Source organism: Streptomyces sp. NPDC002994 (assembly GCF_040611155.1).
Classification (GTDB): domain Bacteria; phylum Actinomycetota; class Actinomycetes; order Streptomycetales; family Streptomycetaceae; genus Streptomyces.
In genome coordinates this window covers 1-45,500 of record NZ_JBEXNQ010000044.1, presented here as the reverse complement: position 1 = coordinate 45,500, position 45,500 = coordinate 1, and the positions used below count along the sequence as shown (strand labels likewise).

Annotated in this window: 41 protein-coding genes, 2 pseudogenes and 1 riboswitch; of the genes and pseudogenes, 14 read left to right on the top strand and 29 right to left on the bottom strand. The window is 70.8% G+C overall.

The features are described from left to right. Window positions 1–145 precede the first annotated feature (145 nt). The 4 genes from fxsA to ABZX79_RS35850 form a co-directional block, all read right to left on the bottom strand. Window positions 146–706, bottom strand: coding sequence for an FxsA family membrane protein (gene fxsA / locus ABZX79_RS35865; protein WP_355267585.1), 561 nt, complete (start codon window positions 704–706; stop codon window positions 146–148). A 46-nt stretch (window positions 707–752) separates the two neighbouring features. After that, window positions 753–1,520 carry a polyprenol monophosphomannose synthase gene (locus tag ABZX79_RS35860; protein WP_355267582.1) on the bottom strand — a complete coding sequence of 256 codons (768 nt, stop codon included), beginning with the start codon at window positions 1,518–1,520 and terminating at the stop codon, window positions 753–755. A gap of 501 nt (window positions 1,521–2,021) precedes the next feature. Beyond that, the gene (locus ABZX79_RS35855) at window positions 2,022–3,671 is read right to left on the bottom strand and encodes an amidohydrolase (RefSeq protein ID WP_355267579.1); all 1,650 of its coding nucleotides are present in this window, start codon (window positions 3,669–3,671) and stop codon (window positions 2,022–2,024) included. A gap of 83 nt (window positions 3,672–3,754) precedes the next feature. After that, the gene (locus ABZX79_RS35850) at window positions 3,755–4,195 is read right to left on the bottom strand and encodes an Lrp/AsnC family transcriptional regulator (RefSeq protein ID WP_028814025.1); all 441 of its coding nucleotides are present in this window, start codon (window positions 4,193–4,195) and stop codon (window positions 3,755–3,757) included. 204 nt (window positions 4,196–4,399) lie between these two features. Here ABZX79_RS35850 and ABZX79_RS35845 point away from each other — a divergent pair, with 204 nt between their 5' ends. Then, window positions 4,400–4,810 (top strand): hypothetical protein, encoded by a 411-nt coding sequence (locus ABZX79_RS35845; protein WP_355267576.1) that lies wholly within the window; start codon window positions 4,400–4,402, stop codon window positions 4,808–4,810. A gap of 54 nt (window positions 4,811–4,864) precedes the next feature. Here the strand turns inward: ABZX79_RS35845 and ABZX79_RS35840 are convergent, their stop codons facing one another. The 4 genes from ABZX79_RS35840 to ABZX79_RS35825 all read right to left on the bottom strand — a co-directional run bounded on the left by ABZX79_RS35840 (window position 4,865) and on the right by ABZX79_RS35825 (window position 9,472). After that, window positions 4,865–5,965, bottom strand: a complete 1,101-nt coding sequence (locus tag ABZX79_RS35840; RefSeq protein ID WP_355267573.1) for a phosphotransferase family protein — start codon at window positions 5,963–5,965, stop codon at window positions 4,865–4,867. Window positions 5,966–5,992: 27 nt separating this feature from the next. Further along, window positions 5,993–7,117, bottom strand: coding sequence for a hypothetical protein (locus tag ABZX79_RS35835; RefSeq protein ID WP_355267570.1), 1,125 nt, complete (start codon window positions 7,115–7,117; stop codon window positions 5,993–5,995). 392 nt (window positions 7,118–7,509) lie between these two features. Next, entirely contained in the window at window positions 7,510–8,682 is a 1,173-nt protein-coding gene (locus tag ABZX79_RS35830; RefSeq protein ID WP_355267567.1) for an acyl-CoA dehydrogenase family protein, read from the bottom strand. A 160-nt stretch (window positions 8,683–8,842) separates the two neighbouring features. Next, complete coding sequence (locus ABZX79_RS35825; RefSeq protein ID WP_355267564.1) at window positions 8,843–9,472, bottom strand: TetR/AcrR family transcriptional regulator; 630 nt, start codon at window positions 9,470–9,472, stop codon at window positions 8,843–8,845. A gap of 222 nt (window positions 9,473–9,694) precedes the next feature. On the opposite strand from ABZX79_RS35825, the gene ABZX79_RS35820 reads away from it, so the two are divergent. Genes ABZX79_RS35820 through ABZX79_RS35810 form a run of 3 tightly spaced genes read left to right on the top strand, consistent with a single transcriptional unit; the run spans window position 9,695 to window position 12,065 of the window. Next, a complete protein-coding gene (locus ABZX79_RS35820; protein ID WP_355267591.1) occupies window positions 9,695–10,243 on the top strand; it encodes a DUF6230 family protein in 549 nt (182 codons plus the stop codon). Continuing rightward, a complete protein-coding gene (locus tag ABZX79_RS35815; protein ID WP_355267561.1) occupies window positions 10,234–11,205 on the top strand; it encodes a DUF6114 domain-containing protein in 972 nt (323 codons plus the stop codon). The genes ABZX79_RS35820 and ABZX79_RS35815 overlap by 10 nt, the downstream gene beginning before the upstream one ends. Beyond that, window positions 11,202–12,065, top strand: coding sequence for a hypothetical protein (locus ABZX79_RS35810; protein ID WP_355267558.1), 864 nt, complete (start codon window positions 11,202–11,204; stop codon window positions 12,063–12,065). Before ABZX79_RS35815 ends, ABZX79_RS35810 begins: the two co-directional genes overlap by 4 nt. A 6-nt stretch (window positions 12,066–12,071) precedes the next feature. Here the strand turns inward: ABZX79_RS35810 and ABZX79_RS35805 are convergent, their stop codons facing one another. After that, on the bottom strand, window positions 12,072–13,433 hold the full coding sequence (locus ABZX79_RS35805) for a peptidase C39 family protein (RefSeq protein ID WP_355267555.1): 1,362 nt from the start codon (window positions 13,431–13,433) through the stop codon (window positions 12,072–12,074). 379 nt (window positions 13,434–13,812) lie between these two features. Between ABZX79_RS35805 and ABZX79_RS35800 the strand changes: the two genes are divergently transcribed. Together ABZX79_RS35800 and ABZX79_RS35795 are read left to right on the top strand one after the other, a co-directional pair. Further along, window positions 13,813–14,454, top strand: a complete 642-nt coding sequence (locus ABZX79_RS35800; RefSeq protein WP_355267552.1) for a hypothetical protein — start codon at window positions 13,813–13,815, stop codon at window positions 14,452–14,454. Window positions 14,455–14,796: 342 nt separating this feature from the next. After that, entirely contained in the window at window positions 14,797–16,722 is a 1,926-nt protein-coding gene (locus tag ABZX79_RS35795; protein ID WP_355267549.1) for an AAA family ATPase, read from the top strand. Window positions 16,723–16,743: 21 nt separating this feature from the next. Here ABZX79_RS35795 and ABZX79_RS35790 read toward each other — a convergent pair whose 3' ends face one another. From ABZX79_RS35790 to ribD, 10 genes are all read right to left on the bottom strand, one after another. Next, window positions 16,744–17,844, bottom strand: a complete 1,101-nt coding sequence (locus tag ABZX79_RS35790; RefSeq protein ID WP_355267546.1) for a hemolysin family protein — start codon at window positions 17,842–17,844, stop codon at window positions 16,744–16,746. After that, window positions 17,841–19,175: a hemolysin family protein gene (locus tag ABZX79_RS35785; protein WP_355267543.1), complete on the bottom strand. Its 1,335-nt coding sequence runs from the start codon at window positions 19,173–19,175 to the stop codon at window positions 17,841–17,843. The genes ABZX79_RS35790 and ABZX79_RS35785 overlap by 4 nt, the downstream gene beginning before the upstream one ends. Before the next feature lie 191 nt (window positions 19,176–19,366). Further along, window positions 19,367–19,819 (bottom strand): PH domain-containing protein, encoded by a 453-nt coding sequence (locus ABZX79_RS35780; RefSeq protein ID WP_355267540.1) that lies wholly within the window; start codon window positions 19,817–19,819, stop codon window positions 19,367–19,369. Window positions 19,820–19,878: 59 nt separating this feature from the next. Beyond that, window positions 19,879–20,736 carry an ATP phosphoribosyltransferase gene (gene hisG, locus ABZX79_RS35775; protein ID WP_069929748.1) on the bottom strand — a complete coding sequence of 286 codons (858 nt, stop codon included), beginning with the start codon at window positions 20,734–20,736 and terminating at the stop codon, window positions 19,879–19,881. A gap of 60 nt (window positions 20,737–20,796) precedes the next feature. Further along, window positions 20,797–21,078, bottom strand: coding sequence for a phosphoribosyl-ATP diphosphatase (locus ABZX79_RS35770; RefSeq protein ID WP_355267536.1), 282 nt, complete (start codon window positions 21,076–21,078; stop codon window positions 20,797–20,799). 35 nt (window positions 21,079–21,113) lie between these two features. Next, the gene (gene ribH / locus ABZX79_RS35765; RefSeq protein WP_355267533.1) at window positions 21,114–21,599 is read right to left on the bottom strand and encodes a 6,7-dimethyl-8-ribityllumazine synthase; all 486 of its coding nucleotides are present in this window, start codon (window positions 21,597–21,599) and stop codon (window positions 21,114–21,116) included. Between the two features lie 29 nt (window positions 21,600–21,628). Continuing rightward, window positions 21,629–22,918, bottom strand: a complete 1,290-nt coding sequence (locus tag ABZX79_RS35760; protein ID WP_355267530.1) for a bifunctional 3,4-dihydroxy-2-butanone-4-phosphate synthase/GTP cyclohydrolase II — start codon at window positions 22,916–22,918, stop codon at window positions 21,629–21,631. Continuing rightward, a complete protein-coding gene (locus tag ABZX79_RS35755) occupies window positions 22,915–23,568 on the bottom strand; it encodes a nicotinamide mononucleotide transporter family protein (RefSeq protein WP_355267527.1) in 654 nt (217 codons plus the stop codon). The genes ABZX79_RS35760 and ABZX79_RS35755 overlap by 4 nt, the downstream gene beginning before the upstream one ends. After that, window positions 23,565–24,173, bottom strand: coding sequence for a riboflavin synthase (locus tag ABZX79_RS35750; RefSeq protein ID WP_355267524.1), 609 nt, complete (start codon window positions 24,171–24,173; stop codon window positions 23,565–23,567). The genes ABZX79_RS35755 and ABZX79_RS35750 overlap by 4 nt, the downstream gene beginning before the upstream one ends. Further along, window positions 24,174–25,268, bottom strand: a complete 1,095-nt coding sequence (gene ribD / locus ABZX79_RS35745) for a bifunctional diaminohydroxyphosphoribosylaminopyrimidine deaminase/5-amino-6-(5-phosphoribosylamino)uracil reductase RibD (protein ID WP_355267588.1) — start codon at window positions 25,266–25,268, stop codon at window positions 24,174–24,176. It lies immediately after the preceding gene. 211 nt (window positions 25,269–25,479) lie between these two features. Then, a riboswitch (FMN riboswitch) is annotated at window positions 25,480–25,610 on the bottom strand. A 185-nt stretch (window positions 25,611–25,795) separates the two neighbouring features. Between ribD and ABZX79_RS35740 the strand changes: the two genes are divergently transcribed. Beyond that, window positions 25,796–28,138 (top strand): chitinase C-terminal domain-containing protein, encoded by a 2,343-nt coding sequence (locus tag ABZX79_RS35740; protein ID WP_355267521.1) that lies wholly within the window; start codon window positions 25,796–25,798, stop codon window positions 28,136–28,138. 64 nt (window positions 28,139–28,202) lie between these two features. Here ABZX79_RS35740 and ABZX79_RS35735 read toward each other — a convergent pair whose 3' ends face one another. Next, on the bottom strand, window positions 28,203–29,375 hold the full coding sequence (locus ABZX79_RS35735) for an ROK family transcriptional regulator (RefSeq protein WP_355267518.1): 1,173 nt from the start codon (window positions 29,373–29,375) through the stop codon (window positions 28,203–28,205). 111 nt (window positions 29,376–29,486) lie between these two features. Here ABZX79_RS35735 and ABZX79_RS35730 point away from each other — a divergent pair, with 111 nt between their 5' ends. Continuing rightward, window positions 29,487–30,704 (top strand): MFS transporter, encoded by a 1,218-nt coding sequence (locus ABZX79_RS35730; RefSeq protein ID WP_355267515.1) that lies wholly within the window; start codon window positions 29,487–29,489, stop codon window positions 30,702–30,704. A gap of 142 nt (window positions 30,705–30,846) precedes the next feature. Here ABZX79_RS35730 and ABZX79_RS35725 read toward each other — a convergent pair whose 3' ends face one another. Beyond that, window positions 30,847–32,097: a glycoside hydrolase family 6 protein gene (locus ABZX79_RS35725; RefSeq protein ID WP_355267512.1), complete on the bottom strand. Its 1,251-nt coding sequence runs from the start codon at window positions 32,095–32,097 to the stop codon at window positions 30,847–30,849. Window positions 32,098–32,217: 120 nt separating this feature from the next. Here ABZX79_RS35725 and ABZX79_RS35720 point away from each other — a divergent pair, with 120 nt between their 5' ends. Then, a complete protein-coding gene (locus ABZX79_RS35720) occupies window positions 32,218–32,961 on the top strand; it encodes a DUF5995 family protein (protein ID WP_355267509.1) in 744 nt (247 codons plus the stop codon). 152 nt (window positions 32,962–33,113) lie between these two features. Next, window positions 33,114–33,413, top strand: a pseudogene (locus tag ABZX79_RS35715) (phosphate ABC transporter substrate-binding protein); the annotation flags it as partial. A gap of 81 nt (window positions 33,414–33,494) precedes the next feature. Here the strand turns inward: ABZX79_RS35715 and ABZX79_RS35710 are convergent. Continuing rightward, a complete protein-coding gene (locus ABZX79_RS35710; RefSeq protein ID WP_355267506.1) occupies window positions 33,495–35,186 on the bottom strand; it encodes an NAD(P)/FAD-dependent oxidoreductase in 1,692 nt (563 codons plus the stop codon). 65 nt (window positions 35,187–35,251) lie between these two features. Further along, window positions 35,252–36,067 carry a carbon-nitrogen hydrolase family protein gene (locus tag ABZX79_RS35705; protein ID WP_355267503.1) on the bottom strand — a complete coding sequence of 272 codons (816 nt, stop codon included), beginning with the start codon at window positions 36,065–36,067 and terminating at the stop codon, window positions 35,252–35,254. Window positions 36,068–36,389: 322 nt separating this feature from the next. Between ABZX79_RS35705 and ABZX79_RS35700 the strand changes: the two genes are divergently transcribed. Then, window positions 36,390–36,962, top strand: coding sequence for a Repetin (locus ABZX79_RS35700; RefSeq protein ID WP_355267500.1), 573 nt, complete (start codon window positions 36,390–36,392; stop codon window positions 36,960–36,962). Between the two features lie 10 nt (window positions 36,963–36,972). Here the strand turns inward: ABZX79_RS35700 and ABZX79_RS35695 are convergent, their stop codons facing one another. Together ABZX79_RS35695 and ABZX79_RS35690 are read right to left on the bottom strand one after the other, a co-directional pair. Beyond that, window positions 36,973–37,428, bottom strand: coding sequence for an Lrp/AsnC family transcriptional regulator (locus ABZX79_RS35695; protein WP_214926112.1), 456 nt, complete (start codon window positions 37,426–37,428; stop codon window positions 36,973–36,975). A gap of 10 nt (window positions 37,429–37,438) precedes the next feature. Next, window positions 37,439–38,899 (bottom strand): amino acid permease, encoded by a 1,461-nt coding sequence (locus tag ABZX79_RS35690; protein ID WP_355267496.1) that lies wholly within the window; start codon window positions 38,897–38,899, stop codon window positions 37,439–37,441. A gap of 297 nt (window positions 38,900–39,196) precedes the next feature. On the opposite strand from ABZX79_RS35690, the gene ABZX79_RS35685 reads away from it, so the two are divergent. Next, window positions 39,197–40,282 (top strand): GDSL-type esterase/lipase family protein, encoded by a 1,086-nt coding sequence (locus ABZX79_RS35685; RefSeq protein WP_355267493.1) that lies wholly within the window; start codon window positions 39,197–39,199, stop codon window positions 40,280–40,282. On the opposite strand, the gene ABZX79_RS35680 is transcribed toward ABZX79_RS35685, so the two are convergent. From ABZX79_RS35680 to rpe, 4 genes are all read right to left on the bottom strand, one after another. Beyond that, entirely contained in the window at window positions 40,227–40,427 is a 201-nt protein-coding gene (locus tag ABZX79_RS35680; protein ID WP_355267490.1) for a DUF2191 domain-containing protein, read from the bottom strand. The two genes, ABZX79_RS35685 and ABZX79_RS35680, sit on opposite strands and share 56 nt — an antisense overlap. Before the next feature lie 110 nt (window positions 40,428–40,537). Then, window positions 40,538–41,980: a GuaB1 family IMP dehydrogenase-related protein gene (locus ABZX79_RS35675; protein ID WP_355267487.1), complete on the bottom strand. Its 1,443-nt coding sequence runs from the start codon at window positions 41,978–41,980 to the stop codon at window positions 40,538–40,540. A 164-nt stretch (window positions 41,981–42,144) separates the two neighbouring features. Next, window positions 42,145–43,227: a sugar-binding domain-containing protein gene (locus tag ABZX79_RS35670; RefSeq protein WP_355267484.1), complete on the bottom strand. Its 1,083-nt coding sequence runs from the start codon at window positions 43,225–43,227 to the stop codon at window positions 42,145–42,147. Between the two features lie 79 nt (window positions 43,228–43,306). After that, a complete protein-coding gene (rpe, locus tag ABZX79_RS35665; RefSeq protein WP_355267481.1) occupies window positions 43,307–43,993 on the bottom strand; it encodes a ribulose-phosphate 3-epimerase in 687 nt (228 codons plus the stop codon). Between the two features lie 160 nt (window positions 43,994–44,153). Between rpe and ABZX79_RS35660 the strand changes: the two are divergent. Both ABZX79_RS35660 and ABZX79_RS35655 read left to right on the top strand, forming a co-directional pair. Beyond that, window positions 44,154–44,330: pseudogene (locus ABZX79_RS35660) on the top strand (MMPL family transporter); the annotation flags it as partial. Between the two features lie 52 nt (window positions 44,331–44,382). Next, on the top strand, window positions 44,383–45,360 hold the full coding sequence (locus tag ABZX79_RS35655; RefSeq protein WP_355267478.1) for an IS701 family transposase: 978 nt from the start codon (window positions 44,383–44,385) through the stop codon (window positions 45,358–45,360). Window positions 45,361–45,500 lie beyond the last annotated feature (140 nt).

Genomic DNA, 45,500 nt, shown 5'->3' with positions numbered 1-45,500 from the left:
GGCCCCCCCCCTCTCCCCGTCCCGCGGCCGGGGGCTGCCCGTGCCCTCCTCCCCCCCACCCCACCGCGGCGGGGGGCCCCCCCCCCCCCCCCCCCCCCCCCCCCCCCCGCGGCTCTTGTCATGTCGTGCCATGGGGGGACCGGATTCAGGGCGTCAGCGGCGGCCGCGGGCCGTCGTCCCTGATGACCTCACCCTGTACGACCTTGCCGTCCGGGCGGTGAATGCGAGCCTGCTGGAAGGCGTCGCCCAGACTGCCGGCGCCGGCCGCGCTCATCCTGCGCTCCAGGGACCGCTCGGCGTACCTTCCGAGGAACGACCGTACGGGCGGTACGAGCAGCAGCAGCCCCGCCACGTCCGAGATCATCCCGGGCAGCATCAGCAGCAGGCCGCCGAGCATCAGGAAGCCATTGCCGCTGCTCCCCTGCCGCTGGGCGGACGTCTCGCCCGCCTGCTGGCGCTGAAGCGTCTCGGTGAGGTTCTTGAACGCCCGCCGGCCCGCCCGCTTGATGACCACGGCGCCCAGCACGAAGCCGGCGACGAGCAGCAGGAAGACCGTGAAGCCGCCGGCGGCGCCGGCCACGACGGTCAGCAGCCAAATCTCGAGCACCATCCAGGCGGCGATGCCAAGAGGTACGAAGGTGCGCGCGCGTGAACGCTTGGGACGCTGGGGAACGGTCGGGGGCGGGGGCGGTGAGCCGGTCGTCATGCCCCCAGTGTGCCTGTACGGGCGCCTGGACGGCGTAAAGGTCCGATCAGGAGGGCTTGCGCCCCAGCAGCTTGTTCGCCCGGGAGCCGACGCCCCAGGCCGTCACACGCCACAGCGCCTCGACGACGATGTCACGGCTCATCTTGCTGTCGCCCAGCTCGCGCTCAACGAAGGTGATGGGCACTTCGACGACGTTGTAACCGGCTTCGACCGCGCGGCGGGCGAGGTCGACCTGGAAGCAGTACCCCTGGGAGGCGACCTCTTCGAGACCGAGACCTTCCAAGGTCTGCGCGCGGAAGGCCCGGAAGCCGCCCGTGACGTCGCGAATGGGTACGCCGAGCAGCACCCGCGAGTACGTGCTGCCGCCGCGGGAGAGCATTTCCCGGTGCTTGGGCCAGTTGACGACGCGTCCGCCCGGCACCCAGCGCGAGCCGAGGACCAGGTCCGCGCCCTTGAGGGCGGTCAGCAGGCGGGGAAGCTCCTCGGGCTGGTGCGAGCCGTCCGCGTCCATTTCCACGAGTACGCCGTAGTCGTGCTCGATGCCCCAGCGGAAGCCCGCCAGGTAGGCCGCGCCGAGCCCTTCCTTGCCCTTGCGGTGCAGGACGTGGACCTGGTCGTCGACGGCCGCGATCTCGTCGGCGATCTTGCCGGTGCCGTCGGGGCTGTTGTCGTCGGCGACCAGGACGTGCGCGTCAGGCACCGCGGCACGCACCCGGGAGACGATCGGCTTGATGTTCTCGGCCTCGTTGTAGGTCGGAATGATCACCAAGGTTCTGCCGAGCGGGCCGTAACGCCTCTGACCGCCGTCGTTCACTACTTCCCCTTAATGTCCGTACACAGTTGCCCCACCATAGCGAGCGTGGTCGGCGCGCCTGCACGGATGTCTCCGGAGGAAGCGACAAGTCGTTTCTGCGGATCGGGGCCCGGTGTCCTTCGGGCCGGCCCCGGGCCCGCCGGCTGCGGGTCGGCCGAGAGCCGTTGTCTACTGAACGTCCGGGCCCCACCCGGGTCCCACCTGCCGCTCGGCTGAAACCTTCCCTCGCCCCCGAGGCGCGGGCGCTGAACCTGGCTCCGAGTGCTGGTGCGCCGGTGCGGCACACCACCCCATGACCCAGCGGCGTTCGGCGACTGCGTGGAGGTTTGCCGGTCGGACGTCCTGCGGTGGACTCGGCCGAACCTACCCGCCGATGGCCGCTTTCTGTCAATAGCCCTTTGACCTGGGGAGTTTACTCAAATCACCAGGTCAGTGCCGAAGGTACGCAGGTGACACGAGGCCTGGCGCGAACACCGATCGGCCGTACGCGGGCCGCGCACATCACTCGTTCGGTCTCACGTAAACAGTTTGTCCGAAGACCACGGTCCGCAGACAGACCGGGAGTTCGGCGCCGGGCGTGAGATCCGGCAGACCGGGCGTCCCCGAGCGCGGGTCGGTCGACCAGCGGGCGACCCGGTCGTCGGGCGCCTGCACGACGAGCTCACCGGCGCGCCAGAGCGCGTAGTCGGCGGGGGCGCCCGGTACGAGCGTGCCCGCGTCGTCGCGGCCGACGGCACGCCAACCGCCGCGGGTGTGGGCGGTGAAGGCGGCGCGTACGGAGATCCGGTGCTCGGGCGTGCGGTGGAAGGCCGCAGCGCGGACCGTCCCCCACGGGTCGAGCGGGGTGACCGGGCTGTCGGAGCCGAAGGCCAGCGGCACCCCGGCGCGCAGCAGGGCCGCGTACGGGTTGAGCGTACGGGCCCGCTCGGCGCCCAGGCGCTGTGCGTACATCCCGTCCTCGCCGCCCCAGGCCGCGTCGAAGGCCGGCTGTACGGACGCGGTGAGGCCGAATTCGGCGAAGGCGGCGATGGTGGCGGGGGTCAGCATCTCGGCGTGCTCGACGCGGTGGCGGGCGGCGCGGATCCGGGCGGGGCCGACCTTCTCGGCGGCGGCGCGCACGCCGTCGACGACCGAGGTGACGGCGGCGTCGCCGATGGCGTGGAAGCCCGCCTGGAGCCCGGCGTCGGTGCAGGCGACGACATGGGCGGCGACGGCCGCCGTGTCGAGGTAGGCCGTGCCGGTGTGGGAAGCGTCGGCGTACGCCTCGTGCAGGCAGGCGGTGTGCGAGCCGAGCGATCCGTCGACGAAGAGGTCGCCCGCGGCGCCTGCCGCGCCCAGTTCGCGAATACGCTCGGCGTCCTTCGCACTCGCGACCTGCTCGGCCCAGTAGCCGAAGACGCGGGGGCCGGGCCGCTGGGCCGCCAGCTTCAGCAGGCCGGTGAAGTCCTCCTCGTCGGAGATACCGGGTCCCGCGCACTCGTGGACCGTACCGATGCCGAGCGAGGCGGCGTGCGCGAGCGCCGCGCGCTGCGCTTCGGCGCGCTGCGCCGGGGTGACGGCGCGGTGCGCCGCGCCCCGTACGGCGTGGTGGGCGGCGGCGGTGAGCGGGGCGTCCGGGTGGTAGCCCGCCAGGCCGGTGATGCCGGGGACGAGGTCCAGGAGGGCGGTGGTGACGACGGCCGAGTGGACGTCGATCCGGGGCAGGTACAGCGGCCGCCCGCCGGCCGCCTCGTCGAGTTCGGCGCGGGACGGGGGCCGCTGTTCGGGCCAGCGCGTGGCGTCCCAGCCGTGCCCGAGGAGGATCCGGCCCGCCGGGGCCGCGGCGGCGTGCGCCCGTACGAGCTCCAGCGCAGCGGCGAGGCTGCGCGCGCCGGACAGGTCGAGGCCGGTGAGTGCGAGGCCGGTGGAGGTGGTGTGCACGTGTGCGTCCGTGAACGCGGGGGTGACCAGGGCCCCTTCGAGGTCGATCACCTCGTCGACGCCGGACGCGAAGGCGTCGGCCGCCCCTTCGGAGCCCACCCAGGCGACATGCCCGCGTTCGACGACCATCGCGGTGGCGAAGGGGTCGGCGGGGCTGTGGACCTCGCCGCCGCGCAGCAGCACGGTGCGGTGTTCAGCGGCCTGAGGGGTGGGGGCGTTGCGCTCGGTCATGGTGAACAGTCTCGCCCCTCGCGCGCGGCGTTCCGTGCGCGGGGGCCGGGCGGGCGGTCCGGCGGGCGGTCCGGCGGGTGGGGTCAGACCTGCGGCGGGCGGGCCTCGTACGGCGTGGACAGGACCACGGTCGTACGCGTGGACACGCCGGCCAGGGAACGGATCCGGGTCAGCAGGTGCTCCAGTTCGAGCGGGGTGGCGACGCGCACCTTGAGGATGTAGTTCTCCTCGCCCGCCACGCTGTGGCACGCCTCGATCTCGGGAACGCCCGCGAGCCGTTCCGAGATGTCGTCGGGGGCGCTGGGATCGAACGGTTTCACCGAGATGAACGCGGTGAGCGGCAGCCCGACAGCCTCGGGGTCGACCACCGCGGCATAGCCCCGGATGACACCCCGCTGCTCCAGCCTGCGCACGCGCTGGTGCACGGCCGATGTGGACAGGCCAGTGGCCTTGCCCAGGTCGGTGTAACTCATCCGCCCGTCCTTGACGAGCAAATCCACGATCTGACGATCCAGCTCCTCCATAGCGGATCAACCTATGCCCCGAGGGCCCTGAGGCACAGCCGCGGGCCCACCCGGAGGGGCATCTGCGGGCGGCATGTGACGAACGCCACAGGCCTACGACCGTGTCCGTCGGGCAGGCGCGATTACCGCGCGTGCGTGACGGGAAGTGCTTGCTGTGGTCGAGGCCGCAGCGCCTTGTCGGGCCACCCGAGGGGGAGTGTCTCCATGCAGAGCCTGAAGCGCACCGGACGCAGTGAACCGGATCCTGTTGAACCCGTATCCGTCGACGAGGACGACCTCGACGATCTCGACGCGTACGACACCTTTGAGATGTTTCGAGTGATCTGCCCGGACTGTGTCCAGCCGATCGCGCTGCTGGCGGACGAGACCGTCCTGCCCGAGCACGCCAAGTGCCCCACTCCGTGGAACCCGTTCGGGCTCACGGCGTGCGCGGGCACCGGGCGCCCGGCGGCGGACGCCAAGCCCGCCGACGAGACCCTGGAGGTCCAGGAGCAGGAAACAGCCCTGCTGTTGACGCTCCCCCAGGGCCTCGACTGGCGGACGCAGCCGTTCTCGCACGTCGGCGGTCCGGGCTCGCGCCCGCTCAAGGCGTCGCAGCTGCGGCGCGCCGCGTAGGGGCCACGCAGGGGCGGTCGGCGGAGCTTTCGGGCCCCGGGACAGCGCCCCGGATCAAGCAGCCGCCCAGTACGTTCCGCGCACCATCGCCTCCAGTGACGCCCGGTGCAGGATCATCGTGTCCGGGTTCTCAGGGACCCGGACCTCACCGAAGTGCACCTGCCGGTAGGCGATGCGCAGCATCACGATGGCGTGCCTCAGGGCGGCGTACAGCGTGTGGAACTCCATGTCCCGCGGTGTGTGGCCGGTGAGTTCGGCGTAACGCCGCTCGACGGCCTCGCGCCGCAGGAAGTCCGGCAGACCGCTCTGGCCGAAGCTCACCGTCAGGTCCTGGAAGAAGCGGTGGAGGTACACCGCCCAGCCCAGGTCGAGTTCGCGCGGTCCGTAGGACGCCATCTCCCAGTCGAGTACGGCGGCGGGCTCGAAGCCGTCGTAAATGATGTTGCCGATACGGGCGTCGCCCCAGCTCAGCACGGCTGGGCCGGTGTCGTCGGGCCAGTGCGCGTCGAGCCAGTCGAAGGCGGTCTCGATGAGCGGTGACCGGGCGACGCCGCCCACAACCCAGTCGTAGTACGCCCGTTGGGCGGCGACGTGGCGGCGCAGGGGGCTGCCGGTGCCCGGCGGCATCAGGAACTCCGCTTCCTTCGCCGGGAACTGGTCGTGCAGGCGCGCGAGCACGGTGAGCGTCGCGTCCTGGAGGCGTGCGCGTTCGGCGTCCGTGGCGGAGTGGAGCCAATTCCCCTCGTACGTATAGGGCATGACGTCGGGCGGTACGCGGCCCTCGGCGCGCTCCATGATGAAGAAGGGCGCCCCGAGCGGCCCCGTGTCCTCCTCCAGCCACAGCACGCGCGGCACAGGGACGCTCGTGTGCTCGGCGACGAGGCTCATGACGCGGTGCTGGCGGGCCATGTCGTAGACGGGGAAGACGCTGTACGCGGCGGGGTCGGCGGCCAGTCGCAGGGCGCAGGCGGACACGGGGGCGGCCGGGTGGGCCAGGTCGAAGAGCAGGGTCTCGCTCGACATGCCGTTGGAGGCGGGCGCGTTGACCCCGCTGACGCGCGCGCCGGGGAGCCGCACGTCGAGCCAGGCGGCCAGGCGCCGGCCGAGTTCTTCGGGGTCGCGGGTGGTGGTGCGGGGGCGGGGTGCGGTTGCCATGCCGTACTCCTGTCGGGAGGGTGAGGTTCAGGGGGCGACCGATTCGTAGCCGGTGAAGCCGCTCGGGTCGTGGCGGCCGAAGGTGCCGTGCTCGAAGATGCCGTGGCCCGTCCGCCCGTCGAGGGTGAAGCGGGCGGCGTGGTCGGTGACGCCGTACGCGGCCATGGGGTGCGCGGTGGGGTCGGAGAGGTCGTACGTACACCGGTCCGTCCAGCCGCGCCCCTGCCAGCTGCCGTGCTGCCAGTCCGTCGCGGGCGGGTAGCCGGCGCCGACGGCCAGCGGCGAGGAGTTCAGGATCTCGACGCCGAGCTCCAGCGGCTTGCGGTCGGGCCCGGTGAGGTGGATGACGGCGCGCTCGGGGTGGCGGGTGCCGGGGCGGTACGTGATGTCGGCGTGCGGCCAGCCGAGCTGGACGTCGCGCTCGCCCTCGCGCACGAGGAGCGCTTCGTTGAGGGTCCGGTGCCCGTCGGCGTCCTCCTGGGCGATCACCATCAGGAAGCGGCTCTCGAAGCGGGCCGGGATCCAGAGCCAGTGGAAGCCCTCGGGGCGGTGCTCCTCGGCGGCCCGGCCGCCGTCCTCGCCCGGGATCGGCCGTACGCCCCAGCTGCGGTCGCGGGTGCCGGTCCACTCCCCCGCGGTCAGCGCTATCTCTTCTCCCCCGGCGCGGATCACGCCCGTACAACCGCCTGCCTGGACGAAGCGGCGGCCTTCGAGCATCAGGCGGTCGCCGCGCCGCTGGACGTGGTGCGGCTCCCAGACGGCGGGGAAGTCCGCGGTCCAGGTGACGTCGTACGAGAAGGAGTCCGGATCGGCGGGGTCGGCGTCGCAGTGCAGGGTGAAACGGCGCAGCGGCTCGTCGACGGTGATCCGCAGAGGACCTACGGAGAGGTTCATACGGTCGTCGGTGAGGGCGTCGGAGGCCCGCACGGCGTGCAGGCGGTCTCCGATGCGCAGCGTCGCGTAGGCGTCGATCACACCGGTGTTGGGGTAGACGCCGAGCCCGGCGATGAGCAGGGCGCGGCCGGAGTGGTCCACGAGGTGGAAGATGCACCGGTCATAGGCGTTGCGGTCGCCCGTGGCGACGTGCTTCATCGACAGCGGGGCCTGGTGGATCGGGTATTCGTCGAGCGCGATGGGGCGGTCCTCGGCCACGGCGGTCCTCCTGGGCGCGGACGTAACGGTGCGGCCCCCGGCGGGGGATTTGACGGTACGTCAGAAACCGCGCCCAGGGCCATACGCGCGTCACGCCCCGGGCCGGCCCGCTTCACCGCGCGAACGGACGCCCGAATGAGGTCGGCGATAACCCCGGCGGCCTTGCGGCTGTTGGCCCGATATGACCCTGCAGTACACCCCGGTCGGCGACGGACGCCGACGTCTCCTTTATCCGCCCTCCGCTCCGGCAGAATCGGTTCCGCATCCCTCGGATCCGCCCCTCTACCGCGCCCTCCTGCGCCAGTGGCACAGCCACGGCCGGACCCTGCCGGGACGTCGCGATCCGGAATGGGTCCGGCTCGTGGCGTCCCCGGCGTGGCCGGACGGACGGCTCAGCGGGTCTCGGGACCCACGAGACGGCGGGCGATGACCATGCGCTGAATCTGGTTCGTACCCTCGACGATCTGGAGCACCTTCGCCTCGCGCATGAAGCGCTCGACGGGGAAGTCCAGCGTGTAGCCATAGCCGCCGAGCACCTGGACGGCGTCGGTCGTCACGCGCATCGCCGCGTCCGTGCAGAACAGCTTCGCCATCGCGGCCTCCCGCGAGAACGGCCGCCCGGCGTCCCGCAGGCGTGCCGCCGCCAGGTACAGCGACCGGCCCGCCTCGATCTGGGTGGCCATGTCGGCGAGCATGAAGCGCAGGCCCTGGAAGTCGGCGATCGGCCGGCCGAACTGCTGCCGCCCAGTGGCGTACGAGACGGCCTCGTCCAGCGCCGCCTGGGCGACGCCGACCGCGCAGGCCGCGATGCCGAGGCGGCCGGAGTCGAGGGCGGAGAGCGCTATCGCGAAGCCCTGCCCCTCCTCGCCGATTCTGCGCGAGTCCGGGACCCGTACGCCGTCGAAGTTGAGCTGGGCGGTGGGCGAGCCCTTCATGCCCATCTTCTTCTCTGGCGCCGCGGCGTTCAGCCCCTCGGCGTCGCCGGGTACCAGGAAGGCCGTGATGCCCCGGGCGCCCTCACCACCCGTACGGGCGAGGACGGTGTAGAAGTCGGCGATTCCGCCGTGGGTGATCCAGGCCTTCGTACCGGTGATGACCCAGTCGTCGCCGTCGCGCACGGCCTTGGTGCGCAGCGAGGCCGCGTCGGATCCGGAGGCGGGCTCCGAGAGGCAGTAGGCGCCGAGCAGGCCGCCGCCGAGCATGGCGGGCAGGTGCGTGGCCTGCTGCTCCTTGGTGCCGTAGCCGGCGAGGGCGTGGCAGGCGAGGCTGTGGACGCTGACGCCGAGGCCGACCGTGAGGCGGGCGGCGGCGAGCTCTTCGAGGACCTGGAGATATACCTCGTACGGCTGGTCTCCGCCGCCGTACTCGGCGTCGTACGGCAGAGCGAGCAGACCGGATTCGGAGAGCAGCGCGAAGATCTCGCGCGGGAAGTGCCCGGCGTCCTCCTCGGCTGCGGCCGTGGGCGCGATCTCCCTCTGGATCATGTCGCGCACGAGCGCGAGCAGGTCCCGGGACTCCTCGGTGGGCAGCTGACGTTCCACCGGCTGCGGGGCGCGGTCGGACATTGCGGCGCTCTCCTCCCTGTCGGGCGCTGCGGCGGGCGCGCGCGCAGGGTGTGGCGGCGCCGCCGGGTCTTGCTGCCTGGCCGCCGGCGCTCCTCCGGGTTACGGAAGTCGCTGGCCAGCGGCTGTGGCGGGATGAGTATGCCCGATGGAATGCCTTCCGTCACGGGGTGGTGGACGGCGCCGGGCAGCTCGGTTCCAGTTCCTCGATCGTACGGAGCGTGGCGCGCAGCAGCCCGGTGAGCAGGGCGCGGACGGCGTCGCGGTCGAGCTCCTGGTGGCTCAGCCAGTCCAGGGTCACTCCCTCGACGCCGGTCATCCAGCCGATCAGGGCCAACCGGGCTACGACGGGGATGTCGCGGCGGCCGTACGCGCCCTCCGCGATGGTGGCGATCAGCTCCTCGCGCACCGCGTCCCGGATGGCCTGCACCTCGGTGTCGAAGCCGACGCCGCCGGTGACGATCGTGCGGTACGCCGCCTGGTGGTGCTGGGCGTAGCGCAGATAGCCGTCGATGGTGCGCTGGACCCGCTCGGCGTTCGGGAGGTCGCGTTCGCTGCCCGCCCGCGCCACGAGCTCGGCGACGGACTCCTCGATGATGGCGAGGTAGTAGCCGCGTTTGCTCTTGAAGTAGTAGTAGATCAAGCCCTTGGCGACACCCGCGTGCCGGGCGATGTCGTCCATCGACAGGGCGTCGTACGACGTGTCGGCGAACAACTTCCGTCCGGTCGCGATGAGTTCGGCGCGGCGCACCTGCGATCGCTCGGTGGAACCACGCTGTTGACTAATATTCAATACCGGCCCTAGTCTCCAACTGCCACAGGATCTCCGCAGTATGGCAGACCTGCGCCAACTCCCTTCCTGCGTCGTCCTGTAGGTGATCGGCCACGCACTTCCCCTGCGCACCGCAACGACGTACGGGAGGAACAAGTGAGCGCAGCCAAGCAGCAGCAGCCGCCTGCCGAGGGCAGGCCTGCCGAGGGCAGAACGGCATGGAAGAAGACAGCGGTCGTCGCGATGCCGGCGATCCTCGCGGTCGGAGTGATGGCGTCGATGATGGGCCAGGGTGCACTGGCCGCGTCGTTCGCCGTATCGGGGACGAGCTTCCAGGTGGCGTCGGGGAAACTGACGAGCCAGGGCCTGTCCAGTTACGTACAGACGGACCGGTCGGCGGACGGCAAGGGGCATCCCGTCGCCCTGCTCGGCATCGGCGACGCCCGGCTCAGCGACATCTGCCAGGCCGCGGAGATCGGCACGCCGGTCGGGAAGGTCGTCTTCAAACTGACGGCGGGAGGCAAGGCCGGCGAGGTGACGGCCAGCAGTCTGGTCATCGACGCGGAGGATCTCGTCGGTGACGCCCGCTTCGGCACCGCGCAGATCGGCCGGGACGCGTCGACGCTGGACGAGGTGCCCGGGGTCAAGGGCGAGGTGGGGAAGTTCGGCCTCCAGGCCGGGGACATCGAGGTCGCGGGCGTGAAGTCGCACGCCTGGTCCGCGACCGGCGGCAATTTCCGGCTGAAGGGGCTCAGCATCGACGTGAGCCTGGACGGCAAGAAGTGCTTCTGACCCGCGTGCTCCGGGCCCGCGCGCTCAGGACCCGCCGTCCGGCACGGGGATGGCTGGAGGAGCGGCTGCCGTATCCGGACAAGCGGCGTCGCCTGCGGGCCTGGCGGCGGACCCGGCCCTTCTGGGGCGGGCTGCTGCTGATACTCGGCGGCATTGAGCTGCTGCTGGTGCCGCTGTCGCCGCTGACGGTGCTGGTGAGCCTCGGCCTCGGCGGGCTGGCGGCGATCGGGATCGGGCTGGCGCTGATCGCGGCGGGGCTGTTCCTCTGGTTCCTGCCGCATACCCGCCACTACGTGAGCATCCACGCTCTGCTGCTGTCCGTGCTGTCCTTCGCCGCGACCAATCTCGGCGGTTTCGTGGTGGGGACGGTGCTGGGGATCGCGGGCAGTGCGATGGGGTTCGGCTGGACGCCCGTACAGGACGAGCAACGGGAGGATGTCCCGCCGCTGCGGGACGGGCAGGGGCCGCGTACGCTCGCGGCCGCGCTGCCGGTCGTCCTGCTGGCGGCGCTGGGCCAGAGCCCGGCCGTCGGCAAGGCGCCGGAGCCCGGATCCGTCGTCGCACCGCGTACGCCGCCGACCGTGACCACGACGCTCTTCGCGCCGCACGGGTTCCTGATCGCGGGGGTACGGGAGGTGCCGACCGCCGACGGTCCGGTGAAGGCGATGGTGCTGAAGATGCGGTCCGCCTCCCTCACCGACTACCGCCTCAAGACCCGCGACGGCCGTGACGAACTCGCCCTGGGGGCCGACACCCTGGACCTGAGCGGCAACGTGACGCTCTACCTCACCAAGTTCAGCGGCTGCCTGGAGGGAATTCTCTGCCTCACCTTCACCCCGGACGGTCTGCCGGTGCCGCCCGTGGTGCCGCCGTTCGTCTTCATGACCGATGTCAGCGCCGAACAGGCCCTGGTCACCTCGGACTCGATCGTCACGGACGGGCTGACCCTGGAGGCGTCGTGATCCAGATCCAGGCGGCGCTCTTCTGGTCGTACGCGATCGGCGCGACCTTCGCCCTGTCGGCGGGGCGCCAGCTCCAGTGGTGGGAGCGGTCGGTGCGGGGTGAGGGCGTACGGACGCGCAGTCGCGCCGCCCATCCGTACCTCGCACTCACCTTGCTTTTCGCGGCTGTGCTGATGGTGCCGTCCGGGCTTTTCGTGATGTGGCAGAACCCGTCCTGGTCGACCATGCATGTGGCGAGCGGGCACGAGGGCCTGTGGGCCGGTTTCGTGCTCTTCTACGCGGGCGGGATCGTCGTCGCCACGCTGCTCGGCTTCCTCGCTGCGCGGGTGTTCGTGCTGGTGGGGGCGGGCTACTGGGCGTATCTGCAGACCGTTGGCGGCTACTTCCTGCTCTTCGGCACGCTGATCCACGGCTGGGACGGGAACGGCTACCGTCGGCTGCTGACCACCAGCGCACGCGCGTACGCCGAGTGGCCGCGCGAGAGCGTCGTCAACAACGTTCTGGACTTCCTGACCTCGGGGACGTTCTTGGCGCTGCTGATCCTCGGGACGGCCGTCATCGGGACCATGCTCGCCACCGAGATCGGCTGGCTGGTGGAGGGCTGGCGGCTGCCGGGTGCGGACGGGGACCGCAAGGTGCCACGGGTGATGGCGGTGGCCGTCGCGGCGGCCGGGGTGTACGGGCTGCCGTTCGCCGGGGCGGTCGTGGCGAGTGTGCTCGTGCGTGTGCTGGGGTGGCCGCTCGGGCTCGCACTGTTCGCGGGCCTGGCTGGGGTGGTGCTGCTGGCCCGGCGGAGTCCGGTGCGGGTGCTGTACGGGCTGGTGGGGGTTCCGGGGCGGCACTGGAGGGCGGACGAGTAGGTGGGCTCAGCGGATGCCGACGGCTGCGAGCGCGCGTCGCTGGGCGGGGATGGGATGAGCGGGCCAGTAGAGGTAGCAGACGCCACCTGTGCCGGATGTGACCTTGCCGCCGGCGTTGTAGCGCTTCGTACGAAGCCAGATGTTCTCCCACTCTCGGCGCTTGTAGACGTGGCGCACTGCCTCGTTGCTCGGTGAGGCGGGGTCATTGGCGATGACGTCGCCGTCGGGCGTGAAGCCGATGACGGTCATGAGGTGACCTGCCGTGCCGTAGCCCGCGCCCGTCAGCTCCTCCTTGAGGAAGGACTGCGACGTTATGGCCGGGATCCCCGCGCGGACCAGCGTCTCCAGGTCGGTGAGCGAGTGGAGGCGGGTGACGACGGCGCTCATGTCCTTGTACGTCGCGGCGTACGCGGCGTTGAAGGGCCAGTTGCCGCACCCGTCGTACTGGTAGTCGAACGTGAAGCGCGCCGCGTGGCAGACCTGCGGGTCCGCGAAGGCCGGATCGACCCAGGCCAGGTCGGCGGCGGTGGGCTTGCGGCCCCAGTACTCGATGATCATCTGCGAGGAGGTGGGGCTGCACCAGGCCTCGCCGCCGTTGTCGTACTCGGGGTACTGGCCGATGTGCGTGTTCTGCGAGTAGCGCGGGACGACGAGCTCACGGGATACGCCGGGCTGCGAGGCGGGCACGGTGAAGCGGTCCGGGATGTCGGAGGCCATTGCGCCGAGGCGCCAGACGGTGGGGGTGAGCGTGGTGCCGGGCTTGCGGTGGAGGGTCAGCCTCAGCTGGTACGAGGCGAGGCGCAGGGCGCCGGCTGAACTGTTCATGGAGAACGTGTCGGTCCAGATGGTGCTGCGGCCGTCGCTCTGGTCGTCGACGGAGGTGCGCTTGATGTCGGCGTCGCCCGCCGCCCAGCGGCCCATCACGTACCAGGGCGTCGTCGTGCCGTCCGAGTACGTGCCGTGCAGCTCGACCGCGAGCCAGGTGCCGGCGGGGGTGTGGGCGTTCCAGGAGGCGATGACCTCGTTCGCCGGGACCGTGGAGGTGTGGACGGGTGAGGTCCAGGTGGCGCTCTCCCAGGTGGAGGTGGCGCCGGTGTGCGGGTCGGTGTAGTCGGTGCGGCCCGACGGGGTCGCGATGACCAGTCCGGGCCTGCGGCCTGCCACGGCCCTTGTTCCGGCGGCGGTGCCGGAGCGCCAGTCTGTGTACGTGGACCAGAAGCGGTTGTCCACGAGGCGGGGCGGGGTGGGTGCCTCTGTGGTGGCCGCTGCGGCTGCGGGGGACGCGGATGCCGTGCCTGCGCCGGCTGCGCCGACTGCTGCGGCGATCGCGGCCGTCAGGACGGTGCGGCGTGACGTGGATCTGGTCATGGTCATGGCCCCCGGGTCGGATGCGGATGGCGCGGGCAGGTGCACGACAGTGGGCCAACTATGGCTGGTGGCGGCGGGCTTCTGCCAGCACCTCGGACCGCGTCGCCCGCACCAATATTGGTGTGGACCGGTGGTGTGGCGGCGGGGCCTGGTCCTGCGGAACTTTCCCCTACCCGCCCCTCCCCGAACTGGGGCGCTGCCCCAGACCCCGGTCCTCAAGCGCCGGACGGGCTGAAGTCACCGGGGGTAGCTGGGGCTCCGCCCCGGACCCCGCTCCTCAAACGCCGGAGGGGCTGGAGGGTGCGGGAGGGTGCGGGAGCATATCCAGCCCAGGGGCGGGGTGGGGAAAGGCCCGCCGCAGGCGGCCTAGGGTGGACGCGTGGAACGTCGTCTTGATCTGCTGGCCGGCTCGCTGCGCGCGCTGCCGCCCTCCTGCGGACCCGTGCGGCTCGTCGCCGTCGACGGGCATGCCGGGTCCGGCAAAAGCACCTTCGCCGCGCGACTGGCCGCCGCGCTCGGTGGGGCACCCGTGCTGCACCTCGACGATCTGGCCAGCCACGAGGAGCTCTTCGCGTGGACCGGACGGTTGCGGGAGCAGGTGACCGGGCCGCTGGCGCGCGGAGAGAGCGCGCGGTACGCCCCGTACGACTGGACACTCCGCCGATTCGGGCCCGCGCGCCCGCTGGACCCCGCGCCCGTCGTGCTCATCGAGGGGGTGGGGGCCGGGCGGGCCGCCGTGCGGCCGGATCTCGCGCGGCTGCTCTGGATGGAGATGGGTGCGGGCGAGGCCTGGGCGCGCGGGCGGCGCAGGGACGGACCGGCGCAATCGGACTTCTGGGACGGATGGACAGCGGCGGAGATGCGCCATTTCGCCGCGGACCCCTCGCGGCCGTACGCGGATCTGCTGGTACGGCAGTGTCAGGAGGGGTACGAGTGGCTCCCGGGGCCCGCCGCGACAGCACGACCGAACCAAACCGTCACGATGCGTGACTACCTGCCCCGACCCTCGGAAACGGCCTGAAAACCTCCCTCGCAAGTGCCTCAACTCCGCTTGACCCAGGGGGCGTACAGGTCTTACGTTCTCAATGTGCGGCTTTTCGAAGCCCCGCAGACGCGAAGCCCCCGGTTGTTCCCCCGTGATCGGGGGCTTCGTTCTGCCCACAGCGCCCTTCGACGGGCGTCGGGTGACCCGGTTCGCTCACCCTCGGTCACTGTCACCCCCGGGCCTGCGCCACCCGTAGGTCTGTGCCACCCGCACGGGTACGATGCTTTACGGTGCGGTCAATTCCCGTCCGCGACAAAGCGGTTCCGAGGACAGCCGACGGGCGCAGGCCCGGCCGGCACATCACGGAGGGCACGGTCTGTGGGGGACGTGACGGAATTCGGTACGCAGGGCATCAACGCCCCGGCCGACCTCGCCTGGCTGCGTGGCGTCGACGCGTACACGATGGGCGCCTATCCGCAGGCCGAAGAGGAATTCAGAGCCGCCGTACGGATGGATCCCGGCATGGCCGACGGCTGGCTCGGGCTCCACGCGCTGCGCATCGACACCACCACCGCCCTGCTGCGCATGTACCGCCACCGCGAGCGCTTCGGCGAGCAGCGCGCCCGGCACCGACGCACCCTCAACTCGTGGTACTGGCTGGGCTGGTGGGTCCAGCCCGTCCTGGAGAAGCCGCGCGACCTGCTGCTCGCGCACGCTTCCCACTGGCTCGACGGCCGCCATGTCCCCGAGCTCGACCGGGCGTTGGCCGGGCTGCCGCCGGTGGACGCCGATCCGCAGGTGCGGTTCCTGCACGCGTGCCGCGCGTACTTGGTCAAGGACTGGGAGCAGCTCGTACGCCACACCGATCCGCTCGTCGACGACCCGCTGCTCGGCATCGAGACCGGGCTCTTCGGCGGCATGGCGCGGGTCCGGCTGGAGATGTACGGGCAGGCCGAGCCGATGCTGTCGGCCGCCCTGATGCGGTGCCGCAGTGAGCAGCCGCAACGTAAGGAGCTGCGCTACTGGCTGGCCCGCGCGCATGAGGGCACCGGGCGCAGCGCGGCCGCCCTGCCGCTCTACCGGGCCGTTCACCGGGTGGATCCGGCCTTCATGGACACGTCGGCGCGGCTCGCGGCGATCGCCGAGGCGGACGGGTACGAGGACTCCGCCGGCTTCGCCGCCGTATCGCTGGCGGGGATCGGCCAGGACGCGGCTGACGCGGCGGGTGATACGGAGAGCCTGGTGGGGCCGGAGGTTCCGGAGGGCGGCCGGGACCTGCTGCTGGGCGGCGGAGGTCAGCCGCCGCTCGGCGGCGGCGTGGTGCCGGTGGCCGGGGACAGCGGCGTACGGGAGAAAGCGACCATTGCGCAGCGGCCCGGGGCGGCTCAGGCGTTTCCGGCCGGTCCCTCCGATCCCGCGCTGCTCGCCGAGGCGCTGGCGGAGCTGGAGCGTATGGTCGGCCTCGACCCGGTGAAGCGCCAGGTCAAAGCCCTGTCGGCACAGCTGAACATGGCCAGGCTGCGGGCCGGGCAGGGCCTACCCGTACAGCCGCCGAAGCGTCATTTCGTCTTCTCCGGTCCTTCGGGTACCGGCAAGACCACGGTCGCGCGCATCCTGGGGCGGGTCTTCTACGCACTCGGGCTGCTCGGCGGCGACCATCTGGTGGAGGCTCAACGAGCCGATCTGGTCGGTGAGTTCCTGGGGCAGACCGCCGTCAAGGCGAACGAGCTGATCGACTCGGCGATCGGCGGGGTGCTCTTCGTAGACGAGGCGTACAGCCTTTCCAACTCCGGGTACAGCAAAGGTGACGCGTACGGCGACGAGGCCCTCCAGGTGCTCCTCAAGCGCGCCGAGGACAACCGGGACCACCTCGTCGTGATCCTCGCCGGCTACCCGGAGGGCATGGACCGGCTCCTTGCCGTGAATCCGGGGCTCTCCTCCCGCTTCACGACCCGGGTCGACTTCCCCAGCTACCGGCCGCTGGAGCTGACGGCCATAGGCGAGGTGCTGGCCGCCGAGAACGGCGACGCGTGGGACGAGGAGGCGGTGGACGAGCTGCGCAGCATCAGCGGGCACGTCGTCGACCAGGGCTGGATCGACGAGCTGGGCAACGGCCGTTTCCTGCGCACGCTGTACGAGAAGAGCTGCGCGTACCGCGATCTCAGGCTCTCCGGTTACGCCGCCACCCCCACCCGCGACGACCTCTCGACGCTGCGCCTGCCCGACCTGATGCAGGCGTACGGCGAGGTCCTCTCGGGGCGCGGCCCGGCGAACCGCGGCCGGCAGGAACCGCCCGCGCTCTGAAAGCGCGGACGGTCCCCCCTGTCACCCCACCAGAGCCGCCGCTTCGTCCGCTGCCGCTGCCGGCGCCGTGTCCCGGGACAGCTGCGGCACCACCACCCGGTGCGCGGGATCGCGTACCTCGCCCACCAGCATTTCCAGTACGTCCTCCAGCGCCACCAGCCCGAGCACCCGCCCCGACCCGTCCGCGACCTGTGCCAGGTGCGTCGCCGCGCGGCGCATCACGGAGAGGGCGTCGTCCAGGGGCAGTTCGGCGCTCAGCGTCGCCATCGGGCGCCAGACCTGCTGCGGAACTGCCCGCTCCCGCTCCTCCAGGTCGAGTACGTCCTTGACGTGGACGTAGCCCATGAACGCTCCGCCGTCGGCGCACACCGGGAAGCGCGAGTAGCCGGTGCGCACCGTCAGCTCCTCGATCTCGCGAGGCGTGACCGACGGCTTCACGGTCACGAGCGACGCCCGGTCGAGCAGCACGTCGGTGACCGGCAGGCTGCCGAGCTCCAGTGCGTCCTCCAGCCGCTCCTGTTCCCCCGGCTCCAGCAGTCCGGCCTGGCCGGAGTCCCCGACGAGCCGGTTGAGCTGTTCGCTGGTGAACACCGCCTCGACCTCGTCCCTGGCCTCGACGCCGAAGAGCCGCAGCACCACCCGCGCGCACGCGCCGAGCCCGGCCGTCACCGGACGGCACAGCCGGGCGAAACCGACGAGCCCGGGGCTGAGCCACAGCGCGGTCTTCTCCGGGGCGGCCATGGCGAGGTTCTTGGGAACCATCTCGCCGATGACCAGGTGCAGGAAGACCACCACGGCGAGCGCGATCACGTATCCCAGTGGATGGATCAGCCCTTCGGGCAGGTGCACGGCGTGGAAGACCGGCTCCAGCAGGTGCGCCACGGTCGGCTCCGCGACCGCGCCGAGCGTCAGGGAGCAGACGGTGATGCCGAACTGGGCCGCCGCCATCATCTGCGGCAGATTCTCCAGGCCGTGCATCACCTGTCTGGCGCGCGCGGAGCCCTGGGCCGCGAGCGGTTCGATCTGGCTGCGGCGTACGGACACGAGCGCGAACTCGGCGCCGACGAAGAAGCCGTTCGCGAGCACGAGGAGCAGGGCGAACAGCAGTTGGAGAACGCTCATCGCACGGCCTCCGTGACGACTCGCGCGGTACGCACGAAGCGCACCCGCTCCGCGCGGTAGCGGTCCACCTGCCGTACGGACAGCCGCCAGCCGGGCAGTTCGGCGCGGTCGCCGGGAGCTGGGATGCGCCCCAGCAGGTCGGCGACGAGCCCGGCCACGGTTTCGTACGGTCCCTCGGGTACTTCGAGGCCTATGCGCCGCAGGGTGAGGACCCGGCAGCTGCCGTCCGCCTCCCAGGCCGGATTGCCGTCCTCGGCGGGGGCGGCGGCCAGTTCCGGCCGCTGGGCGCCTTCGTCGTCGTGCTCGTCCCTGACCTCTCCGACGAGCTCCTCGACGATGTCCTCCAGGGTGACCACCCCGGCCGTACCGCCGTATTCGTCGACGACCACGGCGATGGGCTGCTCGCTGCGCAGCCGGTCCAGGAGTTGCTGCACGGGCAGAGTCTCCGGGACCATCAGCGGCGGTACGGCGACCCTGGCCACCGGGGTTCGCAGTCGTTCGTGCACGGGCACGGCGAGGGCGTCCTTGAGGTGGACCATGCCGACGATCTCGTCGATGCGCTCCCGGTAGACGGGGAAGCGCGAGAGGCCGGTGGCACGGGTGAGGTTGAGTACGTCGGCGGCGGTCGCGGAGGACTGGAGGGCGCTGACCTTCACGCGCGGCGTCATGACGTGCTGCGCGGTGAGTCCGCCGAGGGAGAGCGTCCGTACGAACAGGTCGGCGGTGTCCTGTTCGAGGGCGCCGGCCCGCGCCGAGTGGTGGGCGAGCGAGACGAGTTCGCCCGGGGTGCGGGCGGACGCCAGCTCGTCGGTGGGCTCGACGCCCAGCATCCGTACGAGCCGGTTGGCGACCGCGTTGAGGAGGGAGATCACCGGGCGGAAGACGGTCGAGAAGAGGTGCTGCGGTCCGGCGACGAAGCGCGCGACCTGCAACGGGCGGGAGACGGCCCAGTTCTTCGGGACGAGCTCGCCGATCACCATCTGGACGGCGGACGCGAGCAGCATGCCGACCATGACGGAGACGCCGGGGACAGCGCCTTCGGGTATGCCGGCCGCGGTGAAGGGGCCGGACAGCAGGTGGGCCAGCGCGGGCTGGGCCAGCATGCCGACCACCAGCGAGGTGATGGTGATGCCGAGCTGGGTTCCGGAGAGCTGGAAGGACAGCTCGCGCAGCGCTGATACGACGGTGCGGGCGCGCCGGTCGCCTTCGGCGGCGGCGCGCTCGGCGTCCTGCTTCTCGACGGTGACCAGGCCGAATTCGGCGGCCACGAAGAAACCGTTGGCGAGGATCAGGAGGAATGCCGCGGCGAGCAGCAGGAGGGGGATGGTCATGCCGCCGCCTCAGAAGAATGAGAACAAGGGGCGGCGCAGGTACTGCCGGACGATCCGTCCATTGCTGGAGGGAGTCACTCCTCGGGTCGCAGGTACTCCGCGGGCCGGTGGAGCGCCCTGAATGCGGAGCGCGGCGCACTCGGCGCCGCCTTCCACAGAGTAAACGGGAGCGGGCCGGGTCGGGCAGGGGCTCAGCCGGTGTGTGTGCCGGTGCCGCGGGATTCCGCGAGGGCGCGCAGGGCGCGGGCGTCGCGGATGGCCTGCTGCTTGGCGACACCGGGCTGGATGCCGAGGGCGGGAAGGCTGGTGCCGTCGCTGAGGTCGAGGAAGACCCAGGCGTCACCGGGGCGCAGGTTGACCCGTACGATCTCGGCCCACTCCAGCCGGCGCTTGGTGGTCAGGTTGACCACGGTGACACCGGCCTCGTCGGCGACGACCTTGGGGCGGCTCAGCAGCAGCAGTACGCCGAAGAGCAGCAGCGCGGTGAAGATGAAGCTGACCCGCTCCCCGGCGCTGAGCGTTTCGAGGAGCAGGGCGATCGCGGTGATGACCGCGAACATCGCCACCCCGACGGTCAGGAGGACGACCCGGGTACGGGTCGGCCGGAAGGTGACCGGCAGAGCGGGGAGCTCGGACTGTGACACGGCGGTCGCGTTCCTTCGAAAGGCTTGGTGATCTCGGTGATCTCGGTGATCTCGGTGATTCAGAGGCGGCAGGCGTGGATGGCCGTGGTGAGGATGGCGCGGGCGCCGAGCTCGTACAGGTCGTCCATGACGCGCTGGGACTCCTTGGCCGGGACCATCGAGCGGACGGCGACCCAGCCCTCGTTGTGCAGCGGCGAGATCGTCGGCGACTCCAGGCCCGGGGTGAGGGCGACGGCTGCTTCCAGGTGCTCGGCGCGGCAGTCGTAGTCCATCATCACGTAGCTGCGGGCGACCAAGACGCCCTGGAGGCGGCGCAGGAACTGGGCCACCTTCGGGTCGACGGCCTCTTCGGCGGAGACGCCCGTACGGCGGATCACGACGGCCTCGGACTTCATGATCGGCTCGCCGATCACTTCGAGGCCCGCGTTGCGCAGGCTGGTGCCGGTCTCGACGACGTCGGCGATGACCTGCGCGACGCCCAGCTCGATGGCGGTCTCGACCGCGCCGTCCAGGTGGACGACGGCGGCGTCGATGCCCTCGTCGGCCAGGTGCTTGGCGACGATGCCCTCGTAGGAGGTGGCCACCGTCATGCCGCCGAAGTCCTTGACGCCGGTCGCGGTGCCGGGCTTGGTGGCGTAACGGAAGGTCGAGCGGGCGAAGCCGAGCTGGAGGATCTCCTCGGCGTTCGCGCCGGAGTCGAGCAGCAGGTCGCGCCCGGTGATGCCGATGTCGAGGCGGCCGGAGCTCACGTAGATCGCGATGTCGCGGGGCCGCAGGTAGAAGAACTCGACCTCGTTCTCGGGGTCTACGAGGCGGAGCTCCTTCGACTCCTTGCGCTGCTGGTAACCGGCCTCATGGAGCATCTCCGACGCAGGTCCGGAGAGGGAGCCCTTGTTCGGGATGGCGATGCGCAGCATGAGGTCAGGTTCCTTCTGTGCGGTGGGAGTAATCGTACGTAAACGAGAAAAGGGTGCGGCTCAGAGGTGGGCGTAGACGTCGTCGAGCGAGATCCCGCGGGCGACCATCATCACCTGGACGTGGTACAGCAGCTGCGAGATCTCCTCGGCGGCGGCTTCCTTGCCCTCGTACTCGGCGGCCATCCAGACCTCGGCGGCCTCCTCGACGACCTTCTTGCCGATCGCGTGCACACCCTTTTCCACCAGCTCGGCGGTGCGGGAGGTGGAGGGGTCGCCGTTGGCGGCCTTGAGCTGGAGCTCGGTGAAGAGCTCTTCGAAGCTCTTGGGGGGTTTGTTCGCCATGATGGTCCTAAGAGTACGGGGTGACCTGCTGCCACTCAGCGCCAGGGTTCGGCGACCGTGCGCAGCGTGGTAGCGGTGGCGACGGCGGCGGTGACGGCCTCGTGGCCCTTGTCCTCGTTGGAGCCCTCGATTCCCGCCCGGTCCAGCGCCTGCTCCTCGGTGTCGCAGGTCAGGACGCCGAAGCCGATGGGGACGCCGGTGTCGACGGAGACTTGGGTCAGGCCGTTGGTGACGCCCTGGCACACGTACTCGAAGTGGGGGGTTCCGCCGCGGATGACGACGCCCAGGGCGACGATCGCGTCGTAACCACGGCCCGCGAGGACCTTGGCGACGACGGGGAGCTCGAAGCTGCCGGGGACGCGCAGGACGGTCGGCTCGTCGATGCCCAGCTCGTGGAGGGCGCGCAGCGCGCCGTCGACGAGGCCGTCCATGACCTTCTCGTGCCACTGGGCCGCGATCACCGCCACCCGGAGGTCTCCGCAGTTCTTCACGCTCAGTTCGGGTGCGCCCTTGCCGCTCACGCGTTCTCTCCTTGAAAGTTGTTACGGGATTACTGGTTGCCGCAGGTGGAGGCGGAGGTGCCGTCCAGCCACGGAAGGTCGTGCCCCATCCGGTCCCGCTTGGTCCGCAGGTACCGGAGGTTGTGCTCGCCCGCCTTGACGGGCATGGGCTCGCGTCCGACGACGGTCAGGCCGTGCCGTACGAGCGCGGCCGTCTTCTCGGGGTTGTTCGTCATCAGCCTGACGCTGTGTACGCCGAGATCTTCGAGGATCTGCGCGCCGGCCGCGTAGTCGCGGGCGTCGGCGGGCAAGCCGAGCTCCAGATTGGCGTCGAGGGTGTCGCGGCCCAGTTCCTGGAGCTCGTACGCCCGCAGCTTGGACAGCAGTCCGATGCCGCGCCCCTCGTGGCCGCGCAGATAGACGACGACGCCGCGGCCGGTCTCCGTGATGCGCTGCATGGACGCTTCCAGCTGCGGGCCGCAGTCGCAGCGCTGCGAGTGGAAGATGTCGCCGGTCAGGCACTCGGAGTGCATCCGCACCAGGACGTCGTCGCCGTCGCCGATCTCGCCGTGGACGAGTGCGACGTGCTCGACGCCGTCGACCGTCGAGCGGTAGCCGTACGCCGTGAAGTCCCCGAAGGACGTGGGGAGCTGGACGGTGGCCTCGCGGCGGACCTTGGGGTCCGAGGTGCGGCGGTAGGCGATCAGGTCCTCGATGGAGATGATCGTCAGGCCGTGCTTGCGGGCGAACGGGATCAGCTCGGGCAGCCGCAGCATCACGCCGTCCTCGCCGGCGATCTCGACGATCGCTCCGGCCGGGCGCAGGCCCGCGAGCCGGGCGAGGTCCACGGCGGCCTCGGTGTGGCCGTTGCGGACGAGTACGCCGCCGGGCTTGGCACGCAGCGGGAAGATGTGGCCGGGACGGACGAAGTCGTCGGCGGTGGAGCGGCCGCTCGCCAGGAGGCGGAGCGTGGCGGCGCGGTCGGCGGCCGAGATGCCGGTGGTGACGCCGTGCTCGGCGGAGGCGTCGACGGAGACGGTGAAGGCCGTACTCATCGACTCGGTGTTGTTCTCGACCATCTGCGGGAGTTCGAGCCGCTCCAGCTCGTCGCCCTCCATGGGCGCGCAGATCAGGCCGCGGCACTCGCTCATCATGAACGCGACGATCTCGGGCGTCGCCATTTCGGCGGCGATGACGAGGTCGCCCTCGTTCTCCCGGTTCTCGTCGTCGACGACGACCACGGGGCGGCCGGCCGCGATGTCGCGGATGGCCTGCTCGACGGGGTCGAGGGCCAGGTCCTCGGCGTTGTCGGTGCTGTACCAGGTGGGCAGGGCGCTCATGCTGCTGCTCCTTCCATGGCGGGCTTCACGCTTGCGCGCGAACGCTGCCACCAGTCGTAGGCACCCCAGAGGACGAGGGCGAAGTAGACGACGTACACAAGACCGGAGAACGCCAGCCCGCTGCTGAAGGCGAGCGGTACGCCCACCAGGTCGACCAGCAGCCAGGCGAACCAGAACTCGACCAGGCCGCGCGCCTGGGCGACCATCGCGACGAGCGTGCCGACGAAGATGTACGCGTCGGCCCAGGGGCTCCAGGACAGCGACGGGTACAGGGTGAAGAGGCCGCCGACGGCCAGCGTGCCGACGACCGCTCCGGCCGCCAGCAGTCCGCGCTCGCGCCAGGTGGCGAAGCGGACGGCGATCGAGCCGTCCTGGGCCTGCTGCTTGCCGAGCTGCCACTGCCGCCAGCCCCACAGGGCGACACCGATCACGAGCAGCTGCTTGCCGACGCCGCCGCTGAGGTTCGCGGAGGAGTACGCGGCGACGAGGATGACGCCGGAGACGAACTGGGCGGGCCAGGTCCATATGGAACGGCGCCAGCCGAGCGCGAGGGCGATCAGGCCTATGGTGTTGCCGATCATGTCGGACCACAGGATGTGCTGGTCGAAGGCCGTGAAGGCCTCGTTGTTGAGCCAGGACACGGCGCTCACTTCACGGTCTCCTTGCTGTCCGCGCCCAGCAGCCGCTCGACGTACTTGGCGAGTACGTCCACTTCCAGGTTGACCTGGTCCCCGGCCTGCTTGATGCCGAGGGTGGTGAGGGCGAGGGTGGTGGGGATGAGGCTGATGGTGAAGTAGTCGTCCGCGGCCTCGACGACGGTGAGGCTCACGCCGTCGACGGTGATGGAGCCCTTCTCGACGACGTAACGGGAGAGGTCCGCGGGAAGCGAGACCTTCACGATCTCCCAGTGCTCGGACGGCTCCCGGCCGATGATCGTGCCGGTGCCGTCGACGTGCCCCTGGACGAGGTGTCCGCCGAGGCGGCCGCCGAGCGCCATGGGGCGCTCCAGGTTGACGCGGGAGCCGACGGTGAGGGCGCCGAGGCTGGAGCGGGTGAGCGTTTCGGCCATCACGTCGGCGGTGAACTCACCGTCCCCGAAGTCCACGACGGTGAGGCAGACGCCGTTGACGGCGATCGAGTCGCCGTGCTTGGCGTCCTCGGTGACGAGGGGTCCGCGCAGTCGGAAACGGGAGGCGTCACCGAGGTTCTCGACGGCGGTGACCTCACCCAGCTCTTCGACGATTCCGGTGAACACTCAGTGCTCCTTCGATACGGGAGTGGCAGGGACGGCTGGGACGGCGGTGATGCGCAGATCGGGGCCGATGCGGACGGTCTCGGTCACGTCGAGCCGCAACGCTTCGGTGATGGTGGTGATTCCGGCGTCGGCGAGGGCGGCGGGGCCCGCACCGAGCAGTACGGGAGCGAGGTAGCCGGTGACCGCGTCCACCGCGCCGGCGGCGACGAAGGCGCCGGCGAGCGTCGGCCCGCCTTCGAGGAGTACGGAGCGGACGCCCCGGGCGTGCAGGGCGGCGAGCAGCGCGTGGATGTCGAGACCGGTGGCGGCGCGTGGCAGCCGTACGACCTCCGCGTCCGCTGCGGCCAGGTGCGCGGTGGCAGTGTTCTCGGCGTTCTCGGCGACCGCGATCAGCGTGGGCGCAGCGTCGTCGAGGACGCGGGCGCCGGGCTTGACGGCGGTGGCGTTGGTGTCGACGACTACGCGCAGCGGCTGGGTTACGCGCTCAATGCCGCGTACGGCGAGGTGCGGGTCGTCGGCGCGCATCGTGCCCGAGCCGACGATCACGGCGTCCGCCTCGGCGCGCAGCCGGTGCACGTCGGCGCGGGACTCGGCGGAGCTGATCCAGCGGCTGGTGGAGTCGGCCGCGGCGATACGGCCGTCGAGCGTCGCGGCGTACTTCCACCGGACGTACGGGCGGCCGAGGCGTACGGACGTCAGCCAGGCGGCGTTGCCCGCCTCCGCCTCGTCCGCGAGCAGGCCCTGCTCGACCTGGATCCCGGCCGCGCGCAGGGTGTCCGCGCCGCCGGTGGCCTGCGGGTTCGGGTCGCTGACGGCGTACACGACGCGGGTGATTCCGGCGGCGAGGAGGGCCTGGGCGCAGGGGCCGGTGCGACCGGTGTGGTTGCAGGGTTCGAGGGTGACGTACGCCGTACCGCCGCGCGCCCGCTCCCCCGCTTCCCGCAGGGCGTGCACCTCGGCGTGCGGGCCACCCGCGCGCTGGTGGAATCCGGCGCCCACGACCTGGCCGGCGGCGTCGAGAACGACGCATCCGACGACCGGGTTGGGGCTGGTGGAGCCGAGTCCGCGGGCGGCAAGCGCGATCGCCCGACGCATGGCGTTCGCGTCGGTCGTGGCTGCTTCGGCTGCGGTGGCCACCGGGTCCTCCTGCCTCTTCGGGCACGGACTCCGGGGCTGTCGATGACGACAGAGAGCGGGAAGAAAACGCCAACGGGTACGGGACGCCGTAGCCGGAAAGAGGGATCGCCCTTGGGAGGACGAGCCGAACACTGCCGACAGCGGCGTACCAATGACCTGTGACGGCCCGCCGCGCACTGCCTCCCATCCGGACTTTCACCGTCGGTACAGGAATTTCACCTGTTCAACCGGTCACTGGAGGTGACCGGGTCGCGGACTATAACCGCCGGTTCGGAATTACACCGACCCCGGAGTGCGCTGCTGCTGGTACACGGTCAGTGTGCCACGCCCGGCCGAGTGCCATGCACACGATCTCCTGTGGGCCAGCTCACAGGAGATTGGTCCATACCTATTGACGCGCTGGTCTAGTCCTTTTAACGTCTGCGCCACAAGACGATCACCCATCGTTCGCTGCGCCAGGCCGACCTCCCCAGGAGGAACAGACCGTGCTGTCCCCCACCCGAGCGAGATCTTCCCTGCTCGCCGCCGGCGCCGCCGTCGCCGGACTCCTGCTCAGTTCGCTCGCCGGCGGCGTCTCGCACGCCGCCGACCACGAGTCCTGTCGCCCCGACGGGCTGTACAAGACCCCGGGCCTCGACGTTCCGTACTGCGCCGCCTATGACACCGAGGGCCGCGAGAAGATGGGCGCCGACCACCAGCGCCGCGTCATCGGCTACTTCACCGGCTGGCGTACGGGCAAGAACGGCGAGCCCGCGTACCTCGCCTCCGACATCCCGTGGGACAAGGTCACCCACCTCAACTACGCCTTCGCGCACATCGGCAGCGACAACAGGATCTCGGTCGGCGCCGACGGCGAGAAGAACGCCGCGACCGGGATGACCTGGCCGGGCGTGGCCGGCGCGGAAATGGACCCGGCGTACAGCTACAAGGGTCACTTCAATCTGCTGAGCAAATTCAAGAAGCAGCACCCCGACGTCAAGACGCTCGTGTCGGTGGGCGGTTGGGCCGAGACCGGCGGGTATTTCGCCGACAACGGGGACCGGGTCAATTCCGGCGGCTTCTACTCGATGGCGACGAACGCCGACGGTTCGGTCAATCAGGCGGGTATCGACACCTTCGCGGATTCGACGGTCGCGTTCATCAAGAAGTACGGCTTCAACGGCGTCGACATCGACTACGAGTACCCGACGACGATGAAGGACGCGGGCAACCCGCTGGACTTCTCGTACTCGAACGCGCGCCGCGCCGGGCTGGTCAAGGGCTACGCGGCGCTGATGAAGTCGTTGCGCGAGAAGCTCGACCGCGCGGGCGCGGCCGACGGGAAGCACTACCTGCTGACGGTGGCCGCGCCTTCGTCCGGATATCTGCTGCGCGGCATGGAGACGTTCCAGGTCCAGAAGTACCTGGATTACGTCAACATCATGTCGTACGACCTGCACGGCGCCTGGAACGAATACGTCGGCCCCAACGCCTCCCTCTTCGACGACGGCAAGGACGCCGAACTGGCGGCCGCGGGTGTGTATTCCACCGCGCAGTACGGCGGGGTCGGTTATCTCAACACCGACTGGGCTTATCACTACTTCCGCGGGTCCATGCCGGCCGGACGCATCAATATCGGCCTGCCCTACTACACCCGCGGACACAAGAATGTGCAGGGCGGTACGGACGGCCTCTGGGGCAAGGCGCCCTCGGCCAACTGCCCGGCCGGCGCGGGGCTGACCAAGTGCGGCGACGGGGCGTCGGGCATCGACAACCTGTGGCACGACAAGGACACGGCGGGCAAGGAGTCGCCTGCCGGGTCCAACCCGATGTGGCACGCGAAGAACCTGGAGAAGGGCGTCGTCGGGGACTACGTCACGCGGTACGGCTTCCCCGCCGACACGAAACTGACCGGCACGTACGCCCGTAAGTACGACTCGACGCTCGTCGCGCCCTGGCTGTGGAACGCGGAGAAGAAGGTCTTCCTGTCGACCGAGGACGAGCAGTCGGTCAAGGCCAAGGCCGACTACGTGGTGGACAAGGGCATCGGCGGCACGATGGTCTGGGAGCTCGCGGGCGACTACGACTGGAACGCGGCCAAGGGCCAGTACGAGATCGGTGACTCGCTGACGACGGCGATGTACGAGAAGTTCAAGTCGGCGTCGCCGTACGGCGCGAAGCGGTCCACGATCGACCTGCCGACGAAGGCGCTCGACATCGGTGTGGACTTCGGGCAGTTCCCGCTCGGCGACTCCAACTACCCCATCAGCCCCAAGCTGAAGATCACGAACAACTCGAAGGCGACGCTTCCCGGCGGTACGGAGTTCCAGTTCGACTACGCGACCTCCGCGCCCGCCAACGCCAAGGACCAGTCCGGCTTCAACACGAGGATCGTGCGCAGCGATCACACCGCCGCCAACAACATCGGCGGCCTCAAGGGCGACTACAACCGCGTCTCCCTGAGCTTGCCGGCCTGGCAGACGCTGGCGCCCGGCGCCTCGGTGGAGCTGGACTTCGTCTACTACCTGCCGACATCGACCCCGTCCAACTGGACGGCGACCTTCGGCGGCCAGTCGTACGCCCTGGCAGGGGACTTGGCGCGCGGTACGACGGTGGTGGACCCGGGAACGGATCCGGGGCCGGGACCGGGACCTGTGCCGGACCCCAGTCCCACGCCGAGCCCGGGCGGGCCGTGCGCCGCGCCCGCGTGGAGCGCTTCCTCCGAGTACGGCGGCGGCACGACCGTCTCCCACAAGTCGCACCACTGGAAGTCCAAGTGGTGGACCAAGGGGGAAGCGCCGGGTAGTACCGGTGAGTGGGGTGTCTGGCAGGACCTCGGCGCCTGCTGACCCGACCCCCAATTGAACGCCCGGCGGCGGTGACCGGCCCTTCCCGCCGCCGGGTCCCTACTTCTCAGCTCTGCGGCGCGAATACGTCGTCCTGAGCCGCGTCCCGCGCCGCGAGCAGCGCGCCCTGGAGCACCGCCGCATCGCCCAGTTCCCCCGCGCGCACCTCCGTCCGCAGCGGTGACATCGCGGAGAGCCGGCTCGCGACCCGGGCCGCGAGGGCCGCGCCGCCCGCGTGGCCACTCTCGCCGCCCAGGACGACGCAGCCGGGGTCGAGGACGGCGGTGACGGCCGCCGCGCCGACGGCCAGGTGCGTCGCGAGGGCGTCCAGGAACGGCTCACCCGCCCGCCCCGCCGCGAGGGCTGCCCGTACGCCGGCAGCGGCAGAATCGTCCCCCGCCGTCGTAATGCCGTGCCGCGCGGCGAGTTCACCGATCGCGGCGCCGCCGACCAGCGAGTGGAACCCTCCCCCGCAGTCCGTCGCCGACGGCAGCCCCACGGTCCCCGGCACCGGCAGGAACCCGATCTCGCCCGCGCCACCCGACGCCCCTCGGCGCAGCTTGCCGTCGAGCACGAGCGCGGCGCCGACGCCGTGGCCCAGCCAGAGCAGTACGAAGGTGTCGCGGTCCCGGGCCGCGCCGAGCCGCTGCTCCGCGACGGCGGCGAGGTTGGTCTCGTTCTCGACGAGCACCGTGGCGGGCAGGCGCTCCTGGAGGGCGGCCACCAACCTGCGGTGCCAGGCGGGGAGCCCGGTGGTGTGGCGGAGTTCCCCGGTGGCCGGGTCGATCAGGCCGGGCGCGCCGATCCCGACGCTGTGCAGGCGCCGCGCGCCGGCGTCGCGGACCGTGCGTTCCAGGAGCGCCACCGCCTGCTCCACGGCGGGCTCGGTGCCGGTCTCGTCGCCGTCGATCGGCAGGGTCGCCTCGGCGAGGGTCGTGCCGAGCAGGTCGGCCACGACGACGGAGACACCCTGGGTACGTACATCCAGCGCGGCGAGGTGCGCGCGGTCCGCGACGATCCCGTACAGCCGGGCATTGGGGCCGCGGCGCTGCGCCCCGGACTCCCCCACCACGGTGATCAGGCCTGCGCCCTGGAGCCGTTCGACCAGATCGGCGACGGAGGGGCGGGAGAGTCCGGTCAGCGTTTTGAGCTGTCCTGCCGTCAACGGGCCCTCGTCCTGGAGCAGCTTCAGGGCGGACCGGTCATTGATGGCCCGGGCGGTGCTCGGTGATGCGGGCATGCCCCGGATCCTCTCAGATTTCGGATTTAATCACTGGATTTATCAGGCAGGGTTCCTGATAGTTTACTCCGGCACGCTGGAAGTGGTGGACGAACGGGGAGGGCGCGACGGATGTCGGGCGAAATGGTCTTCAGTCAGGGGCAGTTGAAGCGGGCGCGGTACGCCGTGGCCGCTGTCTTCTGTGTGCACGGCGCCGTCACCGGCAGCTTCGCGACCCGTATCCCGTGGATCGCGGACCACACGGGCGTCAGCGCGGGCCAGCTCGGCCTGGCCCTGGCCTTTCCGGCGATCGGCGCCTCGGTGGCGATGCCGCTGGCCGGCGCGATCAGCCACCGGTTCGGGGCTCGGGGCGCGCTGCGCGGGCTGCTGGTGCTGTGGACGCTCGCGCTGACGCTGCCCGCGCTGGCGCCGAATCTGCTGACGCTGTGCGGCGCGCTCTTCGTGTACGGCGCGACGGCGGGCATGTCGGACGTGGCGATGAACGCGCTCGGGGTCGAGGTCGAGAACCGGCTCGACAAGTCGATCATGTCCGGTCTGCACGGCATGTGGAGTGCGGGCGCGTTGATCGGCTCGGCGGCGGGTACGGTCGCCGCGCACCTCGGCAGTGACGCGCGGCTGCACCACGCGCTGGCGGCGGCCGCGCTGACCGTGCTGGGGCTGGTCGCCTGCCAGGGCGTCCTCGACCTGCGCAGCGCGCCGGAGGCCCAGGCTCCGCCGCGGTTCGCGCTGCCGCCGAAGTCGGCGCTGGTGATCGGCGCGATCGGGTTCTGCGCGGTGTTCGCCGAGGGCGCGAGCCTGGACTGGTCGGCGGTCTATCTGCGGGACGTTCTCGACACGTCGGCGGGTGTCGCCGCCGCGTCCACCACGGCGTTCGCGCTGACGATGGCGGTGGCGCGGCTGGCCGGGGACCGGGTGGTCGACCGATTCGGTCCGGTACGTACGGTCCGGGTGGGCGGGGTCGCGGCGACGGCCGGTGGCGTCCTGGTCGTCGCGGCGCCCCATCCGGCGCTCGCGATGACCGGCTTCGCACTGATCGGGCTCGGTATCGCGGTGGTCGTTCCGCTGGCCTTCGCGGCGGCGGGCCGCAGTGGGCCGAACCCGAGCCAGGCGATCGCGGGCGTCGCGACGATCACGTACACGTCCGGCCTGATCGCCCCCTCGGCGATCGGCGCGGTGGCCGACGCGACGTCGCTGGTGGTGTCGTTCGGGGTGGTGACGGTGCTGGCGTTCGGCCTGGTGGTGGGGGCGGGGGTGCTGCGCGGCGCGGGCCGCGTCTCAGCCGCCGGCGGAAGCGACGCGCGCGCCGGGGCAGCGGTGACGAAGGAGTAGGGACGCGCGTCGCCCTGCGGGGCTTCTGGGGGTCGGCCGAATCCAGCCCGTCCGGCGTTTGAGGACACGCCCGAAGGGCGTCCCGGGGGTCCGGGGGCTCGGCGCGCCCCCGCCGTTGGCTCGGGCCGGCTCCCTGCAGCTTTCAGTCGCCCTTCGCCAGCTGGTAGGCGTAGTCAGGCGTGAACGAACCCGCCGCCCCCTTGCAGCCGTCGGACTCCCCCGGCAGTTTGATCCACAGGTAGGCGTCGACCCCGGCCGCGCCGGTCCGGGTCGTCGGTGGCCGGCCGAGGGCCCGGCCCGCCGGGTCGCACCACTGCCCGGCGGCCGGTGGGCCGTTGCCGTTCCTGCTGGTGTCGATGACCGCGCCGAGGCCTGCGGGGCCGCCGAGCGCGGCGAGCACGCGCCGGGCGTAGGCGGCCTCATCGGCGGTGCGGTGGAAGTTGGAGACGTTGGTGAAGATGCCGTCGCTGCTCGACCCGGCACCCGCCGCGCGCAGAGCGGCGGCCTGCTTCTCGGCGGAGTGCCAGCCGGAGTGGCCCGCGTCGAAATAGACCTTGGCCCTGGGGTTGGCGGCGTGCAGCGTGCGACCCGCGCGTGCGAGTGAGGCGAACCGCGCCTCCCGCTCACCCGCCGAGAGGCAGTCGGAGAGCGCGATCGAGTCGGGCTCCAGGATGACGATCACCTCGCCGCTGCCGAGCCCCGCCGCGAAGTCGCCGATCCAGTCGTCGTACGCCCCGAGGTCCGGCGCACCGCCCTGGGACGCGCCTCCGCAGTCCCGGTCGGGTATCGCGTACGGCACCAGAACCGGGACCTGTCCCGCCCCGGCCGCAGCCGAAGTCACGGACCTGACCTGCGCGGTGACGGCGCCCGGGTTGTACGCCGCGAACCAGACGGCGGCGGGCTGGTCGGCTATCCGGGACTTGATGAGCGGGTGGCGAGGGTCGTCGCGGTTGGCCCTGACCCAGTCGAGGACCTGGGACTCGGGGTGCCGGTAGAGGGCGGCGCCCGGAGGTGGCGAGGCCTGCGGCCGGGACGCCGGCTTCTTCGTGGGCTTCGTGGGCTTCGTGGGCTTCGCCAGCGAAGGCGACGAGGGTTCAGACAGCTGCGAGGGCGAGCCAGAAGTCGTCGCCGGACGCGACGCGGACGCCGACGCCTTCACCGTAGGCGTCGCCGAAGGGCTCGGCCGCGCGGGCAGCGGCCCCGGAACCGGTGTTCTGGTCGTCTCGGGCCTTGCGGTGCTCCGGTGCTCCCCCTCGCCCGCCACCGCGGACATCACGCCCGTCACCGTACCGACGGCGACGACCGCCGAAGCCGCGACGGCCATGGCGTTGCGGCGCTTGGCGCGCCGCCGCTCGGCGCGCTCGATCCGGCGCTGCGCACGTAAGCCTGGCACCTTGGCACTCCCCCCAGATGGCCCATCCCCCGGCGCCCGCGACCCGGTTCGTTCCCCCGTTGTGGGGAAGCCCGGGCCTACGGCGCCCGGTGAAAAGCCTAGGGCTGCGACGCTGCCCGTATGGCGCAGATCGAGCACTTCCCAGCTCAGACGGACCGCTCCCGGACCTCGGTCGACACTGTTGTGGCGCGGATGCGTGCCTTCCGCTGCGACTGGCCGCCGTCGGACGGGCTCGCGGTCTTCAACCGGGTCTATCTGGCGGTCACCGAGGAGATCGACCGGCGTATCGACGGCGGCCTGTTCCCCGACGCCCGCACCGCCGCCACCCTCGACGTGCTCTTCGCCGAACGCTACCTGGCCGCCGTCGACGCCTCGTCGGCGGAGCGGCGGGCGCCCGCCTGCTGGCGGCCGCTGCTGCAGTACCGGCGCCATCCGGGCGTACGGCCGCTGCAGTTCGCGCTCGCCGGCATCAACGCGCACATCGGGCACGACCTCGCGCTGGCCGTGGTCGACACCTGCCATGCGCTCGACTGCCGGCCAGCCGATCTGGAGGGGGATTTCGACCGGGTGGGCGACACGCTCGTGGCGCTGGAGGAGCGTATCCGCGAGGAGCTGATGCCGGGGCCCGACCTGCTGGAGATCGCCGATCCGCTGACGCATCTGCTCGGCTCGTGGAGCCTGGAGCGGGCCCGCGACGCCGCCTGGTCCGCCGCCCGGCTCCTGTGGCGACTGCGCGAACTGCCCGAGCTGACCGAGGAGTTCACGGAGCGGCTGGACGCCGGGGTGGGGCTGGTCGGGCGGATGCTGCTGACGCCGCTGCCCGGCGCGGCGGCTGATCTCCCGGCCCGACCGCGCCACCGGTGAATCCCCGGTGAACAGCTTCGGTCGGACCGACCGCGACCGCGCTCGTGCCCCACCCCTCGCCCTACCCTGACCCGCACAAGCGCACGAACAGGCGCGCACCGGCCGGCTGGGCGGAGGACTGCGTCGACCGGGACGACGCGCGGGACAACGCACGGGACGACGCGCGGGCCGGTGTCATCCGCTGCGAACTCGATTCCTCCGCCACCGCCCCCGAAGGCCTGCACCGCCTGCGCCTGGACGGCCGGGAGCCGAGCATCGAGATGATCGGGACCAGTGGCTACCCGTACCAGGAGATTGAGTACGCCTACACGTACGGCAGCCCGCCCGCCGACTCCCTGGTCTCCAGCTTCCTCGTGTACATGACGCGCGGCAGCGGCCAGGACGTCATCCGCGCCCACGGCCACCTGCCGTGCGGCGCCCCGGAAGCGGCGAAGCCCTGCGCCGGAGAGTGACCGGACAGCAGGGCGGGTTTGATGACCGCCCGGGGCCGGCCGGATCGCGGCCGGCCCCGGGCGGACGTTTCTGTGAGCCGCTCAGTCCTCCGGCAGCTCGACCGGGGCGATCTCGTCGTAGAGGTCGCCGGGGCCCGGGTTCGTCGGGTCGGTCGTACCGCCGAAGTGGTGCATGACGCCCCACACCGCGTTCAGCGCGGTCTGTACGGCGCCCTCGGCCCACCCGGCCGTCCAGGAGATGTCGTCGCCCGCGAGGAAGATGCCGCGCTTGTCCTCGGGGAGGCTGTCCTGCATGAAGTGGGTGAACAGGCGGCGCTGGTAGCGGTAGTGGCCGGGCAGGTTCGCCTTGAAGGCGCCCATGAAGTACGGCTCGTTCTCCCACGACACGGTCACCGGGTTGCCGATGATGTGGCGGCGGATGTCGACCTTCGGGTAGATCTCGCCGAGGGACTTCAGCATGACCTCCATCCGCTCGTTCGCGGACAGCGGCAGCCACTTGAGGCTGTCGTCGCACCAGGTGTACGAGAGGCAGATGGTGGCCGGCTTGTCCGGACCGTCGTCCAGCAGGTACGTACCGCGCGTCATCCGGTCCGTCAGCGTCATCGACATGACGTCGCGGCCGGTCTCCTCGTCCTTGTCCAGCCAGAACGGCCGGTCCACGGGCACGAACAGCTTGGACGACTCCATGTAGTGCGTACGCTCCATCGCCGTCCAGTGGTCGATGGGGAACAGCGAGTCGTCGCACGTGATCTTGGAGAGCAGCATCCAGGACTGCGCGGTGAAGATCGCCACCGGGTACGTCCGGATGTCGCCGGAGGCGTCGGTGACGGTGATCCGGTTGCCGGCCGTGCGGTGCAGGCGCGTCACGGCGGGCTTGGGCTCGCCCTTGTGGAGCGACTTCAGCGACGTACCGAGCGGCCAGTGCACGAGCTTCTGCGGCTCGCGCTCCCACAGCCGGACGGGCAGCTGCTGGCTGCCGCCGACGATGCCGCGGTGGTGGTCGTCCGCCTCGGTGTAGACGACGCGCAGGATCTCCAGGATGGAGTTCGGGAAGTCGGTGTCCCAGCCGCCGGTGCCGAAGCCGACCTGGCCGAAGATCTCGCGGTGCCGGAAGGACTTGAAGGCCTCCGACTCGCAGAGGAAACCGTAGAAGGTCTGGTTGTCGAACTTCTCGACGAGCTTGGCCCAGATCTCACGGATGCGCGGTACGTCGCGCTCCCGCATGGCCTGGTTCATGTCGGAGAAGTCCGCGCCCTCGTCGAGGCAGGCGTTCCACGCGTTCATGACGTCGCGGTAGACCTGCGGCAGGTCGTCGACGGTGACGGCGTAGTGCGACTCGCCCTTGAGGTCGACGACGGTCGACGGAGTCTCGGGCGCGAGCGGGTTCGGAAACGCCTTGGTCTCCAGTCCCACCAGGTCGATGTAGTGCTGGAGCGCGGTGGACGACGGCGGGAAGCGCATCGCGCCCATCTCGGCGGTCAGCGACTCGTCGCAGCCCTCGAAGCCGACGGTACGCAGCCGGCCGCCGATCTGGTCGGCCTCGTACACGACGGGCTTGAGGCCCATCTTCATGAGCTCGTACGCCGCGATGATGCCCGAGAGCCCGCCGCCGATGACCGCGACCTCGGTGCCGTGCGCGGTCGCCGGTATCTGGCCGAGGCCGGCCGGGTGCGCGAGGAAGTCGTCGTACGCGTAAGGGAAGTCCGGCCCGAACATGGTGATCGGCGGCTGCGCGTCGGTGTGCTGGACGGCGGTGGGCACCGTGGACGTCATGGGGTCGGACTCCTTGCAATGCAGCGGAAAGCAGAAAGAAAAGGGGCGGGGCTTGGGCGGGCGCGTCAGGCCGGGGACGCCAGGGACGCGTAAAGCCCGGGGCGGCGGTCGCGCAGGTACGGGTTGTTCTCGCGCGAGGCCCGCAGGAACTCGGGGTCGGCGTCGCCGAACACCAGCTCCTCGCCGCGGCCGGCGCGGGCGCGGGAGGCGCCGTCGGGACCGGCCAGGCAGCTGAGCCCGACGAACTCGAAGTCGCCCTCGGGCCCGGTCCGGTTGACGTAGGCGACGTACATCTGGTTCTCGAAGGCCCGCACCGGCACGACCGACTCGGCCACGAACTGGAACGGGTGCATCTGTGCGGTAGGCACCAGCAGCAGGTCGGTGCCCGCGAGCGCGTGGGCGCGGACGTTCTCCGGGAATTCGACGTCGTAACAGATCATGAGGCCGACGGTCAGCCCGCCGAGCTCCGCCTGTACGACCGTGTCCCGGCCCGGGGTGAACCACTCCTGCTCGAAGCCGCCGAAGAGGTGGGTCTTGCGGTAGTTCGCGAGCCGCGATCCGTCGGGCCCGATGAGCTGGGCGGAGTTGTACACGACATCCCCGGCCTCCCCGTCGCGCTCCGGGTAGCCGTAGTGGACGGCGAGTCCGTGGCGTACGGCGATGTCCGCGACGGCGTCGGCGGCCTCTCCGTCGGCGGGCTCGGCCAGCCGGTGCACGTCGGACCCGATGGCGTAGCCGGTCAGGAACATCTCCGGGCAGACCAGCAGCCCGGCACCGGCAGCCGCCGCACGGCCGGCGGCCTCGTCGAGAACCTTGAGGTTCGCGTCGACGGAGCCGGGACGGCCGGAGCTCTGGAGCAGTGCGGTGCGCAACGGCGGCATGGCTGACCTCGAGCAGGTGGGGAGGGGCTTCGGGGGGACGTAATGACGGTACGTTCCGCGCTCGCACCGGGACAAGACGCGACCGTTGCGGACCGACCGTCGATCCGTTGCGCAATCCGTGCGGGTGGCGGCGATTCATTGCGCGTACGCCGATGGGTCTGTGGTCGTACGGTCCGTACCCCCCGTGGAGGACCTCGGGGGCCGGGTTCCCGCCGTCCGGCGGAGCGGCGATGGCGACCGTGGCGCGATGTGGGCGAAGGCCGTCGCCGGAAGAGTAAGGGGCGTCCGGAAGACAGCCGGATCACTTGCCGAGGGAGCCGTAATGACCCGTCTCACCCACCGTCGTACGAAGATCGCCGCACTCGCCGCCGCACTGCTGATCACGGCCGGGACCGCCGGCACCGCTCTCGCCTCCGGGGACGAGGCCCCGCGCGCCAAGGAGCGCGAGGCGGCCGCACTGACCGGGACGGCGAAGCTGTACCGGCCGGCCGGGGACGACATCACGTTCACCTTCGACGCGCACCTGGCGGCGAAGGACACCATGGACCCGGAGGCGGCGTTCGGGACCTTCCGCTTCAAGCACATCTTCCCGGACGGCACGTCCGGCTGGGCCGAGGGGAAGGTCGACTGCCTGGTGACGGGCGGCAAGGTGGCGGTGGTGACCGGCGTCATCACCGGGACCGACCAGGACAACAAGGGCAAGCGGGTCGGGATCTCGGTCCACGACCAGGGCAAGAACGACCGGCTGGGTTACAGCTGGATCGGCCGGGACGCAGCCGAACAGAACCTGCCGAAGTGCATGAGCTCGGCGCCGTTCGAGAAGGTCAAGACGGGCACCGGTGACTTCAAGGTGCTGCCCTGGCTGCCGGAGTACGAGCAGCCCCAGCAGGGCTAGCGAACGCCGCTTAAGCCGGCGCCCCGGACGAGAAGCGCCGGAGCAGCGGCGACAGCACCAGCACCGACTTCGTGCGCTCCACGAACGGCTCCCCCGCGATCCGCTCCAGCACCCGCTCGAAGTGCCGCATGTCAGAAGCGAAGATCTGGACGACGGCGTCCGCGTCACCGGTGACGGTAGACGCGGACACCACCTCCGGATACCGCGACAACCCCCGCCGGATGTCCTCCGGCGAGGTGTTGTGGCGGCAGTACATCTCGATGAACCCCTCGGTCTCCCAGCCGAGCGCCGCCGGGTCCACCCGTACGGTGAACCCGGTGATCGCTCCCTCGGCGCGCAGCCGGTCCACCCGCCGTTTGACGGCGGGGGCGGAGAGCCCGACCTCGGACCCGATGTCCGCGTAGGAGCGGCGGGCGTCCTCAGCGAGGGCGTGCACGATGCGTTCGTCGAGATCGTTCAGTCGCACTGCGGGCGGATCACTTCTCTGCGGTGGCCAGACTGGAGCGGCGAAGGCCGTAGAAGAAGTAGAACACGAGCCCGGCGACCATCCAGCCACCGAAAACAGCCCAAGTGACGCCCGGCAGGCTGAACATCATGTAGGCGCAGAAGGCGAATCCGAGCACCGGAGTGACCGGGAACAGCGAGACCCGGAAGGTCCGCGCCATGTCGGGCCGCTTGTACCGCAGGATGACGACCGCGACATTGACCAGAGCAAAGGCGAAGAGCGTGCCGATGCTGGTCGCGTTGGCGAGCTCACCGAGCGGAATGGTGGCCGCCAGCACGCCGCAGAACAGCGAGACGATCACGACATTCGCCTTCGGCGTCCCCGTCCGCGTGTCGATCTTGGCGAAGACCTTGGGAACGAGGCCGTCGCGCGACATCGCGAAGAGGATGCGGGTCTGCCCGTACAGCACCGCGAAGACAACGCTCGCAATTGCAACGACGGCACCGGCCGCGAGGACGACGCCCCAGAAGCTGTGGCCCGTGACGTCCTTCATGATCTGGGCGAGCGCGGCTTCCGTGCCCTCGAAGTCCTGCCACGGCATGGCGCCGACGGCGACCAGTGCGACGAGGCAGTAGAGCACGGTGACGATCAGCAGCGACAGCATGATCGCGCGCGGCAGGTCCTTCTTCGGGTTCTTGGCTTCTTCACCGGCGGTGGAGGCCGCGTCGAATCCGATGTACGAGAAGAACAAGGTTGCCGCGGCGGCGCTGATTCCGGTGACACCGAGCGGGGCGAGCGGGGTGTAGTTGCCTGCCTTGATGCCCATGAAGCCGATGACGCAGAAGAGCACCAGCGTGGCGATCTTGATCATGACCATGATCGTGTTGACACGGGCGCTCTCCTTGGCGCCGCCCATCAGGAAGACCATGGCGAGCAGCACGACGACGAGGGCCGGGAGGTTGATGTAGCCGCCCTCGCCCAACGGGGCGGAAACGCTCTCGGGGATCGTGAAGCCGAGCGTGCCGTCGAGCAGCTCGTTGAGGTACTCGCCCCAGCCGACGGCCACGGCGGCGACGGAGACGCCGTACTCCAGCACCAGGCACCAGCCGCAGATCCATGCGACGACTTCGCCCATGGTTGCGTACGAGTAGGAGTACGAGGAACCGGAGACCGGTATGGAGCCGGCCAGCTCCGCGTACGAGAGCGCCGAGAAGAGGGCGGTGAGTCCGGCGATGACGAACGAGATCGCGACGGCGGGACCGGCCAGCGGCGTGGCCTCACCGAGGACGACGAAGATTCCGGTGCCGAGCGTGGCTCCGATGCTGATCATCGTGAGCTGCCACATGGTGAGCGAGCGGCGAAGTGCACCGCCTTCGCCCTGGCCGCTCTCTGCGACAAGCTGCTCGACGGGCTTGCGCCGCATCAGCCGGTTGCCGAGATTCGGACGCTCGGATTCCGGTTGGGGAGTGACGGGTGGCGCTGCGTCCAACACTGGGGTGGCTCCTTATCGCTGCCGATCGGGAAGGCGGCGACCGCAGCGGTCCGCTCGGGGCGTAAAAAACAACCCGGAGCTCGGGGACCGCCGAGCAGGCGGTCCCCGCCACTCCACGTACAGCGGGAAGCCTACGAGGTGTGCGTTCGCATGCGTAATGCAGCAACCTTGCGTACCGGCGGACGATCATTGCGCAACAACCCCGACACATGGCTCTTTGTTGCGCCTCACCTTTCGATATCCCTTTTGTCCGTTACGAAGTACACCGCACCCGCACCCGACGACCGGAGGCGAATCATGATCGACGGATGGCTGGACCCCGCTCCCTTCCTGCGGGGCGTCGCCTGGCGCGACGGACGCCGGGCCGTGCGCGCCGACCCCGCGGACGTGGACCGGCTGCCGTGGGACATCGTGCAGCGCTGCGCCGTGCCCGTCGGCGTACGGCTGGAATTCACGGCCCGCGGTGCCACCGCCGTCGACCTCCGCTACCGCGCCGCCCTGCCCGGCCCCGCCGACGCCCTGCGCGACCTCGCGCACACCTTCGCGCTGTGGCACGACGGCGCCCTCGTGTCGGAAGTCACCGAGGATCCGGCGCAGGAGACGGTCGTACGGATCGGCCTGCCGGACGACCGGGGCCGGTTCACGGTCCATCCGCCGGAGAGCCAGTGCCCCGAGATCCTCGGACTGCGTCCGGTCGGCGGCTCCATCGCCCCCGCGCCGCCGCAGCCGCGCTGGCTGGTGTACGGCGACTCCATCACCGAGGGCTGGTGGTCGACCCGCCCCGCCCACGCGTGGCCCGCGGTGGCCGGCCGTACGCTCGGCCTGGACACGGTGAACCTCGGCCAGGCAGGAGCGGGCCGCGGCGAACTCGCCGTCGCCGAGCAGCTGGCGAGCCTGCCCGGCGATCTCCTGACCCTGGCCTTCGGCACCAACTGCTGGTCCCGCACCCCGTTCTCGGCGCCGCTGCTGTACGAGACCGTGCGGGCCTTCATCGCTCTCGTACGCCGGGGCCATCCGGACACGCCGATGCTGGTCCTCTCCCCCGTCCTGCGCCCCGAGGCCGAGCGGACCCCCAACGCGCTGGGCGCCACCCTCGCCGCGCTGCGCACCGCCCTGGAGGAGGCCGTCCTGGCCGGCATCGCGGCGGGCGACGACCGGCTGGCACTGCTCCCCGGCCTGGGCATCCTCACGCCGGAACACCTGACGGACGGCCTGCACCCGAACGACGCGGGCCACGCCCTGATGGCCGACGCGGTCGCCTCCGCCCTGCGGGAGGCCCGTTTCGTCACACCGTCACGGCGTGAGCCACTCAACGGGCCGCAGGGGCTCAGCCCTGCGGCTCCGGCGGCGTCATCTCGGCGTCCCGCCGGCTCCGGTCCTTGAGCCCGGCTCGCGTCTCTGTGCGATGGCCACGGGCGATGTAGTCGCGTACGACGGCCTCGATGGCGTCCTGGGGCGAGCCCACCCCGGCCAGCACCATCACTTCCACCACCAGCTCCGCATCGAGACTGATGTTGACCTTCGCCACAGATTCCCCCCTCGTCGCGTCGTACCCGGGACTCTAGCCGGACACCCCCCAACACCGCGGCCGGTCCCCGCAGAAGCGGAAACCGGCCGGGGGTGGAACGTTCCGGAGCGTCAGCTCCAGCTGGCGTGCAGCGGCTTGCCCTCGGCGTAACCGGCGGCGCTCTGCACACCGACGATCGCCTTCTCGGCGAACTCCTCCAGCGAGCCGGCGCCGGCGTACGTGCACGAGGACCGGACGCCCGCGATGATCGAGTCGATCAGGTCCTCGACGCCCGGACGGGTCGGGTCGAGGAACATGCGCGAGGTCGAAATGCCCTCCTCGAACAACGCCTTCCGGGCGCGGTCGTACGCCGACTCCTCGCTCGTACGGTTGCGTACGGCGCGGGCGGAGGCCATGCCGAACGACTCCTTGTACGCCCGGCCGTCGGCCGAGTGCTGGAGGTCGCCGGGCGACTCGTACGTACCCGCGAACCAGGAGCCGACCATGACGTTGGACGCGCCCGCGGCGAGCGCCATCGCGACGTCGCGCGGGTGACGGACGCCGCCGTCGGCCCAGACGTGCTTGCCGAACTTCTTCGCCTCGGCGGCGCACTCCATGACGGCGGAGAACTGCGGGCGGCCCACGCCGGTCATCATGCGGGTGGTGCACATGGCGCCGGGGCCCACACCGACCTTGATGATGTCCGCGCCGGCCTCGATGAGGTCGCGCACACCCTCGGCGGCGACGATGTTGCCCGCGACGATCGGGACCTGCGGGTCGAGACCGCGCACGGCCTTGACCGCGGCGATCATCGACTCCTGGTGACCGTGCGCGGTGTCCACGACGAGCGTGTCCACACCGGCGTCGAGGAGCTGCTTGGCCTTGCCCGCGACATCGCCGTTGATACCGACGGCCGCTGCGATGCGCAGCTGGCCCTTGGCGTCGGTGGCGGGGGTGTAGAGGGTCGCGCGCAGGGCGCCCTTGCGGGTCAGGACACCGGCGAGACGGCCGTCCTCGTCGACAGCGGGGGCGTACTTGTGGTTGGCGGCGTCGAGCCGGTTGAAGGCCTCACGCGGGTCGATGTCGGCGTCCAGCAGGACCAGGTCCCTGGTCATGACCTCGGACAGCTGCGTGAAGCGGTCGACGCCGGTCAGGTCGTGGTCGGTGACGACACCGATGGGACGACGGTCGGCGTCCACGACGACGCCCGCTCCGTGCGCCCGCTTGGGCAGCAGCGACAGCGCGTCGGCGACGGTCTGCGAGGGGGCCAGGACAATCGGGGTGTCGAGCACCAGGTGGCGCGTCTTGACCCAGGAGACGACCTCGGTGACGACCTCGATCGGGATGTCCTGCGGAATGACGACGAGCCCGCCGCGCCGGGCCACGGTCTCGGCCATCCGGCGGCCGGCGATCGCGGTCATGTTCGCGACGACCAGCGGGATGGTGGTGCCGGTGCCGTCGGGGGCCGCGAGGTCCACGCCCTGGCGGGAACCGACAGCCGAGCGGCTCGGCACCATGAATACGTCGTCGTACGTGAGGTCGTACGGCGGCTTCAGATCGTTGAGGAAACGCACGTGCTGAACATCCCAGTCGTTCGGAGTTGGCCCCCGGGCATTTCAGCCGGGGAAAAACGCACGTACTTCAGTGTCCCACGACCATGCCGAAACACCCTCCGGGCCGAACATCCAGGCCACAGGGGGTGCACTCGTCGAATCCTCCAAAGAGAGAGCCCGTCGGCTCAGTCGTCGGGGTCGGCCCGGTCCAGCGCCGGCCGCGGCGCCGTACCCGTCTCGCTCAGCAGATAGTCGGCCGCCGCGGTGTCCGTGACCAGGCTCGTCACCAGGCCCGATCTGAGGACGGCGTCAATGGCGGACGCCTTGCGCAGCCCGCCGGCGATGGCCACCACCTCGGGGATACGCCGCAACCGGTCCGCCTCGACGGTGATGCACCGCTCGCCCAGGTCGCGTCCGACCCGGCGGCCCTGCGCGTCGAAGAGGTGCGCGGACATCTCGGCGGCGACACCCAGCGAGGCGTAGTGCGCGCGCTCCTCGTCGGAGAGCATGTCGTGGACGGTGGAGATGCCCGGCTCCCAGGAGCCGATGGAAACGGCCGCGACGGTCACCTTGTCGAAGTACTCGAAGGCGCGCGCGATGCCGGTCTGGTTGCGCAGCGCCGCGGCGGTGGCCGGGTCGGGCAGCAGCATCGGCGCGTAGATCGGGTGCGCCTCACCGCCGGACACCTGAGCGGCGCGGCGTACGGCCTCGACCGAGCCGCGCTCCGCCGTCCCGGCGTCGTACACACCCGTCAGCTGCACGACGGTGCAAGGCGGCAGCTGGTGCAAAGCGGCAGCCATGTGGATGGTGGACCGGCCCCAGGCCAGGCCCAGCACATCGCCTTCGTTCACCAGTTCGCCGAGGAGGTCGGCCGCGACCTCGCCCAGGTTCTCCGGGTCGGTGGGCGCGCTGCCGGCGAAGCCGGGAGAGCCGGGGAGGGCGTCCTCGGTGGCGTCCGCCGGGGATTCGACAACGACCGCGTGCCGCAGGCCGTAGCGGGCACGCAGCGCGTCGGAGCGCTCCGCGTCCAGCTCGGCGGGCACCCTGATCTCGATGCGTACGAGATCGCGCTCGAGGGCGGTCTCCAGGACCCTGGCCACCTTGAAGCGGCTGACGCCGAACTCCTCGGCGATCTGGATCTTGGACTTGCCCTCCAGGTAGAAGCGGCGGGCCATGGCCGCCGCCTGGACCAGCTCTGCGGGTCCCATCCGCAGGGCTGACCGGCCCGCCGACATTGCAGACACCGCGTTCTCCTCACTGCTGTTCACACTCTGGGCTCGCTGTTCATCCTGTCAGATCACCGAGACCTTGATCAGCCCCGAAGGGCGGCGTTCACCGAGCCGTGGCTCAGTGGCCGCATGCCCAGCCGGCGCCGGCGGTGGCCTCGGCCGCCTGGCTGCGCAGCATGCGCACCGCGGCGGCCGGGTCGTTTGTCCCGTACACGGCGGAACCGGCGACGAAGACGTCCGCGCCCGCCTCGGCGCAGCGCTCGATCGTCGAGGCCGATACGCCACCGTCGACCTGGAGCCACAGCTCCAGGCCGTGCTTGGAGATCAGCTCACGGGTACGGCGGATCTTGGGCAGCATGATGTCGAGAAACGCCTGGCCGCCGAAGCCGGGCTCCACCGTCATGATCAGCAGCATGTCGAGCTCGGGGAGCAGATCCTCGTACGGCTCGATGGGCGTGGCCGGCTTCAGCGCCATGGAGGCGCGGGCGCCCTTGGCGCGGATCTCACGCGCCGTCCGTACGGGGGCGGCGCACGCCTCGGCGTGGAAGGTGACCGATCCGGCGCCCGCCTCGACGTACTGCGGGGCCCAGCGATCGGCGTCCTCGATCATCAGGTGGCAGTCGAGGGGGATGTCCGTCGCCCGGCTGAGAGATTCCACGATCGGTACGCCCAGCGTCAGGTTGGGCACGAAGTGGTTGTCCATCACGTCGACGTGGAGCCAGTCGGCGCCTTCGACGGCCTTCGCCTCCTCCGCCAGGCGGGAGAAGTCTGCGGAGAGGATACTGGGATTGATCTGAACAGCCATGGGCCAAGCCTGCCACGTTCCGGGGCTCTTCCTGTCCCCGGTAGGCCCCTTGGTACGGACGAGAGGCGCCCGGGATCAGTACAGTCCGCGCAATCCTGACGATTCGGCGCGCCGCGGAAGGCAATGGGGAGCTTCATGCCGGACGACGGCCGTCACGACGGTGGCGTTCGCGGAGATCGGTTTCGCGGTCGCCCTGGGCGTGCTGCTCGACACCTTCGCCGTACGGTCCGTACTGGTGACGGCACTGTTCCTGGACGCCGGCCCCAAGGTGTGGTGGCCACACCGCCTGTCCCGCGAGGACGGCCACCGTACGGACCGCACCCTGTCCGGCGGCTAGTAGTGCTTCGTTACGTCGGGTGATCTTGCCTGGTGGTAGGCATCTTCTGGTTATGAGGTTGGGGGAGGTGGAACGGCTCCGGGGTGAGTTATCGGAGTTCGTTGCCGATGTGTTCGGGTCGCTGCCACGGCGGGATCAGCGGCGGTGGGGCGGGTGTTATCTGCGAGGCCTGATGCTGGACGGCCGCCGCAAGTCGATCCAGCCGATGGCCGATCGACTGCCGGACGGGAACATGCAGGCGCTTCAGCAGTTTGTGAACCAGTCGCCGTGGGATCCGCTGCCGGTGCGGCAGCGGATCGCCGAGCGGTTGTGCGAGGTGATCAGCCCTGAGGTGTGGGTGGTCGACGATGTGTCGTTTCCCAAGTGCGGCACAGCGTCGGTCGGGGTGGCCCGGCAGTACTGCGGGGCGTTGGGTAAGCGGGCGAACTGCCAGGTCGCCGTCAGTGTGCACGCGGCCACCGACGCGGCATCGTGCCCGCTGGAGTGGGAGCTGTTCCTGCCTGAGGAATGGGCCACTGATGCCCGGCGGCGACAGCGGGCCGGGGTCCCCGAGGAGGTCGGGCATGTCTCCAAGACTCACTTGGCTCTGGGACTGCTGGACCGGCTGGCGGGGCAGGGCCTGGCAGTGCCGGTGATCGTGGCGGATGCCGCATACGGCCGGAGTGTCTCTTTGCGGCTCGCACTCGAAGAACGCTGCTGGTCCTATGTGATGGCGGTGGATCCCAAGGAGATCGCACGGCCTGCCGCGGTCAAGCCGTATCAGCCCGCCTACGGCGGGCTCGGGCCGCCCACTCTGCCCCGCTATCGCGAGCCGGCCCGGCCCCTGACCGCGTTCATCAACACGGATACCCCTTTCGAGGAGGTTGTCTGGCGGCAGGGCAGCAAGGGCATGATGACCTCACGTTTTGCCGTGGTTGAGGTGCGGCCGTCGGGCAAGGAAGCCTGCCGCACCGCCCAGGAACAAGCCGGGGGGACGCAGCCACTGGAACGGTGTTCTGCCGCTGCGGACCCTGCTGGTCGAACAGCCTGAGGAAGCCATCGAGCCGACCGGCTACTGGATGACCAACCTGCCCATCACCACCCCCATCACCGACCTGGTGCGGTGGGCGAAGATGCGCTGGCGCATCGAACATGACTACCGCGAGCTCAAACACGGTCTGGGCCTGGACC

Excerpts from the sequence above, each read along its gene's own strand:
- fxsA (WP_355267585.1), bottom strand. The coding sequence starts at position 706 with ATGACGACCGGCTCACCGCCCCCGCCCCCGACCGTTCCCCAGCGTCCC.
- ABZX79_RS35720 (WP_355267509.1), top strand. The coding sequence starts at position 32,218 with ATGGCGCAGATCGAGCACTTCCCAGCTCAGACGGACCGCTCCCGGACC.
- rpe (WP_355267481.1), bottom strand. The coding sequence starts at position 43,993 with ATGGCTGTTCAGATCAATCCCAGTATCCTCTCCGCAGACTTCTCCCGC.
- ABZX79_RS35830 (WP_355267567.1), bottom strand. The coding sequence starts at position 8,682 with ATGTCCGACCGCGCCCCGCAGCCGGTGGAACGTCAGCTGCCCACCGAG.
- ABZX79_RS35820 (WP_355267591.1), top strand. The coding sequence starts at position 9,695 with ATGCCGGCGATCCTCGCGGTCGGAGTGATGGCGTCGATGATGGGCCAG.
- hisG (WP_069929748.1), bottom strand. The coding sequence starts at position 20,736 with ATGCTGCGCATCGCCATCCCGAACAAGGGCTCCCTCTCCGGACCTGCG.
- ABZX79_RS35850 (WP_028814025.1), bottom strand. The coding sequence starts at position 4,195 with ATGGAGGAGCTGGATCGTCAGATCGTGGATTTGCTCGTCAAGGACGGG.
- ABZX79_RS35705 (WP_355267503.1), bottom strand. The coding sequence starts at position 36,067 with ATGCCGCCGTTGCGCACCGCACTGCTCCAGAGCTCCGGCCGTCCCGGC.
- ABZX79_RS35805 (WP_355267555.1), bottom strand. The coding sequence starts at position 13,433 with ATGACCAGATCCACGTCACGCCGCACCGTCCTGACGGCCGCGATCGCC.
- ABZX79_RS35730 (WP_355267515.1), top strand. The coding sequence starts at position 29,487 with ATGTCGGGCGAAATGGTCTTCAGTCAGGGGCAGTTGAAGCGGGCGCGG.
- ABZX79_RS35710 (WP_355267506.1), bottom strand. The coding sequence starts at position 35,186 with ATGACGTCCACGGTGCCCACCGCCGTCCAGCACACCGACGCGCAGCCG.
- ABZX79_RS35840 (WP_355267573.1), bottom strand. The coding sequence starts at position 5,965 with ATGGCAACCGCACCCCGCCCCCGCACCACCACCCGCGACCCCGAAGAA.
- ABZX79_RS35845 (WP_355267576.1), top strand. The coding sequence starts at position 4,400 with ATGCAGAGCCTGAAGCGCACCGGACGCAGTGAACCGGATCCTGTTGAA.
- ABZX79_RS35790 (WP_355267546.1), bottom strand. The coding sequence starts at position 17,844 with ATGAGCGTTCTCCAACTGCTGTTCGCCCTGCTCCTCGTGCTCGCGAAC.
- ABZX79_RS35855 (WP_355267579.1), bottom strand. The coding sequence starts at position 3,671 with ATGACCGAGCGCAACGCCCCCACCCCTCAGGCCGCTGAACACCGCACC.
- ribD (WP_355267588.1), bottom strand. The coding sequence starts at position 25,268 with ATGCGTCGGGCGATCGCGCTTGCCGCCCGCGGACTCGGCTCCACCAGC.
- ABZX79_RS35785 (WP_355267543.1), bottom strand. The coding sequence starts at position 19,175 with ATGACCATCCCCCTCCTGCTGCTCGCCGCGGCATTCCTCCTGATCCTC.
- ABZX79_RS35760 (WP_355267530.1), bottom strand. The coding sequence starts at position 22,918 with ATGAGCGCCCTGCCCACCTGGTACAGCACCGACAACGCCGAGGACCTG.
- ABZX79_RS35655 (WP_355267478.1), top strand. The coding sequence starts at position 44,383 with ATGAGGTTGGGGGAGGTGGAACGGCTCCGGGGTGAGTTATCGGAGTTC.
- ABZX79_RS35685 (WP_355267493.1), top strand. The coding sequence starts at position 39,197 with ATGATCGACGGATGGCTGGACCCCGCTCCCTTCCTGCGGGGCGTCGCC.
- ABZX79_RS35770 (WP_355267536.1), bottom strand. The coding sequence starts at position 21,078 with ATGGCGAACAAACCCCCCAAGAGCTTCGAAGAGCTCTTCACCGAGCTC.
- ABZX79_RS35735 (WP_355267518.1), bottom strand. The coding sequence starts at position 29,375 with ATGCCCGCATCACCGAGCACCGCCCGGGCCATCAATGACCGGTCCGCC.
- ABZX79_RS35700 (WP_355267500.1), top strand. The coding sequence starts at position 36,390 with ATGACCCGTCTCACCCACCGTCGTACGAAGATCGCCGCACTCGCCGCC.